Origin of the sequence: Brucella haematophila (assembly GCF_005938105.1) — a bacterium.
Lineage (GTDB): Bacteria > Pseudomonadota > Alphaproteobacteria > Rhizobiales > Rhizobiaceae > Brucella > Brucella haematophila.
Window position 1 is genome coordinate 1 of record NZ_VCPE01000023.1, and the last position, 56,692, is coordinate 56,692.

Consider the following 56,692-nt stretch of genomic DNA (forward strand, 5'->3'; position numbering starts at 1 on the left):
TCTTGCGAATACTGCCCATGAGCAGAAATACGCGCAGAAACAGAAACTTAGGAAGAAAGAATAGGGTGATTGACACCCGCGCGGCTAGAGACCTGACCATAAAGGACGAAGGTTTGGTGTCTTTTGGTGGCACCAACCATTGAACGCGGGGTTTACTAGGCCCCAGACCGCCGCGTAGCGGTCCATCACTAGGCGTAGAGGATTTCGGACAGCTTGTCACACGCAAAATCTGTCACGCGACAGACTTGTGCCCGATGATCGCAACACACTGTGAAACAAGCGAAATCGATGGCTGGGTAACCGCAGCAACCATACGATATCTCTGTTTTAGAATGAAGTAATATTATGCGGCAGCTGACAGGATTCCGGCCGCAAAATCTGAAGCCAATGGGCGCCCATCAAGACACCGAACATCGAGCGGAATCTTCCAAAGAATATTGCCAAAAACAAATTACAACTTGCTATAAACCTTTTTCTATAATGTAAATCAAAAAATCATTAAGTTCTTTTTCGTTTGAACCAAAATACTTAAAAGTTTGCTTTAATGCTTTTGTTTCTAAGTATCCATGTTTAATAGTATTTCCTCTTACCAGTTCGTGCAATCTAACTTTTCTATAATTCCGAAAAGAAGATGTTGTATTTTTATACCACCTTTTTGTGTATAATTCCCTTGTAAAAGTATAATCTATTTTATCAATATTTTCAGTTCTTAATATTCTAACTTCAGCTCTCCGATAAATTCTGTTTATATTACACCTAGTGGCAAAATTCTCTTTTCGTTCATTGCCCCAATCGCCGACTAGTCTATCAAACTTCTGTTCACGCGCACGAGCCAGTGCTTCATGCGAATTGCTTTGCCCCCGCATATTAATGCCACTCGTGCCCGGCAAATCTGCACTGATATCGGATGCATGCCCGGTTATTGACCCACTCAAAACATCATTGGCTTCTCGAGCGCGCCTACCAGCGACACTTTCAAAAGCGCTAAACGAACTATCATGCCCCAGTTTATCGCGCGCTCTACCAAGGGCGGATGTATGAGGGATTCCAATCGCACTCGTGCTTGCCCTTGCAATTTCTCGTACGGCTATATTATCTGACTCAATTCCCGCTAGATTGATAAGCTCCGGTTCCATAAATCTAACCTTAAAAATTTGTTCAATAAAACTGGTCGAAATCTGATGCCCTAGAAAATAGAAAGATTTTTTGCGTTATTTATACTTCGCGGTGGTAAAGAATTCAATTCAACCACGATGATTATTGAACATCAACTGCAACAAATCACTGCATCAGCCAACAAGATCGAAACAGCATATCAAAAGCTGACGTTGAAATGCCCTCTTTAACCCGTGAAGTATCCACGACTTATACACAGACGTATCGCTCTTCGTTTCGCCTTCGTGGTCGGGACGTTGGTAACCGCGTAGCGTCCACGCGCCGTTTCCGCCAAGGGTCTCTGCGCTGTCATATGCGTGCGCCAAGCGCCCTATCGATTTGTTTTCAATCGTATTTCAGGACACAAAACCGCTTCGCACTTTTGTTGGAAATGCTTTATATCCAAAGACGAGCAATTCCGTTGGAGCAGTGTTAATGCGCGCCTTCGTTCTCGCCCTTTTTCGCGGCACCTCGTCATTCTGCGCGACCGGACTGGCGTTCGGCACCTTGTTCTTTGCCGCAGCGCTGACACCGAGCCTTATTCCGCGCACCTATGTCATTCAGGGTGCGCTGTGCGGGCTGGTCTTCGCAATCGGCTATGGCATCGGCGTGCTTTTCGGTGCGCTGTGGCGCTATCTCGAACTGCCGGAAATACAGGGCCGCAAGCGCGCCATCCTGAAAATCGTCGTGGGCATTGTCTGCCTTGCCGTGGCGCTGATCGCCCTTCGCTCATCCGCTGGCTGGCAGAACTCGATCCGCACGGCCATGGATATGCCGCCGGTGCCTTCCGCCTATCCCGCGACGCTGACCGCGATTGCCATTGCCGTCTTTCTGGTGCTGCTGATCATCGCCCGCATCCTCATTCGCATTGGCCGCTATTTCTCGGCGAAGATGCGCCGCATCATGCCAAGGCGCGTTGCAAACGTCATTGCGGCCTCGGTGACGGCTTTTCTGATCTGGACCGTCGCCAATGGCGTGTTGATCAATACAGCCTTCAAATCGCTCGATGCGTCCTTCAAGCGCTATGACGCCCTGATGGAGCCGGACCGCGTGCAGCCGTCCTCGCCCGACAAGACCGGCAGCGCCGCCTCCCTGATCAACTGGGAGGATCTCGGACGCGCCGGGCGTGAATATGTCGCCACCGCGCCGACCGCAGCGGAGATTTCCGCCTTTACCGGGCGCACGGCAATGGACCCGATCCGCGTCTATGCCGGGCTCAATGTCAGCCGGACACCGCAGGAACGGGCGCAACAGGCGCTTGAAGAACTGAAGCGGCAGAAAGGTTTCGACCGGTCTGCGCTGGTGATCATCGTGCCGACCGGCACGGGCTGGGTCGATCCATCCGCCATGATCGGGCTGGAATATCTGCAAGACGGTAACGTTGCCAGCATTGCCATGCAATATTCCTATCTGAACAGCCCGCTATCGCTACTGTTCCAGCCGGAATATGGCGCGGAGTCGGCGCGCGCGCTGTTTGAAACGGTCTATGATTACTGGAAAAGCCTGCCCGTCGACAAACGACCGAAGATTTATCTGCATGGTCTGAGCCTCGGCGCTTTCAATTCGCAAAGCTCGGTATCGCTGTTTGAAATATTGGATGCGCCCCTGAATGGCGCCCTGTGGAGCGGCCCGCCCTTCCCCAGCGCGCTGTGGCGTTCGCTGACGCGCAGCCGCAATGCCGATACGCCGGAATGGCTGCCCGTGGTGCGCGACGGCGCCTTCGTGCGCTTCATGAACCAGAATGGTGAAGCGCCCGGCAATGGCAGCGAATGGGGCGTGATGCGCACGATCTATCTGCAATATGCCAGCGATGCCATCGTGTTCTTCAACAGCAGCATGTTCTATCGCGAGCCGGACTGGATGAAAGAGCCGCGCGGTCCCGATGTATCAGCCGATTTACGCTGGTATCCGATCGTGACCGCGCTGCAACTGGTGGTCGACATGGCATTTGCCGACAGCGCGCCCATGGGGCATGGACATGTCTATGCCCCTGAGCATTATCTGGAAGCCTGGCGTGACATCACCGGCGCCGAAAACTGGCAGAGCGATGATATCAACCGGCTGAAGCAATATCTGCGTCACAAGGTGGACGAAGGTAATGCCGAAGGGTTCGAGGAACGCGGGGGCTAGCCCCAAGGAATTTGATAGTAACGGCTGTTGCAGTCATCTGAAAATCGACCGTAACAGCCCGGCTTTGAAAAGAAATTGGCGGCAGGCCAACCGTTGGCCGCCTTTTGAAACAAACTCAAATGCTATTGAGCGGTTCCGCAATCCGAAACGGAAAGCGCCCGGTCACGCCATGCGCTGACGGCGGTACCCTGTGTCTGGTTTTCGACGACGATGTGATGGCCTTCATAAATGCCGGAAGCAACCCACTGCTTCGCCGCTTTCTGATACACATCAATCGTAATTCCGAGTTGGTCTACCTTGGCTTGTGACAGCATGTATTCCCTCTTGAATGGTGAATATGAAAAATGAAGTTGGAATATATAATCGATTTGACGACAGTCTGATGTCACATTTTCGCTACCGGACTGTAATTTTCATAAAACACAATATTTTGAACAGCTTATGGCTGTATAAACTCACATCGGGTTAATGCAGGTTTATTTAGAAGAATTACCATGCTTACTTAATTGATTTATACTTGAACCTGAATTCAATTTGCTTCTTCATCAAGCTGAAACATGACAAACTGAGTAAATTGTTCCGGATTGAAATTATTATCGGAAGCGATGACCACTGTTTTACGGCCGCCGATTATCGGACCCCAGGTGACCGACTCAATATTATCGATGTCGAGGCCGAAATCACCTTCCCCCAGCCGCAGGACAGCTTCCTTGGCCATTGGCGTCAGCGAAACATCCTTGAGTGTCGCTATGCCGCTAATATCGGTCGCCCCGGCAAAGCGCGCGCGGTAGAAATTGATCTCATTGCCAACGCCATGCGCATAGGAGCGTTCGACCGTCAGCAGATCATCGCCCCAGGCGAGAAATTCCGACATGCCGTTGTCGTTCCAGTAGGGCAGCTTGGTCGCCTTGGTGAAAATCGGGCCCGTATCATAGGCATATTCCGTTTTCACCGCGCCGGACAGAATATCGAAGGCGAGTATGCGGGCGCGACTGCCTTTTTCCAGCGTTGCCTTGTCACCATCCTGAAGCAGCGCATTTTCCAGCCCGACGAGCAGTGTTTTGCCATCCGGCGAAAAGGTCAGGCTTTCAAAGGACAGGTTATCGCGAATGCCGCGTGTGCCATCGCCATTCGGGATGTAATAATCGGGCAAGGTAAATTCACGGATCAGGCTGCCATCGATGCGCGATTCCCGCACGGCTGGCTTGCCGTTGCGGTCGCCTTCGCTCGTCCAGAACAGCGTGCCGGTGCCCGCATGGAAACGAATGGATTCCGCATCGACATCCTTGATCGCGAAGGGCTTGCCCTCGGCATTCAACAGCGTGACGGTGGAAAGGATATCGACGCTGTGCGGCCCCTTTTCGTCGGCGACGATCTTGAGCGTATAGAACCGGGCTGGCGCCTTTTCGGAACGGTCGTCGGAAATGGCGTAGTAGATGTCATGCGCCGCATCATAGTCGAGGCCGGATATGCCGCCGAACTCGACGCCTGCAATTTGCAGCCCGGTTGGCAACACGATCTCCCCAAGCAGCGTGGGCTTTTTGAAATCCTGCGCGACGGCCGCAGTCGTCAAAGAAACAACGGCGCAAAATGCTGCAACAAAAAGCGGAGACTTCATCAAACGCACCAAGGCTCAGGACCTACTAATTTGGTGAAAATGGTGTGAGGCCATCTGTTTGGATACGAGGAGAAAAGGTGAAGGAAATGTGGTTCATTTTCGAGCCTTTTCGACAAAGTAGCCAAGCGGATGGACCACATCCTTCGGACACCGAAATGACTGGCGATCTGCGGCGTCGAGCCACTCGATCGGGGGGACCGCCCCGTTCTTCGTGTCTCTCCTGGCAGCTCTTGTCATTTCAGGTGCCATTTCCATCAAATTAGCAGGTCCTGAGCCTCGGCCGGTTCATACGCAGAAAGCCTATCTGATAGCCGCAAGATTTGAAGCGTTCATGACGGTGACATTTTCCGCCTTGCAACGGGACGCATTTCCAGCAAAAGTATGGAATGATTTTGTGTTTTCATATGCGTAAAAACAAATAGTTAGCAATAAAATATGCGTTGTTTGTCTCGGCAGAACGACTAAGAGGTCCGCCATGGAACAGCCCGATTACGACCGCGCATTCGGCGAGATTATCCGGTGGCTGAAGCAGGAAGGGTTGATCCTGCAAACCGATCTTGAGGGGAATACGGAGCTTTCCACCCGTGCTGAGCGCATCGGCCGCAAAAGGCGGCGCGAGGCGGCGGCGACACAAGAATAAAACCGACATCATAAAACGGGGGAGTTGAGATGCGGCACAAGGGTCTGCTGGAATTCGGGCGGAATCGGACGCTCTATGGACTTTTCCTGTTCTGCGCGGTCTGCGCCATCGCGGGCAGTCTGCTGAGCTATAATGGCGAGACCTCCTTCTGGCGCTGGCTGCATTATCTCACCAAACCGACTGCAACGCTGTTCCTGCTGGCCGCAGTGCTCTGTTCCGGCAAGCCGCGCTCGAAATCCTATGGCTTTGCCGTGGCCTTCGGCCTTGCCTTCGCCGCCCTTGGCGACTTTTTCCTGATGCTGCCCGGCGACTATTTCATGGCCGGACTGATCTGCTTTCTCATCACCCATTGCGCCTATATTTACGCCCTGTCGCGCCATACCCGCTTTGCGCAGAACAAAGGCGCCTTTGTCGTCTTCTCGCTTGCGGCATTTGCGGTGATCACCGGCCTTTGGACGGCCCTGCCGGGGGCCATGAAAATCCCCGTCATCATCTATGCCGTGGCTCTCGGCGTCATGGCCGCGCAGGCTTTCAGCAGGGCAACCGGCACGGAACCGGAAACACCGCAACACTACGCCGCCTGGCTGGCAGCATTGGGCGGTGTGTGCTTCATGGTCAGCGACACGCTGCTGGCCTATGACCGGTTTCGCTTCGACATTCCGCTGAGCGGGTTCTGGGTGCTCGCCACCTATTATGTGGCGCAGTTCCTGTTCGCCCGGTCGACGGAGGATTTCACCCATGAGCGATAATCTCGACACGGCTTTCGCCCGTCTGCGTCAGTCATGGCTGGATCATCGCCCGCCCTATGAACAGCGCATCGATGATCTCAAACGCCTGCGCGCTGGCCTGGCGGCCCGGCTTGACGACATGGCGAAGGCGATCAGCGCCGATTTTGGAAACCGCTCCGCCCATGAAACCCTGCTTGGCGAAGCCAGCGTGGTCTTTGCCGAAATCGATGATGCGCTGCATCATCTCAAGCGCTGGATGAAGCCGAAACGCCGCAAGGCGGGATGGAAATTATGGCCGGCGAAAGCAGAGCTTCGCTTCGTGCCGCTGGGTGTCGTGGGCGTCATCGCGCCGTGGAACTATCCGGTCAATCTGGCGCTCGCACCGCTGGTGGCCGCCATTGCGGCAGGCAATCATGTCCTGATCAAACCGTCCGAACACACGCCGCAAACGGCAGCCTTTCTGCAAAAGCTCATCAGCACGGTCTTTCCGGACAATCGGGTTGCCGTGGTGCAGGGCGATGCAGCGCTTTCGGCCCGCTTTGCCAGCCTGCCTTTCGACCATCTGTTCTTTACCGGCTCCACCGCCGTCGGGCGCAAGATCATGGCAGCAGCAGCGGCCAATCTGACGCCCGTGACGCTGGAACTTGGCGGCAAGTCTCCCGCCATCGTCAGCGAAAACGCCAATCTGGTGCGGGCCGCACGCGCCATCGCAAACGGCAAATTCTTCAATGCCGGGCAGACCTGCATCGCGCCGGATTACGTGCTGATCCACCACAGCAAACGCGACGCGTTCATTGCCCTGCTGCGTGCGGAAATACAGGCTCGTTTTGGCGGCACGTCCGCAGATCCAGACCGCACCACCATCATCAACGATGCGCAGTTGCAGCGGCTAACCGGCCTGCTGGAGGATGCGAAGAACAAGAGCGAAGGCATCGTCGAGCTGCTCGCGCCGTCCACTGAACCGCGCCTCATGACGCCGACGCTCATTCTTGAGCCGCATGCGACCAGCGCCATCATGGCGGAAGAGATTTTCGGCCCGCTGCTGCCGATCATCAGCTATCGATCGACCGATGACGCCATTGCCCATGTGCTTGGCCATGACCGCCCGCTGGCGCTTTATTGTTTCAGCGAGAATACAGCCGAGATCGAGACCATCCTCGCCCATGTGGTCGCAGGCGGGGTCTGCATCAACGACACGCTCTATCATTTTGCCTGCACCAGCCTGCCCTTCGGCGGCGTCGGGGCGAGCGGCATGGGCCAGTATCACGGTTATGACGGGTTCCTGACCTTTTCCAAGGCCATGCCGATATTGACGAGATATGCGCCTGCCCCAAGCGACCTCATCAAGCCGCCCTATCGCGGCCTGACCGACAGGCTGGTTCGTTTCATTGCCCGCTGAACATCTGCTCTAAACACTCAATTGTGCGTGGCCGCTCTGTTCAAATTGCATAGCAAACTATCTATATAGAAGAGTATAGATTTGAAATATTCATCTTGAACTGACGACCTTACGGGTGAAAAGGGTGCAGAAGAAAAAGGAAGCAAACCGGATATCGAAGTCGATCCTGACGGCGATCCGCAACAGGCCAGGTTTCAGGCCTCTCAACGCCAATATCACTGGCGGTGATATTGTTATTGCGTCCTATAATGTTCACAAATGCATCGGCATCGACAAGCAGTTCAATCCGCAGCGCACCGCAGATGTCATCAGCGAAATCGACGCGGATGTTATAGCGTTGCAGGAAGCCGACAAGCGTTTCGGTGAAAGGTCGGGGCTTCTCGATCTTGGCCTGCTGGAACGCCGACACGGCCTCATTCCCGTCCCCATCACCTCCACAATGCCCAAGGGGCATGGCTGGCACGGCAATGTGCTGCTGTTTCGCGAGGGCATTGTCCGCAATGTGCAGCAGCTGAAACTGCCCGGCGTGGAGCCACGCGGCGCGCTTGTCGCCGACCTGCAATTTCCGGCGGGACCGTTGCGCGTCATCGCCGCGCATCTGGGCCTTCTGAAGCGCTCCCGCGAACAGCAGGCGGAGAGCATCCTCACCGCCTTGCAGGAAGCCGACACGCTGCCGACGCTGTTGATCGGCGATCTCAATGAATGGCGTATCGGCAAGCGTTCATCGCTCGCCGCGCTCATGCCGACCTTCAACCACGTTGCAACGGCGGTGCCGAGCTTTCCGTCACGCTTTCCGGTCTTCGCGCTCGACCGGGTGATGGGTGCACCGCATAATCTCGTGACATCGGTGGAAGTTCACAACACGCCGCTGGCGCGCATGGCATCAGACCATCTGCCGATCAAGGCGCATCTCGACCTGAAGACGGCGATAGAGCATTTCCAGCAAAAGTGTGAAACGGTTTTGCGTCTGGAAATGCGTGAAAATAAATAGACCTGTTGCACAATCTTAATCCAGAGATACCCGCAAGCAGAACCGGCTCATAGATAGGGCGAACCCAGCCAGATAATCCGGTCGATCAGCCGCACCAGAAACGGGCGGTTCTTGAGACGGGTCAGATTGACCTGACGGCTCTCCTCGATGACCTTGCCGATCCGTTCTTCCACCTGACGCGCCACATCGCGATCCAGAATTTCCAGATCGATCTCGAAATTGAGCCGCAATGAGCGCGGATCGATATTCGAGGAGCCGACATAAGACCACGTGCCGTCAATCGTCATCAGCTTGGAATGGTTGAACGCGCCGCCCGCGCGCCAGATGCGGCAGCCATCCTTCAAAAGCTGGTCGAACTGGGCGCGCATTGCACGGTCGACCAGCTTGAGATTGTTGACCCCCGGCACGACGATATCCACCGATACGCCGCGCCGCGCCGCCGTGACCAGCGCACTGATCAATTCCCGATCCGGCAACAGATAGGGCGACATTATGAGGATATGCTGCTCGGCTATCGAGAAAGCGCCCATCATCATGCGATGGTTGGTTTCGACATTCTTGTCGGGGCCGGAGCCGACCACGCGCACCAGCGTGCCGGTGCCGGGCGGGCTTTCCGGCGCGGCAATGCGCCATGCGTCACCGGTCAGCAATTCACCCGTTGCAAATCGCCAGTCCTCGGAAGCGATGTGGAAGAGATCGGCAATGGCCGGTCCTTCAAGCCGGAAATGCGTATCGATTGCCACCGCATCGCCAGCAATCGCCCGCACGAAACCGGCGCGGATATTCATGCCGCCGGTAAAGCCATATCGCCCGTCCACGACAAGGATTTTGCGGTGCGTGCGCAGATTGGCATAAGGCAGGCGCAGGCCGATGATGATGTTGCCGTTGAAGACATCGACCGTCACGCCATTTTCCTTGAGCAGGCTCACAATGCTCGGGATGGAGTAACGCGCGCCGACCGCATCGATCAGCACCCGCACTTCGACGCCCCGCTTGACGGCAGCGCCCAGCGCCTCGGCAAACTGGATGCCGATGGCGTCGCGGTCGAAAATATAGGTTTCCAGCAAGATGCTGCGCTCGGCCTTGCCGATGGCTTCCAGCATGGCGGCATAGGCCTCGTCGCCGGTTTCCAGCATTTCGATGCGATTGCCGCTGGTGAAATCATAAAGGCTGACGGCGTCGCCTAGAATTTTCATGGCGCCGAACTGTCGCCCGAACGCGGCGCGCACGAGGTCGTTGGTCGTGTCGAAATGCGAGAGGTGATAAAGCGCGATATGCCCTTGCGCGCGCTGCTGGGTGAGTGTCGAGCGCCTGATCCGGTTGACGCCCGCAATGGCATAGACGACCGCCCCCACAATGGGCGACAGCACAATCACGCCAACCCAGCCAAGTGCGGTGCGCACTTCGTCCTTGGTCATGGTCGCATGAATAGCCGCTATCGTGCCCAGCACAATCGACAGGACAGCCAGAATATGCGGCCAATAATGGGAAACCAGATCGAACATCGAACAGACTTTTCCAACAACAATTGAGTACCGGGAAACCGGCAGCGCCCCCGCGTCAAGTTCCTGAAATATGTAGCCGATAGAGATTAAAACAGGTGTAACGGCAAAGAGATAGAGCCCAACGGGCCAAAAAGGTGCAACCGCCGCGAATTAGTTTATGCGCAAAAACAAAGAGATATGGTCGCCTGCCCCTGAAACAGGTGTGATTTCAGGGGCCCAACAGACTGGTACGACCGGCACGCGCTGCCAATGCTGGTCAAACGCTCTGCATGCCTTATATTGTTGCGTGGGTTACGAAAATTGGGTCACGACAATTCGAGGGACAAGAGGGTTATTCGATGGCAACGACGAACAAAGATTTCGACAATCCGGTGTTACCGACAGAGCTGACATCCAAGTGGGGCTGGTTCGTTGCGCTCGGCGTGGCGCTTCTCATTCTGGGCGGCATCGCCTTCGGCAATCTGGTGCTGGCCACGGTCGTTTCGGTCTACTATGTCGGCATGATGATGCTGATCGCCGGCGTGATCGAAATCATCCATGCTTTCGGCGTGAAGACCTGGGGCCGGTTTTTCTTCTGGTTCTTGAGCGGCCTGCTTTATGCGGCAGCGGGTGTCATCACCTTCATCAACCCCATATTGGCGGCAGGCATCCTGACATTCCTGCTGGCGGCGGCCCTTCTCGGCTCCGGCCTTTTCCGCGTCTGGATGGGCTTCAAGTCGAAGCCCGCATCCGGCTGGGGCTGGATTGTGGCCGGTGGCGTCATCACCGCGCTGCTCGGCCTCATCATCGCCATTCAATGGCCGGTCAACAGCCTGTTCATCCTTGGCCTTTTCCTGGCTATCGATCTGATTTTCCAGGGCTGGACTTACATCGCCTTCGGTCTTGGCATCAAAAGCCGGTAGAATCCTGATCATTTCTATAAAAGCGGCGTGTTCAGCGCCGCTTTTTCATTTCCAGCCCCATGCGGGGCGCGGCGCTTGTTGAGATTTTGCCCAATGACTGCTAGATGCAGCGCAACATCTTCGCGGCGCGTATTTGCGCGGCCCAACATTTCGCCATCACGAGTTTCTTCATGCCTGCTGACAATCCCGTTTCCAAGCGCCGCACATTCGCGATTATCGCGCACCCGGACGCCGGTAAGACCACGCTGACCGAAAAGCTGCTGCTGTTTGGCGGCGCCATCCAGCTTGCCGGTGAAGTGAAGGCCAAGAAGGATCGCATCCAGACCCGTTCGGACTGGATGAACATCGAACGCGACCGCGGCATCTCGGTCGTCACCTCGGTGATGACCTTCGAATACAAGGACTGCATCTTCAACCTGCTCGATACGCCGGGCCACGAAGACTTCGCAGACGACACCTACCGCACGCTGACCGCCGTCGACAGCGCCGTCATGGTCATCGACGCCGCAAAGGGTATCGAGCCGCGCACGCTGAAGCTGTTCGAAGTCTGCCGCATGCGCGACATTCCAATCGTCACCTTCGTCAACAAGATGGACCGCGAAGCGCGCGATCCGCTCGAAATCCTCGACGAAATCGAAGAAAAGCTGGCGCTCGACACGGCGCCTATCACCTGGCCTATCGGCTCGGGCAAGAGCTTTGCAGGCACGTTCGACCTGCATAACAATACAATGCGCCGTCAGGACAATGAAGAGCAGCCGACCAAGGTCAGCGGCCCGGAAGAAGCCGCCGCGCTGCTGCCTGAAAACGAGCGTGAAGCCTGGCTGGAAAATACGGAACTGGCGCGCGGCGTTTGCCGTCCATTTGACCTTGCTTCCTTCCGCGAAGGGCACATGACGCCGGTCTATTTTGGTTCGGCGTTGAAGAATTACGGCGTGCGCGACCTGATCGAAGCCTTCTGCGATTTCGGCCCCTCGCCGCGCGACCAGCAGGCCGACACACGCATGGTCGGTTCCACCGAAGACAAGATGACCGGCTTCGTGTTCAAGATTCAGGCCAATATGGACCCGAACCACCGCGACCGCATCGCCTTCCTGCGCGTTTGCTCGGGCAAGCTGTCACGCGGCATGAAAGCCAAGCTGGTGCGCACCGGCAAGCCGATGAGCCTGTCTGCGCCGCAATTCTTCTTTGCGCGTTCGCGCCAGATCGCCGACGAAGCCTTTGCTGGCGACGTGGTCGGCATCCCGAACCACGGCACGCTGCGCATCGGCGACACGCTGACCGAGGGCGAGGATATCCTGTTCCGTGGCGTGCCGAACTTCGCGCCGGAAATTCTGCGCCGCGTGCGCCTTGACGATGCAATGAAGGCCAAGAAGCTGCGCGAAGCGCTGCAACAGATGGCCGAAGAAGGCGTCGTGCAGCTGTTCGTGCCCGATGACGGTTCTCCGGCGATTGTCGGTGTCGTTGGCGCGCTCCAGATCGACGTTCTGACCGAGCGTCTGAAAGTGGAATATTCGCTGCCGGTCGGCTTTGAAATGTCGCGCTTCTCGGTCTGCCGGTGGATTACGGCAAATGATCCGGCCGAACTCGACCGCTTCGTCGCATCGCATCGCGCTGACATTGCGCATGATCTCGACAACGATCCCGTGTTTCTGGCGCAAAACGGCTTTTCGCTCAATTACGAAGCCGAGCGCTGGAAGAATATCCGCTTTGCGACCATCAAGGACTATCAAGTCCGCGACAAGGCCTGATGCGGTAGGGTGCTATGACCGATCCTGTTCTGGCTGCTCTCGATCTGCCCGATGCCATGCTGCATCGGCTTGCCGGTTACAGCAGCCAGCAGGACGAGCTTGGCCGCTCGACCGCCAATGTCCTGCTACTCGATCATGATGCGCACGAACCGCTGGTTCTGAAAATCGAACCGGCAAGCACGGTCAGCGAACTGGCCGATGAGTGCACCCGGCTTGAATGGCTCTCAGCGCAAGGGCTGCCCTGCCCGAGGGTCGTCGTTTTTGAGACGATGGACGACCGCCATTTTCTCCTGATGACGCGCCTTGCCGGGTCCGACCTCGCGTCATCTGTCGGCACTCTCACGCCTGACCGGATCGTCGCCATTCTCGCGACGGCCTTGAAGGCGCTGCACAGCGTCGACCCCGCTGCCTGTCCTTTCAACCACCGGCTGGCGCACCGCATTGAACATGCCCGCAAACGCGTTGAAGCGGGCGCGGTTGATGAAGATGATTTCGATGATGAGCACGAAGGCCGCAGCGCCGAAGATTTGTTCTCCGAACTATGCCGCCTGAAACCGTCGCAGGAAGATGTTGTCGTCACCCATGGCGACGCCTGCCTGCCAAATTTCATGGCCAGCGACGGCGCTTTCACCGGCTTTATCGACTGCGGCAGGCTCGGCCTTGCAGACCGCCATCAGGATCTGGGACTGGCCTGCTGGAGCATCCGCTACAATCTCGGCGACGAATGGGTGAAACCTTTCCTCGGCCTCTATGGCGCAACGACCATCGATGACGCCATGATCGCCTATTACCGCCTGCTGGACGAGTTTTTCTAGACAGCCAGCTTCATCATTGCGCGTCGAGCAGCCGTTCGGCAATTTTCGCAGCCAGCTTTTCGGCCACTTCGCCTTTGCTCATTTCCGGCCATTCCTCAATGCCGGAGCGGCTTAAAATCCGCACGCGGTTGTGGTCGCCGCCCATGACGCTGCTGCCATCCGAGCCAAAGGAAACATCGTTGGCGACGATCCAGTCCGCGCCCTTTTTCTCAAGCTTGGCTCTCGCATTGTCGGCCACATCCTGCGTTTCGGCTGCAAAGCCGACCACCAGACCGGGGCGCTTGTCGCTATGCCCAACTCCAGCCAGAATGTCGGGGTTCTCGACCATGGCAAGCGTCGGAGCGCCTTCTCCGGGCTTCTTCTTGATTTTCTGTCCCGCTTCATTGGCCGTGCGCCAGTCGGCAACGGCTGCCACCATGATCGCCGCATCGGCGGGCAGATGTCGTTCCACGGCAGCCTGCATTTCCCGCGCCGTCTCGACATGAATGACATCGACGCCTTCAGGGTCGGCAAGAGTGACCGGACCGGACACCAGATGCACAGTTGCACCCAGTCGCGCCAGTGCTGCTGCGATGGCATGGCCTTGCTTGCCCGACGAGCGGTTGGCAATGTAGCGCACCGGGTCGATCGGCTCATGCGTCGGCCCGGACGTCATGACGATGGATTTTCCAGCCAGTGGCAGCGCACGCGGAGACAACAGCGCTTCCACTGCCGCCACGATGGCCAGCGGCTCGCTCATCCGGCCCGTTCCCGCCTCGCCGCTTTCCGCCATTTCACCCTTCTCAGGGCCAATGAAATGCACGCCGTCCTTTTCCAGTGTCAGACGATTGCGCCGGGTCGCCGGGTTGTCCCACATGGCCGGGTTCATGGCAGGCGCAATCAGAACCGGAACCTTGCGCGCCAGCAGAACGGCGCTGGCCAAATCGTCAGCCAGACCATTGGCCATCTTGGCCATCAGATCGGCGGTCGCAGGCGCAACCACGATCAGATCGGCATCACGCGCCAGTCGGATATGCCCGACATCCTGCTCATCCTCACGCGAGAACAGATCAGTGAAAACATGATCGGCAGAAACTGCACCGATGGTCAGTGGCGTCACAAATTGCTGTGCAGCAGCGGTCATCAAGGGGCGAACCTGTGCGCCACGCTCGCGCAAACGACGGATCAGGTCGGGCGTCTTATAGGCAGCAATACCGCCACCGATGATGAGCAGAACGCGCTTGTCCGCGAGTGACGCACCAACCTTGCTCTGAACAGCCGACGCAGGCGTAACCTGCGCAGTTTCTTCCAGCCCGGTCAGAAGAAGCCGTGCTTCCTCTTCCATGGAGCGCCCGTTGCGCGCAGCACGCATACGCAGCTTTTCCTTGGCGGCATCGTCAAGATTGCGGATAGTGATACTGGCCATTTGATTGCACCGGCTTATTGCAAGTGCAATCAATGAAATCACTTTAATGGCGATTTGTCACTTTAAAAGTGCTTCTACAGCCAGATATAGAGCTTGATTGCTATCGCAGCCAGCGCAATTGCAATCACCACCTGTGCGATGCGGCCCCAGCGGGAATGCTTGGCTTCGGCGCGACCGATGGCTTCCGCCGTGGCAGCATCGAAGCGCAAGCCATTGGCAGCCATATCATCCAGCGCTACCGAAACACGTTCCACACGCGCCACCAGCTCTGGCGTCTTGCGGGTGAAATGCAGCAGCGCATAGGCGCTGTCCTTCGCGTCGAGCAACATGCCCTGCGGGCCGAGGTTTTTGCGAATCCAGTCGCCGACAACCGGCTCCGCTGCTTTCCACATATTGAAATGCGGATCGAGCGTGCGCGACACGCCTTCAACCACAACCATGGTTTTCTGGAGCATCAGGAGTTCGGGCCGGGTCTCCATGTCGAAAAGCTCGGTCACTTCGAACAGCAGTGTCAGCAGCTTGGCCATGGAAATGGTTTCCGCCGGCTGGCCGTGGATCGGCTCACCAATGGCGCGGATGGCCTGCGCAAAGCTTGCCACGTCGTGCGTATGCGGCACGTAGCCTGCCTCGAAATGCACTTCCGCCACGCGCATATAATCGCGTGTGATGAAGCCATAGAGAATCTCGGCAAGGAAGCGGCGCTGCTGCTTGTTGAGCCGCCCGGTAATGCCGAAATCGACCGCAACGATGATACCCTGCGGATCGACGAACAGATTGCCCGGATGCATGTCGGCATGGAAAAAGCCGTCGCGCAGCGTGTGGCGCAGGAAAGACTGGATCAGCGTTTCAGCAAGCTTCTTCAGATCGAAGCCAGCTGCAGCCAGAGCCGAAACATCTGACATCTTGGTGCCATCGATCCATTCCAGCGTCAGCACATCGCGACCGGTGCGTTCCCAGTCTACCTGCGGAACGCGGAAACCTTCATCGCCCTTGATGTTTTCGGCAATCTCGGAAAGCGCTGCCGCTTCCAGTCGCAGATCCATCTCGATGCGCGTGGTCTGTTGCAGCGTTTCGACAACCTGAACCGGACGCAGGCGGCGCGTGAAGGGCACATGGCGCTCCTGCATGCGCGCAACCATGTAGAAACCTTCAAGATCGCGGGCAAAACGCTGGCGAACGCCGGGGCGGATCACTTTGACCGCGACTTTCGTCGGCTTGCCGTCCTTCATGACTTCCGCCGGATGCACCTGCGCCATCGACGCCGCCGCTATCGGCGCATCGAACTGCAGGTAAAGATCGTCGATCTTGCGACCGAGCGACCCTTCGATACCCGCAACCGCATCAGCCTGCGGAAAATAATCGAGGCGATCCTGCAAAAGCTCCAGATCGGCAGCTACATCGCGCCCGACAATATCGGGGCGTGTGGCCAGAAACTGGCCGAGCTTCACATAGGATGGGCCAAGCTTGTTCATCGCTCGGGACATGCGTTCTGAACGCTGCATGTGCCGCGCACGCGGGCGCGCCAGCATGCCTGCAATCTTGTGGCCGAAAGCCGGAAGACCGGAAAGTCCTTCCACGGGAAGCGCACTGATCACGCCTTCACGCGTCAAAATCCATCCGGCGCGCGCCAACCGGAAAGCGGCGGAAAGATTACTCATGCGATAGTGCCCGCCCCTGCATCCAAGCCCGAATTCATGACAGGCATGATCAAAGCTTCCAGCCCGAATGAAGCGCCGCAATACCGCCGGTGAAATTGCGATAGCTCACACGCTCGAAACCGGCGGTCTCGATCATGGCGGCGAAATCCTGCTGCTTGGGGAATTTGCGGATCGATTCGACCAGATAGCTGTAAGAATCCGCATCACCGGTAATCATCTTGCCAATACGCGGAATGGCCTGAAACGACCACTGGTCATAGACCTTGTCGAGGATCGGCAATTCAACTTCGGAAAATTCGAGGCACATGAACCGGCCGCCCGGCTTCAGCACGCGATAGGCTTCCGACAGGGCCTTGTCGATATGCGGCACATTGCGAATGCCGAAGGCAATCGTATAGGCGTCGAAACTGTTATCCTCGAAGGGCAGTTCCTCGGCATTGGCTTCAACGAATTCGAGATTGTCGGCAAGGCCTTTCTTGATCGCGCGCTCGCGACCGACACCCAGCATCGAGCCGTTGATATCGAGAATGGTCACATGCGCCTGACGGCCCGAAGCCTCGACAATGCGAAAGGCGATATCGCCAGTGCCGCCAGCCACATCAAGCGACGTCCAGCCCGGGCGCTTCGACGGAGCGAGCCAGGCGATCATCGCATCTTTCCAGACGCGGTGCATGCCTGCCGACATGAGATCGTTCATCACGTCGTATTTGTTGGCGACCTTATGGAAAACGTCGTTGACCAGGGTCTGCTTTTCGTTTTCGTCAACCGACTGGAAGCCGAATGAATGCTCCATGCCGCCTTTTGCGCCCACGCGGTCCGCATTGCCGTTCTGCTGGCTCATAGCTCATCCTGCTTTTAATAGTCTGACGAAAACGATTTTCGGTTATGCATATAAAGCTTGTGCCGAACGATACAAGCACAGACCTTTTCCCACTACCCCTTTTGTGATCGCAGCTTGCGTTAACGTTGAAAAATGGCCAAAGAGACATAAAACTGTGCGTGTGCGCTTGCCACGCGTTTTCTCCGGCGCAATCTGCCGCTAAAGTTCAAAACGATAACAAGAAAAGTGGAAAGATCATGGGCGTTACAGTCGTCAGCCATCCGCTTGTCCAGCACAAGCTCACCCTCATGCGCAAGCGCGAGACTTCCACGGCCAGCTTCCGGCGGCTTCTCAAAGAAATTTCGCTGTTGCTTTGCTATGAAGTGACGCGCGATCTCGAACTCACCACCATGGAGATCGAGACCCCGCTCATGCCGATGGAAGCGCCGATCCTCGAAGGCAAGAAGCTGGTCTTCGCTTCGATCCTGCGCGCAGGCAATGGCCTTCTGGAAGGCATGCTCGATCTGGTGCCCGCAGCCCGCGTCGCCCATATCGGCCTCTATCGCGATCATGACACGCTACAGCCGGTCGAATATTACTTCAAGGCGCCGGAAGACATCGTCAATCGCCTTATCATCGTGGTCGATCCGATGCTCGCCACCGCCAATTCGGCCATTGCCGCCATCGACAAGCTGAAGGAACGCGGCGCGACCAATATCCGCTTCCTGTGCCTGCTGGCAGCGCCTGAAGGCATCGAGCGCTTCACCAAGGCGCATCCGGATGTGGATGTTTACACCGCTTCCATCGACGAGCGCCTCGACGAAAAGGGCTATATCGTTCCGGGCCTCGGCGATGCGGGCGACCGCATGTACGGTACGAAATAAACTAGAGCATTTCCAGCAAAAGTGCGTAGCGCCTACGCGGGGAAATCAGTCCACTGGACTGATTTCTGATCCCGCTTCGATACGTAGGATAATGCGTAAAAACAAAAAGTTAGAGCGGTTCCACGATTCGTTTTAATCGGAACCGCTCTAAAACGTAACCAGACAGTAATCCGCGCCGGATACTCTCGTTTTTAAAGCGGGGTAAGCATGGCGCGGATTTTCTTTATTGTTCTGATACTGGCGGGACTGGCCACAGCCTTTCCTATTCTCTTCGAGAGATTCGGCTCACCGACGCAAACCGTCGAGCAAGCCGCGACGCCAACACCCTCTGCAACATCCTCACAAAACCCTTCCGCCTATAGCGGACGCCGCGCGCAGATTTCGCCCGACAGCCGCGGGCATTTCATCACCGATATCCGCTTCAACGGCCAGAATCTGCGCGCCATGATCGACACGGGCGCAAGCTCGGTTGCCATCAATACCAGCACAGCCCGGCGCATCGGCATATCGCTCCGGCCCGACGATTTTCGTTATCGCGTTTCGACAGCCAATGGCGAAACACCGGCAGCGCGTGCTGTGCTCAGCAGCGTGGAAATCGGGCGCATTCGCGTGGAAAATGTCGAGGCAATCGTGCTGCGCGACGAAGCGCTGTCCGATATCCTGCTCGGCATGACTTTTCTCAAGCGCCTGCGCCATTATGAAGTGGCAAATGGAGCGCTCATCCTAACGCAGTGACATGTTTCTCTGGTAGCACTACAGCTGCATTCTTCGTGATGCCGGGCTGCAACGAGCAATTTCCTGTGCTCCGGTGCTCACGTACCCAAAAGTACGCTGCACTCCGGTGCTCGAAAATCACGCGTTTCGCCACGGCCTGACGAATTTGCAACTGTAGTGCTAAGATGCATGCTTCAGATTCTTGACATGACGGAACCCAACCATGACAGCGGACCAACGCCTGACCGAGCTAGAGATTCGCGTCGCCGAACAGGAAAAGACCATTGATGAATTGTCTTCCGTGCTGGCCGAGCAATGGAAGCTCATCGATCAGCTTTCCAAGAAACTTGGCGCGCTGACCGACCGTTTTCTGGAACTGGAAGAACAGACTGCGCCCGACGTGCCGGTCACCAAACCTCCACACTGGTAAAATAATGTTTGAAATCATCGACCTAGCCGACCGCCCCGACCTCATCCCCGCCTGCGCCACATGGAATTTTGGCGAATGGGGCGAATTCCATGGCGGAACCTTGGAACAGACCGTCACAGACTTCCACAATCTGGTGCAAGCCAACGATGGACAGGTCGCACGCATAGCGCTTTTTGATGGGGAACTAGCGGGAATTGCGCTTCTGATTGACAATGATCTGGAAACACACCCGCATCTGAAGCCATGGGTGGCCAGCGTGTTTGTTCTGCCGGGTTATCGTGGCAGAGGCATCGCCAAGAGCCTTGTCGGCGCCATCGAGAAGGCTGCCGCAGAACTTGGCCACGGCGAGGCTTATCTCTATACGGACAAGCCCGACCTCTACCGGCAGATCGGCTGGGTGGATTTTGAACAGCTCGACGGCGACTATGCCGGCATGCTGATCATGAACAAGAAAATCGCGCGATAAGATCGCGCGATTCTTTGAGACGGTTTTACTGTGCCAGCGGGATCGGGCAGCTCACGCCGGTTCCGCGCAGGCCGCAATATCCATTCGGATTTTTCGCCAGATATTGCTGGTGATAATCCTCGGCATAGTAGAACACCGGCGCATCTTCGATTTCCGTGGTGATCGGGCCGAGACCGCGCCCTGCCAGCGCTTTCCCATAAGCATCGCGGCTTTTTTCAACCGCCGCCCGATCCGCATCATCAAAGGTGTAAATCACCGAACGATAGGTCGTGCCGATATCGTTGCCCTGTCGCATGCCCTGCGTCGGATCATGCTCTTCCCAGAACAGGGTCAGCAGCTCATCGAGGCTCACGACTTTCGGATCATAGACCACCAGCACCACTTCGGCGTGACCGGTCAGTCCCGTGCAGGTTTCTTCATAGGTCGGGTTGGGCGTCATGCCGCCGGCATAACCCACTGCCGTCACATAGACGCCCGGCACCTGCCAGAACAGCCGCTCCGCGCCCCAGAAACAGCCCATGCCGAATAGGATCTGCTTGAAGCCTTCCGGCCATGGGCCTTTCAACGGATGGCCCGAGACGAAATGCGTTGCGGACGTTGGAAGGGCTGTAGCGCGCCCCGGCAAAGCCTCGTCCGTGGAGGGCATCTGTACTTTCTTGCGATAGCTGTCGAGGAAACTCATAGACTTCAACCTCCTGTAGCCCTGTGGCAGAATCGACGGTCAGGCGGTGAAGCGCCCCAGAGGACGTCCGCGCCGATGACCAATCACATAGAACAACAATGCGAGCACGCCAAAGAAGAGCCATCCCGGCTGCCCGAGCACTGGAACACAGACCGCGTTCCAGAATGTAGCTCCTATATAGTGCGTCACGAACGTTTCTGCATCGGCCAGCGTTTCCGGCGCGTTGCGCGACCACATGGAAAGCAGTGGTTTGGCAACCAGCTTCGACGCGCCGACAGAACGGGCGCCATCGAGAATGGCGAAGATGACCGCCAATGCCAGAAAAATAACCGCGAAACTACGCAATACAAATCGGATCACGATTCCCTGCCCCAGACCTTCAGGCACATATTCAAGCGCGTCGGGTGCGTCCCGACATCGCCGACCAGTCCCTTTTCATACCGCCAAAACCTGACTTAAGGAAGGCATTGCCCCTCAATCCTTCGTGCAACAAAATAATGCGTTCAAATATATTGTTTAAAAACAGTGTGTTACGATACCGTCGAGACTCTTTGCACAGGTTCGGCAGATTTGGCGTAAAAACTTGCAAAGAGCTATTGATCATATGCGTATTCTGGCTATATTGCGCGCCGCTACCGCATGTTGGCGAATAACCAGCGCCAGACAGAATGCGGTATCTCGTTTGCAGTCAGATTTCACCGTGAAACGCGGTTTTCCCCGACAGCAAGGCAGACGGAGAGGTGGCCGAGTGGTTGAAGGCGCACGCCTGGAACGCGTGTATACGGGAAACCGTATCGAGGGTTCGAATCCCTCTCTCTCCGCCAGTATCATTCCACTCTTCTAAGCCATCATCTTCAGATCGCCCCGCTGCGAGCCATGCATGATTCTCGCCTCGTCATTCACAGCGACGCATAAGCAGCCTGCTCTCCAAATGAATTTAGGGCGCTTTTCAGCTGGAATCATCGTGGCAAAGATGCGAGAGCATGATGTCGATTAACCGGAGTTGCGAAGCCGAATGCATGTTGTGAAACGAGCGATTTTGACATGCCTCGCCAGCCTGTCCTTTGGCTTTTGCGGTTCCGTCACCGAGAGCTTTGCGCAAGCGGCGGAGGGCGCTGCCGCAGCGCAAACAGAAAACATCAATGAAAATCCTGCCCCTGCAACAGACAGCTTTGGCCGGACGCAATTCATCCTGTCTGGCGATCCAATTGTACCGCCACGTGCTATGGCAAAGGAACAGACCTTCCCCGCGCGCAGGACTACGATGCGAATGAAAGCGGCACGATCTACGATATTCTGTTCGTCGGGATCGAAGCGGACAAAATGCAATTCGAAATTCGCGGCTATTCCGGCCACGACCTGCAACATCCCGCAAGCGGGCAGACACTGGAATTTCCAATCGCACAGTCAATGATCGAGATTCGCGACCTGACCATCATGATCGAAGAAGTGACGGCGGGCAGCCTGACATATCAGGTTCAGCCCTTGAGATAGACCGAGCTTCCGAGCTTCCGAGCTTCCGAGCTTCCGAGCTTCCGAGCTTCCGAGCTTCCGAGCTTCCGAGCTTCCGAGCTTCCGAGCTTCCGAGCTTGGATTGACCGAAAAGCGGGCCACATGCAACACCGATCAACCAAAGCCGCTCCCGTTCGGCATTACCGTCGGGAACGCTGTCGCAATTGGCCTTACTCGCTGCTTTACCCCACGGATCAAGCAGGATCAGAACTTGATATTGAACGAAGCCTTGAACCCATTCTGCTTGGCGCCGCTGCCATACTGACCAACATAGCTGACGCCCAGCGTCGAAGCCGGTGTCACATCAAAATCAAGCCCCGCTTCAAGCAAAGCCGTATCCTTGGCAATCGGCGCACCTGCCACTGTGAAGGCATCGCCGCCCACGAGAGCCTGCGTCGAGGTTGGTATGATGTCGCCATAAGCATGACGCCAGCCCAGCGAGCCCTTCAGGTTAACCGCAGCCGACCCGAGCGAAAATGGAGCTTCCGCCCGCAGACCAAGAGTGGTGAAGGTGGTATTTGTCTTATCGCTTTCGACATTCAGCGCCGCAACTCCACCGGTTTCCGTAAATCCGTCGCTACGCAACCTGACATGCGCGAGATTGGCAAAAGGTTCGAACGACGCTGCGGCGGTATCAAGCCGATAGCCGATCTCACCGAACGCCTGCAATGTGCGAGCATCGTAATCGGCCTCCAGCGCATTGGAGAGGCCGGCAAGTGAGACTGCCCGTGACGCATCAATACTGTGCCACGTCTGGATCAGGCCTGCCCGCAATCCGAACGGTCCCCACTGGTTGCCGCCATAAATGCCCAGATGCCAGCTATCGCTCGTCGCAGCAGCATTTCTGCCCTTGAAGTCGATATCCGACTGGCTGTAGCCGCCAGCAAACCCCAGCCGCCAGCCTCCGGCCAAACCGACATCGAGACCGGAGACAAAGCCGCCTGTCGATGTCGAGACCCCGCCAGTATTGGCATTCCCGTCCTGTTCCACCCAAGAACCGAATCCCGTTGCCCAAAGGCCATATTGGGCAGCAGGTGCATCGTGGCTGACCGCGTCAATTGCAGCTGAGGCGCGGGACGATTGTTTGGCTTTTGCATAGGAGAGAACCGGAACATCATTTGATTCGACGCCGGCGAATGCTGAGCGCAACCGATTGTTGATTGCATCCGCCACCAGATGCGACGTCTCGATCAAGCTCGCCTTGGTGGAGGCATAACCGTCACCAGACAGTTGGTCGAAAGCCGTCCTCGCCCCTGCCGCATCCAGAAAGACGACCGAGTTCGCCACAGAATTACTGAGATCCAGTCCGTCGACCGCTTCTGCAACGGCCCGCTGATTGTCGGTCTGCGCGACGCTTGAAAGCGCGACGGTATTTCGCCCGATGGTCAAAAGAACATTATTCGCATCATAGCTCAGGTTGGGCGCAATGAAGGTGGTTGATCCGCTCCAGGAAACGCTGCTGAATGTGGTGCCCGCAAGATTGCCCGCAGTCAGGATCGTGTAAGGCCGGTCAAGCTGATAGCCACCAAGCGTGGACACGGTGACCGTGCCTGCCAGATTAGCGGTTCCGCCAACCTTGATCAGATCCGCTTCACCCTGCGCGTTGATCTCCGCCTTATAGACCGACGATGAAGCCAGCGTCAGATCGCCGTCAACGGCCACAATGCCGATGGAATTACCAGGTGTGATCGTGCCCGCGCTGACCAGATTTCCCGTAATATGCCAGTTGCCGCCAAGAATGGATGTCTGATCGACGCTGACATTTCCGCCCACCGTGACGGGTATTGCCACCGTGCCGCCTCGCGTAACGGACCCCTCCGCAAGCGTTACATTACCGCCAATGGAATCGCCTTCATTGCCAAAGTCAAAACTGCTTTGAACGCCGGTGAGGTTTCCAGCAATGACCGATTGTTGCTCAAAGATCAGACTGCTGCCGCGCATGCCCTGAATATGGGTGACCCCTTGGAGGACACCAGTCCATTGCGCGCCTTGCTGGAGAACCAGATTGGTGTTGCCAGCCCCGGTTTTCGCCTGAGCGTCAACGATATCGCCTTTGCTGACCGAGCCTGCATCCAGCTCTATGTCGACAACCCCGCCAGATCCAGCGCCATCGGAGCGATCCACTGACAGCAAGACGCCGTTATTTTCGGTCGCTACCGTTCCACTGCCAAGGCGAATACGCGCCACATCGTCAGCACTGGTCAGAACCACACCAATCGTCGGCCCCTGCGCGCTTTTGAGAACCGCGCCTTCGACTTCAATCGTACCGGAGCCGGAAATTGCCAGAGCGGATGCCGCTTCGCCCAGTGCGGTTACGCTGCCGCCCGTGATCGAAATCGAACCACCCGCTTGCACCATGGCACCGGCGGCACCAGCACCCGAAGTGACGACTTCCGTATTGGTTGTGGCGACCAGACCACCGGTCGTCCCCTCGTCATTATTGGCCAGAAGCCCATAGGCCTGGTTCCCGGTCGTCCGTATGGTGGATGCGGCAAGCCTGATCGTCGAGGCGGATTCCGCAAATGCGCCAAAACTCGATGCACCAACAGTTTCAACGTTGACGCTCCGGGCATCGATTACCCCCTCGTCGAGGGCATGCAAGCCGACAGCGAAACTGTCCCCGTAAGTGCGGATAGCACCACCCGTCAGATAGACCGTACCGGACGTGGTTCCGTCATAAGCGTAATCTGGATGGTTGGTGCCGAAAGCACCCGCCTGTACCGCATGAGCATTGTTGCCATAGGTGCTGATATCGGCACTGGATGTAATCGATCCGCCATTGCTGGCAATCAGACCATAATTACGCAGGCCATAGGTCGTGATCGAGCCACCGTTCAACGTCACGCTCGCATTGTTCTGCGATTGAACGCCTTCGGAAAAACGGGCCGCATTGTTGGTCACGATTGTCACATCATTGGCGATAACCGTCGCGTCGTCGGCCTGTATGGCTCTCGCGCTGTTGCCCGATGTCGTAATCGTGCCACCGTTCAGCGTGACACTGCCGCCCGACAGCGCTTCGACGCCGTAAGCAGCGGTGCCACCGGTTACAATATTGCTGTTCGTCAGCAGCACCTGACCACCATTGTCGGCATAAGCGCCGGCTGCATTGGCTCCATTGGTCGTGATGCTCAGATTGTCGCCCGATATCCGGCCCGCGACGGTGCCCATGTCATTATTTGCAATAACGCCGAATGCGCTCTGCCCCGCAGTGTTTATCGTCGAGTTGGTCAAAGCTATCGACGACCAGCTTTCCGCGAAGGCACCGAAACCGTTTGAGCCTGTCGTTGTAACCTGAACGGTGCCATCAATCGTACCGCCATCGATTGCGTGCAACGCGAAGGAGTTCGCGCCATCTGTTGTGACAGCTACACCGCCGAGCAGATGAATGATTGAATGATCCGTGCCATCCGCAGTGCTGCCCTTTGCACCAACCTGGATACCGTGCGCCGTCGGCCCCGAAGTGACGACATTGATGTTTGAAACATTCAGCGTCGAAGCTGTGCCCGAGACCAGAACGCCCCACGCGCGGCCATTATTGATGGTCGCCACTTGGTAGGTCACACCTATGCCGTCCAGGGTCGTCGTACCGCCCCCGGCATATTGGTAGGCAGCACCATTCACCACGACACTCGTTGCAGTTGCCAAGTGACACGACAGAACGAGAGCCACGGCTGTGGAGCCCAGCACCCGCATCAAATCTTTTGAGATGACCGACATCATTGCCCCTAAACGCGCCCCTCAGCCCCTCGGCCATGGCGAACATTTCAACAAATAAATTTAGATATCACTCAATTAAAATGCGAAGTCACGAAGTCATATTGATGAAATACCAAATCAAAAAGATTCAAACAATGCGAATTACGCAATTATTTTCAATAAACTGCAATTTATTTCTTGTTTATTTGCTTTCCATGACAATATATTTACATGCAAACTTACTGAAATATATACTCAATATTAGAAAATAATACTTGTTTAAATTACAAGTATTGAAATGAGTAAAAAATTACAAAAACAACCCATCGTCCCGCCACTCATGCAGAGGGAGACTGACAACCCTGGAGATAGCAATGAAAGGGGCGTGGGCGGGCCGACCATAAGGCGACCAGGCCAGACTGACCAGTGCTGTGCGCCTGTGGGCAGCACACTGCCGAACCTCACGACGATAAATCAGCCGGAGCCGTTACGGCTCCGGCTGCAGAAGATCAGATCAGGCCTTCTTCCTTCAGCGCCTTCTGCGCTGCCGGGCGCGCCATGACGCGTTCACGCAAGGCAAGCGCCTTCGGATAGGCGCTGAGATCGACATGCATCGCAAAACCCCAGCCAATCACGACAGACGCATAGACATCTGCCTGCGACAGTTCTTCGCTCAGCCAATAGCTGCGACCATCAACCAGCATGGCTTCAAGCTGGCCCATGCGACGGTTGATATTGGCAAGTACGCCCACCTTGGCTTCTTCGGTGAGGTTGGGTGCAAACAATCCGCCGAAGGCTGTGTGCAGGTCGCCGCAGAAGCCGAGCGCTTCCTGCAACCGTGCGCGTTCCATCGTGCCGTAGGCAGGCTTGAACGACGCAACATCCGAATGGTCGCCGATATATTGCAGGATGGCCGCGTTCTGGGTGATCACCACGCCCGGCTCGAGTTCCAGAGCCGGAACTGCGCCACGCGGATTGACCGTCAGATAATCGGCGCCGCTGGCAGTGACCTTGGTTTTCAGGTCAACCGCTTCAAACGTGTAAGGCAGGCCAGCTTCGCTGAGAACGATATGCGGTGCGAGCGAGCAGGCACCGGCTTTGTAATAGAGCTTCACTGAGGATATCTCCGAAGAATTGCAACGCGGGATTTCTATCAATTCCCGCAGCCCCTGCAATATTGTTGGGGGCAATTTTTCGTGTACTCAGCCGATGCCGGAAATTCTTTGCACGGAAGCGGCCCGATCAGAAAAGTGAAGCAATGCGCGCAGGCTTGGACGACGACATCCGGGGCACCACCACCAGTTTGTTGAACTCGCCGCGTTTGAACGCCCGCAGGAAGCGCGGATAATCCCGGAAAACCACGCAGCCATTGGAATCGCCGTTGCGACCCAGCATGAATGTGTGCGCCAGAAGTCCGTCGCGATTGTAGCGGTTGTTGCCGTCGGCTGGCGTCAGGCGGATCGCTTCAACGCCGTGGAACAGCGCCTCGCGCATGCGCAGATTATAGCTGTGCGGCGGCGTGGGCCCACGGTTCTTCTGGTTCACATAGGTGGGATTGTCACGCATGCGACCGATGCCAGAATGGGCTTCGAGCTTCTCGCCGCTCGGCAAATAAACGGTTGCAGCGGAAATATCATAGATGGCAACGCGGCTGCGCGCAGCCTGATTGATCAGCGGGCTGAAAAGACCGGGCTCCGGCGTATCCGTTTCGCCGCTTTCGGGCGCATAGGCCAACTGTGTCTTGGGACGCATGCGCGACGTACGCAGCGCAGGCTTGGCGCCCGGCAGAGGCACATCGTCCGGCACGAACATATCGCGATCGGCTTCGTCGTCAGCCGCCATATCCGTCTTCTGATCAGGCGCCGATTGCGGCAGCGGTATTGCATTGCCGATTGGCAGCTCGGGTGTGTCACTGCCTCCCGCATCGGCTTCTTCAGCCTGCGACAGGGGCAGAATGCCGGTCTGGCTCTGCGGCTGGATATTGGCCAGCGCGACCAGAGCCGCAGGCGTCTGCGGCGCGCTGGCATAACCAAGCGCGACTGCGCCCGCTGCGGTGACTTTCGCAGCCGCGTCGGCTGAAATCGTGTTGCCCGTCTTGTCCGTTGCCGGATCAGCCGAGGCGACTGCAACCGGCTCAGGCAAACGCACACGATCCGTGCGCGGTTCGATCAACGATGGCACATCAACCGATTTCGGCTCGATCACCGAATCCGGACCGATATCGGCAATGATCGGCTGATCATCGGTCATCTTGTTGCGATGCCAGTCCAGGTTGGAATAGGCGGCATCCGCCGTATAGGCCTTGATGAAGCTTTCACGCATCTTGTGCGCCGGGGTGCGGGTCTGGTCGACAAGGGCCAGCGCCTGCGGCATGGCTGCCGGAATGCGCCGCATGACCGGAGCGACAGGCGCAAATGCTGGAATGGCCGTTTCAAGCGTGCCGAGCGCAGTCAGCATCCAGCCACCGGCGACAAGACCAGTCGCGGCAAATGCCGTCACGCGCAAAAAGCCACGCAAACTGAACGGAAGGCCGATACGGCCGCTACGCGGAGCCGCATAGCCATACACTTCTGTCACACACGCCATGATACTAACCCGACTGGAATTCGACTTCGCGGCCCCACTTCCGGCCTCGCCTCGCATGTCAGTTCGGCAAAAAAGCGAAGAGGACATGGCAAAGCAGTGGCCGAAGCGAAGCAGTGACCGCAATGGTCGCTTCCAGCATGGCGAATTATGGTAACCAAAGTCTTTACGAACGGCGCGTGACTGATAATTCCTCTCCGAAAGAGGAAAGCTGCATCAGCCCGTCAGGCGATAAGCGGCTGGCGCATCACCCGAAAATTCAGGGAATTCGTTGCCCTCGGTCACCGTGCGATTGCGTCCGCGATGTTTGCCGCGCATCAAGGCAAGATCGGCGCGGGACACCGTTTCCCATAGCGTTTCGTCGTGACGCAGCATGGCAATGCCGAAACTGCATGTCACATGGCGGTCGCTCGGCAGTGCCGCAAATGCATGGCGACCAACCTGATTGCAGAGCCGTTTGGCAAAGCGTTCGCATTGCTGGGCGCTGCCCGTAACCAGCAGAACGAACTCTTCCCCGCCGACGCGGCTGACGACGACATCCTGTCCGGCCAGTGACTGCAGCAGATGCGAAAACTCCACCAGCACGCGGTCGCCAGTCGCATGGCCCAGCTCATCATTGATCGCCTTGAAATGATCGATATCGGCAATAATGACGGCATGTGTCGCGCCTTGCGCGGCTCTTGCGAGTTTACGCCTTGCGTGGCGCTCCATACCGCGCCGGTTGAGAAGGCCGGTCAGCGGATCGGCATCGCGTTCATTGCGCAGCTTGTCGATGATATCGAGTGCGGCAACAGTCAGAATGAAGAGACCGAGCAGAACACCGCCCATAGAGGCTGCCACCGTCACCCATGACCAATAGGGCAAGGACAGCAACTCCCTGGAACTGGCCACGTCATCCAGCATGCCAATCGTGAAGATGCTGCGCAGGAAGAAATGCGCCGCCAGCAGCGCCAGAACCAGACGCAGTGCCGTTTCGATCCACCGGTCACCCGGCACACGCCGGGCATGCAGGCAAAGAACGGTGGCCAGCGCGCCAAGACCGATATTGGCCGCAACAACCAGATAGCTGTAGATCGCCCCCTGCCAGGCAAGAAGGCCGACGGCTGCCAGCGTAGAAACCGTGATCAGCGACGCTGCCATCGGCGGGAACCCCCGCCCAAGCCGCACCATCACCGCCTGACAGAACAGCCAGCCCGCAGCGAGCTGCAGCAGGATCGCCAGAAGGAATGTCTGCCGCAGCTCGGGCAGCGGCGGAGAAACCTGCACAAAATGTCCAAGAGAAAATGCCGCGAAGCTCAGGCCGAAAAGCAGCATGTGCTTTCGCCGTCTGTCGAGCACCCACAGGCTCGACATCGCGACCGCAAACAGCATGATCAGCAGAGAGGGAACAATCTTCACGAGTAACCAGACCATTAATCGATTGAATTAAAATTCAATAAGTAGTGAGGCCAATCTGAATGTTCAATTGCATATATGAGTCAAATTAACTTTTGTAGAGAAATTAAATGTTCCAAAACGATATATTTAATTTATTAAATAAAGCAAACGCTAATAAAAAATTATAAACAAAGACATCCATGAAAATTCTGATTTTTATTCTTAAATAAGCCGACGATGTTTATCCCCAGATATTGCCCATCGGAGATAGAAGCCGGGCGCTTGAAGCCATTTCCGGCCACTATTACCTGTTACTAATGAGAATGAAGGCTTGGTCTGGAAAAGGCGAAATGTCATCCTGTGCCCCTGTTATTCGAGCGGTTCAAGCCGACAGTCGGACCATTATCGCTCTATTTGTTGTTCTGCATTTCCAACGCAAAGCCACCCGGCATATGTGCTGGTAATGCTCTCGCGGAGAATTTCGATGCGCCACCAGTTCGACCTTTTTGCTCCCGCTGCGAAGGCAGGAGAAGAACGGGCGGAGCTGCGTCCTGCCCGCGCGAAGCCCAAGCGGGAGACGGTTGGCGCGCAGGCGCTGAAGGCCCCAGTCATCGATGAAGCAGAAATGGTGCGTCAGTTGAAGGATAGCGGGCGCTATCGCATCTTGCGCCGCCTTGATCCCCTGCCCGTCGTGCCCGATGTCGACACAAAGGCCTTCCCGCGTCTTGGCGTCGTGGTGGATACGGAAACCACCGGCTTGAATGCCGCGCAGGAAGAAATCATCGAAATTGGCGCTGTCGCGTTTCGCTATGCGGATGACGGCTCGATTGGCGATGTCTGCGCCACTTTCGGTGCCTTGCAGGAACCGTCAAAGCCGATCCCGGCGGACATTACCCGCATCACCGGCATCACCGATGAAATGGTGAAGGGCCAGACAATTCCGCTGGCAGAGATTGAAGCATTGATTGCCGATGCCGATCTGGTCATTGCGCATAATGCCGGTTTCGACCGTCCGTTTCTGGAGCGGTTTTCACCGGTCTTCGCCAACAAGCCGTGGGCCTGTTCGGTCAAGGAGATCGACTGGACGGCGCGCGGCTTCGAAGGCACCAAGCTTGGCTATCTGATCGGCCAGAGCGGCTATTTCCATAATGGACACCGCGCCGAGGATGACTGTCAGGCACTCCTCGCCGTGCTGAAGGAACAGTCGGGCGATACCACGCCCTTTGCCGAACTGCTGCAAGCCAGCCAGAAATCACGCCTGCGCATCTATGCGGAAAACAGCCCCTTCGAGATGAAGGACAAGCTGAAGGAGCGCCGCTATCGCTGGTCGGACGGCAGCGACGGTCGCCCGAAATCATGGTGGACCGAGATTGGCGAGGATGAACTCGACGCCGAACTCGACTATCTGCGCACCGAGATTTACGGCTGGCGCGATGCCGAGCCGTTGATCCAGAAGCTCACTGCCGTGGATCGCTATAAGGAACGCGCACCGCTCCGGCCCGGTAAATAGCAAAGGCCGCGTTTAGCGGCCTTTTTCTTGCGACGCGCATGATTCCGTCTATGGGTAGCCGAAAATGGTGGCGCTCGAGAACCGGAGCGGAGTGTACTTAACGTACATGAGCACCGGAAGCACAGAGCGACGCCATTTGCAGGCAGCCAGAGGCGGAACTAGATAACCGGCCAAGGGCGCTGCGCTGGCCGCATCCCTTCATAGGCCTGTGCCAGCCGCAACACGCCCAGATCGTCGAAACGCTGGCCGAAAATCTGCAAGCCGATTGGCAGGCCCGTCGATGTATAACCGCAATTGATCGAGATCGCCGGTTGTTCCGACATGTTCATCGCAACGGTGAAGGCGATGTGCTCGAAAGGACGCTGCGGATCGTTGACCGGCGATGCCCATTCCGCCGGATAGGTCGGCATCGGCGCGGTCGGCGAAATGATGAAGTCGAAATCCTTCGACGCGGCGAGCGCCGCATGGCGCATCGCGTCGATCTGCGCGAAGCCGGAATAGACCTCCTCGCCGTTCAGACCTTCGGCCGTTTCGGTCCACTGATAGATGTAAGGCAGGATTTTCGCACGGTTTTCCGGCGTCATCTTCTGCACATCCGCCCAGGACCGCGCACGCCAGAAGCGGTCTAGACCATCGATCATGGTGCGATTGAGGAATGGGGCAACCGGCTCGACTATCGCGCCCGCATCGGCAAAAAGCCTGGCCGCTGCTTCTACCGCAGCGCGGGTTTCATCGCCGGTCGGTTCACCAAAGCCGGCATCGAGCCAAAGGCCGATCTTCAGACCCTTGACGTCGATATCAAGGCTCATCCAGTCAATGTCCTGATAGGGCAAGCTCATGGCGTCGCGGCGGTCGGGCCGCGACAGCACCGACATGTAAAGCGCACTGTCGGCAACCGTGCGGGTCATTGGACCAGCAACGCGGCCGAGAAATGCCGGATCAATCGGAATACGCCCGAAGGACGGCTTCAAACCGACGAGACCGCACCAGCCGGCAGGCAGGCGGATGGAGCCGCCAATATCCGTGCCGATATGCAGCGGGCCATAGCCGGCGGCACCGGCGCTGCCAGCACCGGCGCTTGAACCGCCCGGATTGGTGTTCAAATCCCACGGGTTGCGGGCAAGCTTATGGAAGCTCGACAGGCCCGACGACAACATGCCGAGATCGGGCATGGTCGTCTTGGCGAGCAGCACGCCGCCAGCCTCGCGCGTGCGCGCTGCGGGCGGTGCGTCAGCGGCGGCTGGCTTCAGCGGCAGCGCCGCGCAGCCAAGCGGAACTGCCGTGCCTTCGGTCGCGATATTTTCCTTGATCGTCAGCGGCACGCCATCAATGGGACCGGCAGGCTCACCCTTCGACCAGCGCGCTTCCGAGGCCTTCGCCGCCGCCCGCGCTGCATCGGGATCGTAGGCCCAAAGCGCATTCAGCTTCGGCTCATAGGCTTCGATGCGGGTGATGACAGCTTCCGTGACCTCGACCGGCGAAAGCGACTTCGCCTTATAGGCGGCCACGAGCTCGACGGCTGACAAATCGGCAAGATTCGACATTGGATATTTCCTCAAATCACTCAGGCAATTTCAGTGTGGAATCGGATCGCCGCACGCGCTTGCGGCGACCGGAGAAAGGCTTTGGCACGGCATCGACCAGCGCCCGCGTATAGTCATGCTGCGGATTGTCGAACACCGCATTGGTCGGCCCTTGCTCGACAATATTGCCGCGATAGATCACCGCAACACGGTCGGTAATCGCGCGCACCACGCCGAGATCGTGGCTGATGAAAAGATAGGAAAGGCCGAACTTTTCCTGCAAATCCATCATCAGGTTCAAGACCTGCGCCTGAATGGAAACGTCGAGCGCGGAGACCGGCTCGTCGGCGACAATCAGCGCAGGTTTGGTGATCAGGGCGCGCGCAATGGCAATGCGCTGGCGCTGCCCGCCGGAAAATTCATGCGGATATTTTTCCGCAGATGCCTTGGGCAGGCCAACCGCTTCCAGCACTTCCGCAACGCGGTCGTCGCGGTCTTTGGAACTGGTGCCGCTTTCCAGCGACACAATCGGCTCGGAAATGATGCGCTTGACCGTATGGCGCGGATCGAGCGAACCGTAAGGGTCCTGAAAGATCGCCTGAAAGCCCTTGCGCGCTTCACGCAGGCCCGCACGATCCAGCGCATAGATATCCTGACCGTTGATGAGAATCTGACCCGATTGCGGACGCTCCAGCCCCATTACCGCACGCGCCAGCGTGGATTTGCCGGAACCGCTTTCGCCGACAATACCAAGGCTTTGGCCTGCTTCGATTTCTACATTCACCCCATGCAGCACCCGCAATGCGCTGGGCTTTGAAAAGAAAGATGCGCGCGGAAGCTGATATTCGCGCACCACATTGCGCACCTGCAATATCATCTTGCTCATGAAACCACCTCGCCTTCACGCGGATGCAGGCAGGCGGCGCGATGCACGATACCGTCATTCTCGGCAATGAAATCGAGACCCGGTATTGCCTGTCGGCAATCGTCCTGCACAAAGGCGCAACGGTCGGCAAAGGTGCAATGAGGCGGACGCGCCAGCGGGTCCGGCACGACGCCCGGAATGGCGGCAAGGCGCTGACGCCCCGTGCCATGGTTGCGCACCAGTGCCGCACCATGGGGCGAGGCTGCAAACAAGCCACGGGCATAGGGATGTGCCATGCGGTGGAACACCGCTTCCGTGCGGCCCGTCTCGACAATGCGGCCCGCATACATGACGGCAATCCGGTCGGTCATTTCCGACACCACGCCGAGATCATGCGTAATCAGCATCAGGGCCGTGCCGGTTTCGTCGATCAGTTCGTCCATCAGATCGAGAATCTGCGCCTGCACGGTCACATCAAGCGCCGTTGTCGGCTCATCGGCAATCAGCAGGTCCGGCTCGCAGGCAATCGCCATGGCAATCATCACGCGCTGGCGTTGCCCGCCAGAAAGCTGGTGCGGGTAAAGATCGAGATTGAAGCGCGGTGCTGGCAGCCCCACGCGATCCAGAAGGCGGCGTGCTTCACGCTCCGCATCAGCCCGGCTTTCGCTTAAGTGCAGACGGCGGCCTTCGGCAATCTGCGCGCCGATGGACTTGACCGGATTGAGCGCCGTCATCGGCTCCTGAAAGATCATCGCCATGCGCCGTCCGCGCATCTTGCAGAGTTCCGCTTCCGGCTTGTTCGCCAGATCCTCCCCGTCAAAACGCAAGCGACCGCGCACGCGCATGCGCTCGGGCAGCAGGCCCATGGCGGCAAGCGCCGTGATCGACTTGCCGCTGCCGGATTCGCCCACGATGCCGAGGCGCTCGCCACGGTTCAGCGTCAGCGTGATACCGGAGACAATATCAGCCGAACGAGCACCGAAGGGCAGCTCGACGGACATGTTTTCCATTTCAAGAAGAGGCGTTTTGGACAGGGGTGCGATCATCTTTGCCTCCTGACGCGCGGGTCGAGCACATCGCGCAATCCATCACCCAGCATGTTGAGGCCAAGCACGGCAAACGTGATGGCCAGGCCGGGGAAAATGGCGAGCCATGGCGCGTCATAAATAAAGGTCTGCGCGTCGTTGAGCATCTTGCCCCAGCTTGGCATCGGCGGCTGGGTGCCAAGCCCGACATAGGAAAGGCCCGCCTCGGCGACAATGGCGAGCGCAAACTGGATCGTCGCCTGCACGATCAGCACATGGTTGATATTGGGCAGCACATGCAAAAGCGTGATCGACACATCGCCACGCCCCGCGCAACGGGCCGCCTGCACATATTCGCGCTTCCAAAGCCCCAGCGATGCGCCGCGTGTGACACGCGCAAACACAGGAATGTTGAAAATACCGATGGCGATCATCGCATTCACCGCACCGGGACCGAAAACAGCAGTGATGATCACCGCCGTCAAAAGTGCTGGAAAGGCGAAGGCCAGATCGGTCATGCGCATGACGAAACCGTCCACCATGCCACCGCGTGCAGCCGCGAAAGCACCCAGCGGAATGCCGATCCCGGCACCGACAAGCACGGCGATGATCGACACGGCGATGGAATTGCGCGCGCCGACCATGATCATGGAAAACACATCGCGACCAAAATTATCCGTGCCAAACAGATGATTGAAGCTTGGCCCCTGCAACTTGTCGCGGAAATTCATCGCCGTCGGAGAATAGGGCGTCCAGAGAAAGGAGATGAGCGCCATCGCAACCAGGATAACGGTGATCAGCGTGCCGATGGTCAGGCTGCGGCTCAAAAGCACCGTTCGGAAAAAGCCGGGCTTCGGCAGGATTTGTGCGTCGCTCATCGGCTGCCTCCCGTCGAAAGGCGCGGATCGATGAAGCCATAGACAAGGTCAACAATGAAATTGACCGCGATCACGGAAGCGGCAAGCAGCGTCACTAGCGACTGCACGGTGACGAGATCGCGCTGCGCGATGGCCTGAAACACCAGCCTTCCCAGGCCGGGCAGATTGAAGACGTTTTCGATGATGATGGTTCCCGCCAGCAGAAAGGAGAATTGCAGGCCGATGATGGTGACAACCGGGATCAGCGCATTGGGCACCGCATGACGCCAAAGTGCGGCCTTGCGTGTCAGGCCCTTGGCGCGCGCGGTCCGCACGAAATCCTCACCCAATGTTTCGATGACGGCAGAGCGCGTCACGCGAGCCAGAATGGCGGCAAGCGGCAGCGCAAGCGCCAGTGCAGGCAAAAACAGCGAGCGGATACCGTTCCAGAAGCCGCCTTCCCAACCCGCAAAGCCCGAGGCCGGAAACCAGCCGAGTTGCAAGGCAAACAGGAGGATCAAGAGCAGGCCAAGCCAGAAATTCGGGATGGCGACGCCGACCTGCGCCACACCCATGGACAGCACGTCGCCGGTCTTGCCGCGCTTCGACGCTGCATAGACGCCGACCGGAATGGCAACCGCGACCGACAGGACCATGGACAAAAGCGCCAGCGGCAGTGTGACCATGATGCGGGGACCGAGCAATTCGCTGATCGGCACCGAATAGGTGTAGCTCGTGCCGAAGTCGCCTTTGAGAAAGCCGCCGATCCATGTGAGATAGCGCCACCAGATCGGCTGGTCGAGGCCAAGCTGGGTATGGAGCGCAGCGAGTGTTTCAGGCTGCGCATTGATACCAAGGATCACGGCTGCCGGATCACCCGGCAACACCTGCATCAACAGAAAGACGATGACGGAAGCCGCAAGCGTCGTCAGCAAGAGCGAGACCAACCGCCCGGATATATAAGCCAGCAAAGCGACCTCCTTGAAAAGACGGATATCCGCTTTCCACATTCCAACTCGCCGCACGCCCTCCCCTTATATTTATGGGGTGCACGGCCATTCACATTGTTTCAAAGCGCATCGGGGATGCGCTTGAATTCCGCCCCTTTGCCAAAGCGCCGGGGCGGAGGTTTTTATTCGGCCCAGTAAGCCTGGGTCAGATCATCAGCCGGGATCGGCATGTTCTTCCACAGACCCTTGACGTTTTTGTTCCAGACGCCGATTTTCGGCAGTGCATAGAGGAAGACATTCGGTTCGTCGGCGGCCAGCTTTTCCTGCAACTTCTTGACGAGTTCCAGCTGTTCCTCGTCGCTGCCAGCCTCGGCATAAGACTTGTAGAGCGCCTTATAATCCGGGTTGTTATAGTTGAAGTAGTACTTGTCGCGGGCGTAGATATCGAGATCGCGCGCTTCGGTATGGGCGATGATCGTCGCGTCGAAATCCGACCGCTTGAACACCTGATCCAGCCACTGCGCAAACTCGATCGGCACGAGATTGACCTGAATGCCAACCTCGGACAGCATCGCCGCAATGATCTCGCCGCCGCGACGCGCATAGGCCGGCGGCGGAAGCGTGATGGTGATCGACGTGCCTGCCGGAACACCAGCCTCTTCCAGAAGCTGCTTGGCTTTGGCCGGATCATATGGATAGGTCTGCGAAAGATCGACATAGCCCGGATCAACCGGCGAATAATGCGAACCGATTGGCGTGCCGAAGCCCGAATAAGTGCCTTCGATCAGCGCCTTGCTGTCGATGGCATGGGCCAGCGCCTGACGCACCTTCACATTGTCGAAAGGCGCTTTGGCGTTGTTCAGCGACAGGATGACCTTGCCTGCCGTATCGCCCACTTCGACCTGCAACTTGTCGTCGCTCTTGAAGCGGCTGATCAGCTCCGGAGCCTGGAACATCGGGAACACGTCAATGTCGCCCGCAAGGATGGCAGCAGCGGCAGCCGATGGATCGCTGACGAAACGGAACGTGACGGCGGAGAGCTTTGCAGGCTCACCCCAATAATCCGCATTGCGTTCCAGCTCGACGCGGTCGCCCTGCACCCAGCGCTTGAACTTGAACGGACCCGTGCCAACCGGCTTGGTCTTGTTCTCGCCAGCCGAATTCGGTGCGACCATTACGGCGTCGCCCCAGCCCATATTGAACAGGAAGTTCGAGGTCGGGCGCTTCAGCGTGACAACGGCTGTCGCCGGGTCAGGGCATTGCGTGCTTTCAATCGGCGCAAACAGGCCCTTCTGCGCATTGGTGGAATCCGGAGCGACAGCGCGCTCATAGGAGAATTTCACCACCGAGCAGTCGAACGGCGTGCCGTCGTGAAACTTCACGCCCTGACGCAGCTTGAACGTATAGGTCTTCTTGTCATCGGAGACAGTCCAGCTTTCGGCCAGAAGCGGCTTCACCGTGCCGTCTTCGACAATGCGCACAAGACCTTCATAAAGGTTGGCATAGGTAACCTGCCGAATACCGGCAGCGGCATTGGCGGTCGGGTCCAGACCCGGCGGCTCCAGCACTTCGCCGACCACCAGCGTGTCTTTCGCGAAGGCACCGTTGATCGATGCCAGCATCGCAGCCGTTATAAGCCCGGCTTTCAGTAAGTTACCCATGGGTTCCCCTATCCCTCCAACTTTTAAATCGAGCGCCCGCCATCCACGTCGAGCGCAACCCCCGTAATCATAGAGGCAGCAGGCGAGCAAAGGAAAGCCGCCGCTTCAGCCAGATCATCAGGTTTCAACAGGCGGCCCATCGGGATGGAATCGCGGAACTTCTTGCGGATTTCTTCGGTGTCCTCACCCATGAATGTGGTGAGAAGCGGCGTTTCACCGGCAACCGGGTTCAGTGCCACAACGCGAATCTTGGATGGTGCGAGTTCAATGGCGAGCGCCTTCGTTACCGAAACGACCCAGCCCTTGGTCGCGTTATACCAGGCAAGGTTCGGACGCGGACGACCAGCGCCGGTCGAAGCGACGTTCAGAATGACGCCTTCGCCATTGCCCTTGAAATGCGGAATGAGCTTGCGCGTCATCAAATAGATGCCACGCACATTGACGCCGAGAATGCGGTCGAACTCTTCCGGCTCCACCAGTTCGGCATTTTGCGGCTTGTGACCGATGCCGGCATTGTTGATCAGAATATCGACTTTGCCGAATTTCGACAAAGCGGCTTCCACTGCCGCATCGACATCAGCTTCCTTGGAAATATCGGCAGCCACGGCCAGCGCCGCATCGCCGATTTCGCCTGCGACGCGCTCAGCGCCTGCCTTGTCGCGGTCAACGATGACGACCTTTGCGCCGCCGTCAGCAAAGCGCTTCGCCATGCCTTCGCCAAACCCCGAACCTGCTCCCGTGATGAGCGCGACCTTACCTTCAAGCGACACTATGTTTCTCCCAAATGCTATTTTCAACGCATTTTCAGACGGGAAACCGGTTCCCACTTTCCCTGAAAATGCTGTTTTATCCATGCCAGACCGAGATGGTCTTCAGCGAGGCAAACCCGTAAAGCGCCTCAAAACCCTTTTCGCGGCCATGGCCGGATTTCTTCACGCCGCCGAACGGCAATTCGATACCGCCACCAGCGCCGTAGTTATTGATGAAGACCTGCCCGGAATGGATGGCCCGCGCCAGGCGAAATTGACGTCCACCATCATTGGTCCAGATGCCGCAGACGAGGCCGTATGAAGTCCCATTGGCAATAGCGATGGCTTCTTCTTCGGTGTCGAAAGGCAGAATGACCTGCACCGGACCAAAGATTTCCTCCTGCGCCAGACGATGATCGGCAGGCACGTCACGGATCAGCGTCGGCAACACATAGGCCCCGCCTTCCGGTGCGTCTTCGGTCAACACACCTTGCGCGGCAATGGACAGTCCGCTTTCCTTCGCCAGATCGAGATAGCTTTCGACAATCGCCTTCTGGCGCTGCGACACCACCGGACCGACGGACGGATCAGCGCTTGCCGGGCCGACTTTCAATGCGCGGTAGCGTTCGCTCATGCGCGCGACGACATCTTCATAAATACTGCGCTCGACGAGAATGCGCGACGAAGCCGAGCAGGTCTGACCGGCATTCTGAATGCCCGCATTGACCAGAAACGGCAGAGCGCGGTCGAGATCGGCATCGGCGAAAACGATCTGTGGCGATTTTCCGCCAAGTTCCAGCGTAACCGGCACCGTGTTCTTTGCCGCCGCGGCCTGCACCGCTTCACCCGTGCGCACCGACCCCGTAAACGAGATGTGGTTGACATCGGGATGCTCGGAAAGCGCGGCACCTGCTTCCGCGCCAAGCCCGGTGACGACATTGAGCGCACCGACCGGCAGACCAGCCTTTTCGGCAATACGGGCAAATTCGAGAATGGTCAGGCAGGCTTCTTCGGCAGGCTTGACCACGGCTGCGTTGCCCATGGCCAGTGCTGCGCCGAGGCTGCGACCCAGAATCTGCATCGGATAGTTCCACGGAATGATATGGCCCGTGACACCATGCGGCTCATAGATCGACAGAACCGTAAAGCCGTTCTGATAGGGCAGCGTATCGCCATGCACCTTGTCGGCGGATGCGCCGTAGAATTCGAGATAACGCGCCAGCGCCACCACATCGGCGCGAGCCTGCGTGACCGGTTTGCCGACATCCTTCGATTCCAGATCGGTCAGGAGATCGATATTCTTCAACACCTCTTCCGAAATGCGGTGCAGCACGCGGCCACGCTCGGTTGCGGTCAGCTTGCCCCAGTCGCCGGAAAGCGCCTTGCGGGCTGCCGCCACAGCCTGATCAATATCGGCCTTGGTGCCGCGCGCGATCAGCGCCAGATCGCTGCCATCGGAAGGGTTCTTGACGGTAATATGCTCGCCGCCAGCCGCATCCTGCCACTGACCCGCGATGAAATTGCCATAACGGAGCAAGCCCGCTCCTCCCGTCTGGTTCTCATGCTTCATTTTCATTCTCCCGAAGAGGCTGTTCCGCCTCCAATCTTGCCGTGGTGGCGCGGATATGCGCCCGCGCCAGCCGCTCAGCCTGTTCACCATCGCGCGCGGCAATGGCCTCAACGATTGCACCATGCTCGCGGATGGCGTCGCGCGCACGGTCTACCGACAGCGAAAAGGACGGCGCAAAAACCTGCGATGTCATGCGCAACAGCGGCACGAAGGCAATCAGCGAGGCATTGCCCGCCGTGTTCATCACCGCCATATGAAAATCGACATTGGACTGGGTGTAGGCTTTAGGGTCCCACGGATCGACTACAGCCGACTGGCCTGCAACATGGGTACGCAATCTGGCGATATCCGCATCGCTCGCCCGCTCGGCTGCAAAGCGCGCAGCGACACCGTCGAGCACTTCACGCACGGCATAGGCATCAATCAGGCGGGTGAGATCAGCGGAGGCGACACGCACTCCCCTGCCCGGCAGATGAATGACCAGCCCGTCGCGCTCCAGAACACGCAGAGCTTCGCGCAAAGGCGTGCGGCTGATGCCGAACTCAGTGGCTATATGCTCCTGCCGGAGGATCGCGCCCGGCGCATAAACACCCGCATAGATTCGCTCCCGAAGCGCCTCTGCCACTTCGTCCAGCAACCGGGTCTGACTACGCCATTCATAAGCCGACAATCGAAAAGTCTCCCAACTTTTCTCAAACTATATCCTGGATACAAAATCGGTCAATCCGAATTTCGACGACTTTTCTGAAAAGATGAAAGCCTGTTGACGACCGATAATTCTGGAGAATGAGGCCCACGCGAAACACTGTGCAAAGCGCATAAAAAACGCCGCGACAAGCGCGGCGTTTTTAAAGTGCGTGAATGCGAGCGAGCGACAGTTTTTTACAAGAAACTGTCGGCGATGGGCTTCCACTCGCCATCCTGATTGTCGAACTGCGGAATATGCGCGAGGCTGTGAAGCAGCTTCACGTCGTCGCCCAGTTTTGCCTGCCAGTCCTTGGCTTCGGTGAGGATGACGCCGATGCCGACGACCTCGCCACCTGCCTTGCGCACCAGTTCGACCGAACCCTTGAGGCTCGAACCGGATGCCACGACATCGTCCACCACGACCACGCGCTTTCCCTTGAGAAGCGGGATTGCCTGACGGTCGAGAAGCAGACGCTGCTCGCCCTTGGAGGTGATCGAGGAAATCGTCTGCACCAGCGCATCGCCGAGATGGATTTTCGGCGACTTCTGCAAAACCACATAATCGTCGAGACCAAGCGCGCGCGACACTTCAATCGCCACCGGAATACCGAGCGTTGCAGCGCCGACGATCACATCGGGCTTCAGCGGCGCCAGCTTTTCGGCGAGCGCCTTGCCCACATGTTCGCCAAAGCGAACACCAAGATCAATGACCATCATCAGGGAAATGGCGAAGTTCGGATTGATCGGCACAATCGGCAGATCGACCTTGCGGCCTGCCACATCGACGGTCCAGACCTGTCCGTTGCCGGAGAGTTTCGTGCTGTCTTCAGTCATCGTTTTACGTCCTTGGTATTGAGCCGTGATTCGACCAGCAGGCCGACATTGCGCCAAGTGGTGCGCTTGCGCTTGGTGTCGAAGCCATAAATGGCGAGCGAAAGCGAAATGGCATGCGCCATGCGGATTGCCTGCACCAGAAGCGGAACACCGCGCGCCAGCGCAAAACGCAGGCGCATGGGGAAGGAGACGTCATCGATTTCCATGCCGCGGGCGCGCTGGGCATCCGCGATACGTTCGAAATCCTCGCGCAGCATCGGGATGATGCCGAAGGTCAGCGACAGCACCAGCGTTACCATAGGCGGCAGACGCGCAGCGCTTGCCGCTGCCAGAATGGAGCCCGGCGTGCTGGTTTCCATCACAAAATAGAAGGCCGCCGTGGTCGTCACCAGTCGCGCCGCCATACCGGCGGCAATCGGCAGCGTATCCACGAAGGCCATGCCTTGCAGCACGAGATTGAGAATCCAGCTCGCCATGACGAGCAGCGTCAACAGCATCGCACCCTTGAGATAGCCGCGCAGGCCCGGCACCTTGACCAGCACCAGAAAGCCGACCGTCACCAGCGCCAGCGGCACGCCATAATGCCAGCCGGGCACCAGCCAGGCTGCAAGCATGACCAGAAAAGCCGCGACGAGCTTCACGAAGAAGTTCAAATCGTAGAAGATTTTCATGCGGCTTCTCCCGTCTCGACGACACGCGGCTTGGGCCAGCCCAGTGCGCCATAGGCATCGGAAGCCCAGGACGCATCCACATCGCCATCGAAAGTGACATGGCCGTTATCGAGGATCATGACACGGGACGACACATCGTCCACCAGTTCCAGATCGTGCGAGATCAGCATCACGGCACGGTTTTCGCTGAGTGCGGTTTCGAGGAACAGTTCCAGCATACGGCGACCGTTGAGATCGCGCGCCAGAAGCGGCTCGTCGAGAATGGCAACCGAAGCGCCCGCCGCTTCCGCACAAGCGAGACCAAGCAAGGCCTGCTGCCGCGAGGAAAGCGCAAACGGGTTGGTTTCCTCGTGACCGCCCAGACCGTATTTGTGCAGGCAAGCGGTTGCGCGGGCGGTGATGGCGTCATCCTTCGGCGCGCGGGTTGCCGCTGTGATGGCGAAAACCACCTCTTCCAGCACCGTCATGTTGAACAGAATCCGGCGCATGTTCTGCGGCAGATAGGCAACCGAACGGGCACGCTTTGCAGCCGTCCATTTGTCGGCATTCTCGCCGCCAATGGTGATTGAGCCGGCCGCAATTTTCTGAAGGCCCAGAATGGACTGGAACAGCGTGGTCTTGCCCGCGCCATTCTTGCCAATCAGACCGACGACCTCGCCCGCCCGTATCTGGAAATTCACGTCTTCAAGGACAGGCTGGCCATCACGGCGCTGAAGCTGGGTCTTGATGCCCGACACGGAAACAAGCACCTGACCATCGGCCTTGCCACCGGCAAGGCGCTTGCGCACCGCCACAGGCGGCAGAACACCCGCATCTTCCCAGGCTCCCGCATCATTGATGATGGAAGCAAGCGGCACGACAGGCGCAAGCTTGCCTTCCTTCACCAGACCGACATCGGTGACGACAGCCTGCAAGGAGGCAGGATCCTGTTCGGCAATCAGCAGGGCCGGAATTTCGGCACCGAGCTTTTTGAGAACCCGCACGAGGCGCTGACGCGCCGCCGGATCAAGACCCGTGGTCGGCTCGTCGAGGATCAGGAGCTTCGGCTCGGCAGCCAGTGCGGCGGCCATGGCAACCATCCGCCGCTCGCCGCCCGAAAGGGTGAGCACCCGACGGCCACGCAAGGCGTTCAGTTCAAGCTCGTTGAGAAGATCGTCAATCCGCGTGCGGACGGCGTCTTTGGCAAGGCCGCGATTTTCCAGCGGAAAGGCAATCAGGTCTTCGACGCTGAGATCCCAGAGCTGGTCTTCCACATTCTGCGAAACCACACCGACCGTGCTGAACAGCTCATCCTTCGACATGGAAGAGATGAGCTTGCCGTTCAGCGTCACATCGCCGCCGAAAACCTGCGGGGTGATCAGACGCGGCACAATGCCGGATGCGGCGTTGAGCAGCGTGGTCTTGCCACTGCCGCCCGCGCCGCAGACCAGAAGGCGTTCGCCGTCACGGATATCGAGGCTGGCCTCGGCGATTGCCAGAACGGAATCGCCAAAGCCCACTTTAACATTCTGCAGTTGGAGCACTTTTCCGGGCCCGCTCTCAGAAACGCGTGAAACCGGACGGATGCGCGCCCTTGAGAATCTTCAGGGCCGGAACCACCAAAAGCGGGGTGCCAATCAGCATCGGAACGATATCGGAAAGACCGAGATACATGACAGCCCACCAGAATGGGAAAATGCCAAGATAGGCAAGGCTTGCCGAAACGGCGGCAACCATCAAGAGGCCAACAATCAGGCAGGTCGCTGCAATTTTAATCAGCGTGGCGCGATTGAAAGTCGTGGTCTTCGGATCGAACAGGATGCCGGGGATCAGGCCGGTCAGGCCAACCATGATGCCGTCGATGAGCAGCGAATGCGCAGGAATGAAGGTGCCAGCGAGCAGCGACCAGATGATCGTGCCGAGATAGCCGCAGATGAAGCCGCTCTTGCGGCCCAGCAAAATACCGACCAGCGGCGGCAGGAAAGCAAAAATGCGCCACTGGATCACGCCCGGAACCAGCTGGATCGGATTGGCATAAGCCCAGAGAACGCCGGTTGCCGCAGCGGCAACGATGGAAAGAACGATCGGAAACAGTGTATTTCCGTCGTTGTGGATGGTGGTTGAGTTGGACATTGTCTTATTCCCGTAAAGTATCTCCCGTCTGCTTAAAGCAAAAGCCATGCCGCTTGGCTGTCGCAGCGGGCGAAAGAGACTTTATTGTAATGGCGTGAGGCTATCCTGTCGGCATTTCTGTAGCGATAAAGCACTTCCGGCAAAAACACCCGGCCTTCCGAAGAGTCAAGCGGAGTCACGCCGGTAAAGCAAAGAGTCACACCAAACATGGGTGGACGCTTCGTCTCTGAATCAAAAAGGCGGCAGGCCATGGCGAAAATGGCGATTTCGAGAACCGGAGCTTGTGCCGTACTTTTGGGTACGTGAGCACGGGAAGCCTTGCACAATCCTGAAAAGTTGCAGACTTTTCGGATCAGATTCTGCGCATGCAAATCTCAAATTGCCGTTTGCAGACCGGAATGGTGACTTTTGCAACAGACACTTAGCTTTCCACTGTTTCAGCCAATATCCCGGCCAGTTGCCGGATCTGTTCGGGGCCGTGATCCATGTGCCGGATGACGATTTCCATCGGCTCGACCACAGGCAGTCCCGCAAGCTCCGGCACGGCGCGATGGGCGGGCAAAATAACGCGCGTCGGCAACAGGCTGACGCCAAGTCCCTCCGCCACGGCACTTTGAATGCTCACCAGACTGGAACTGGTGAACACCACATGCCAAGGCCTGCCGATCCGGTCGAGCGCCTCCATCATGTCGCTGCGATAAAGCCCGTTCGGCGGAAAGGCGACCAGCGGCAGCGGTTCAAGCCGCGACATTGACGACACCGGAAAGTCCGCACTCTCAAGCCAGGTCAAGGGCTCCGGCCAGCGCATCTTGCCAGCCGTCTCGCCGCGCTTTTGCTTGACCATCACGAGATCAAAATCACCCGTCTCGAAACCTTTCTGCAAATCGCGGCTGAGACCGCTCGTTACTTCCAGCTTGATATTCGGATGTTCCCGCATGAAAGCCGCCAAGGCAGGCGTAACCAGCCGCGACGCGAAATCTTCCGGCAGCCCCAGACGAAACACCGTCGCAAGCGCGCTGCCGGTCATGGCAGCAGCGGCCTCGTCATGCAGGTGCAGCATGCGCCGCGCATAGCCAAGCAGCTTTTCCCCTGCATCGGTGGGTCGCACATCGCGGCGCGCCCGCTCCAGCAAGGCCTGCCCTGCCGCCTCTTCCAGCCGCAATATTTTCTGGCTGATGGTCGATTGCGTCGAATGCAATTGCTGCGCGGCAACCGTGAAGCTCCGGCTGTCGACAACGGTGACGAAAGCCCGCATCAAATCGAGATTGAACATAGCATTCATAAATCCACTGAATATCAGTTCAACATTTAATTTTCAAATATAACAGCCAGGCTGTATGAAAACGGTCAACCAAGGAGGGCCGCAAATGCGCCGAACACTATTCAGCTTGAGTGCCTTGGCATTGATTGCAGGAGCGATTGTCATGAGCGAACCCACCTTGCCCGGCCATCAGGCCATCGCACAAACTGAAACCGGCCTTATCGAAGCAGCCAGCAGCGGCAACCTCGCCGCCGTGAATGCCGCCATCAAGGCCGGAGCCGATCTTGAAGCGCGCGGTAAAAATGGCGAAACGGCCCTGCTCGCCGCGACCCACGCCAATCGCATCGATGTTGCACGCGCTCTGATCGAGGCGGGCGCGAATGTGAATGCCAAGGACGCGATCAATGACAGCCCCTATCTTTATGCGGGGGCGCGCGGCCATCTAGAAATCCTGAAACTGACGCTCGCCCACGGTGCCGACCTGAAAAGCACCAACCGTTATGGTGGAACGGCGCTGATCCCGGCTTCCGAGCGCGGCCATGTCGAGACGGTGCGCACGCTGATTGCAGCGGGCGTGAATGTCGATCACGTCAACAAGCTTCACTGGACCGCCTTGCTGGAAGCCGTCATTCTGGGCGATGGCGGCGAACGCCATGTCGAAATCGTCAGGCAGTTGATCGATGCCGGTGCCGATGTGAACCTTGCCGACAAGGACGGCGTGACGCCATTGCAGCATGCGCGCCAGCGCGGCTTTGCGCCAATGGTCGCCCTTCTTGAAAAGGCAGGCGCGAAATGAGCACCGACCGCGCCTTTCTCGATCAGGCCATAGCGCTTGCCTTCGACAATATCGAACAGGGCGGGCGTCCGTTCGGCGCGGTGGTGGTCAAGGACGGAGACGTCATTGCCACCGGCGTCAACCGCATGCAGGCCGAATGCGACCCGACCGCCCATGCCGAATTGCTGGCGCTGCGTGCAGCGGGTAAGGCCCTGCAATCGCCGCGTCTCGACGGTTGCGCCGTCTATGCCAGCGGCCAGCCCTGCCCCATGTGCTTCGCGGCCATGCGCATGGCGGGCGTCGACAAGATCCTGTTTGCCAATTCCAACGAACAGGCCGAACCCTACGGCCTGTCCACCGCCAAAATCGCCGCTGAACTGGTCAAGCCCGTCAGCGCGCAGACCGGTATCCGCTTTGAACATTGTCCATCGGAAGAAGGCGAGCGCCTGCTGCGCACATGGCAGGATCGCAGCGGCACATAATAAAGTCTCATCATGCAGAACAACCATGCCAGCACCGGCGGCAACCAGACCGCTCCCATTGCTCTTGTCGCGCTCGTCGCCCTGATCGGCCTCAATTTGCGGCCTTTCCTGACGGGACCGGGGCCGGTTCTGTCAGATATTGCCGCCGATACGGGCATGGGCTTCGGTGCGCTTTCGCTTCTGACCTTTCTGCCAATGCTGCTGATGGGGCTTGGGGCATTCGTTGCCCCGCGCATCCAGTCGCTTTTCGGTACACGCCGCAGCATGTTCGCAGCACTCGCAATCCTCGCGGCCGGATCGGCGCTGCGCGGTATCGTGCCAGACGGCCTGTCACTGATTATCACGGCCATTCTCTGCGGCGCTGGCGTTGCCATGATACAGGCGCTTATGCCCGGTCTCATCAAGGCCAGATTTCCGTCCTCCATCGCCACGATCACCGGGCTTTATTCCGCAACCATCATGGGCGGCGGCGCGCTCGGCGCACGGCTGGCGCCATGGCTTGCCGGTGCCGCCCATAACTGGCGCTATGCGCTCTCTTTGCTGGCCATTCCCGCCGTGCTCGCGCTGATTGCCGCCGTGCCAATCCTGAAAGACGGCCCGAGCGCAACGAAAGCAACGCGCCAAAAGTCGGGCATCACCGCCACACTGCTGCGGCGTCCGCGCACATGGGCGCTGATGGCCGCATTCGGTCTCGTCAATGCTGGCTATTCCTCAATGGTCGCATGGCTTGCGCCTTATTATCAGACGCTCGGGCTTGAGGCCTCGGCGACGGGCAGCCTTGTCGCCACCATGGCGATTGCGCAGGCGTTGAGCGCCTTTGCGCTGCCCACGCTCGCAAGACGCAGCGTCGACCGCCGCCCATGGCTGCTTTTCAGCCTGTTGATGCAGGCTGTCGGATTTGCCGGGCTTGCCTTCGCGCCCGATATCTCGCCCGTTCTGTGGTCGGCGATCTGCGGTGCGGGTCTCGGCGGCAGTTTCGCGCTTGCGATGATCACCTCGCTCGATCATTTGCCGAAACCGGATGAAGCAGGCGCTCTGGCCGCCATGATGCAGGGCGGCGGCTTTCTGATTGCAGCACTTGGACCTGTCGCAACGGCGCTGCTCCACAACATCACCGGCGGCTTTGCTGCGGGCTGGATCATGCACCTCGTGCTGGTCGCGGCGATCTGCCCGCTCTATCTCAGTTTCAATCCCCGCCACTATGCGCGGGTGATGAACCTGCCCGTTTCGCCCGCAAACGGCACACAATAGCGTTACCCGATCAATTTATCGGGCAAAAACGCTGTTCGGCGGGCATTTTTGGGTTAGATAGCTTGCTCACCTTCCCAATCGGGTTAAGGTTGCTGCCATCCCTCAGACTGGTCAATGACATGAAGCACGAAACCGTCATCAAGCAAGGCACGTCCGTCGCACCGGACGGATTGCCCAAGCCTAGAATCTATTGGGCATGGGCTACCTTGATGGTCGGTTTGACGCTTGCCGTCATCGACGGCACCATTGCCAATGTCGCCTTGCCGACAATCGCCGCCGATTTTTCCGCCGGTCCCGCCGCCTCGATCTGGATCGTCAACGGCTACCAGCTCGCCATCGTCATCAGCCTGTTGCCGCTGGCAGCGCTCGGCGAAATCTATGGCTATCGCCGCATCTATCTGGCGGGCGTTTCGCTGTTCACCGTCGCATCGGTGGCTTGTGTCTTCGCACGCTCGCTCGAAACGCTGACCCTTGCGCGCATCGTGCAGGGATTGGGCGCAGCAGGGCTGATGAGCGTCAACACTGCGCTGTTACGCTATACTGTTCCGCAGGCGAAATTCGGTACTGCCATCGGCCTCAATGCCCTCTTTGTCGCGGTTTCCTCGACCATCGGACCGACGCTTGCAGGTGTGATCCTGTCCTCGCTCACCTGGCCGTGGCTCTTCGTCATCAATATTCCGCTCGGCATCGCAGCGGTTGCGATGGGTATCCGGACCCTGCCGGAGAATGAGCGCTCGGCGCGCAAGTTCGATGTCGTCAGCGCCATCCTCAGCGCCCTGACCATCGGGCTTCTGATCACGACCATCGACAGTGCAGGCAACGAAATCAGCAAAACTGTCGTCGTGCTTCAGGCCGTAGCCTGTCTCGTAGCGGGTATCCTGCTGACGCGGCGCTCGCTGCGCACCACAGACCCGCTCTTGCCGCTCGATCTGTTGCGTATTCCGGTATTCACGCTCTCAATCTGCACGTCGATCATGTCGTTCCTGGCGCAGATGATGGCCTTCATCTCGTTGCCATTCCTGTTCCAGACCGTGTTCGGTTTCAAGCCGATCGAGGTCGGTTTTCTCATGATGCCATGGCCGATTGCGCTGGCATTGGTTGCGCCTTTGTCCGGCAAGCTTTCGGATAAACATTCCCCGGCGATTCTGGGTCTGCTCGGCCTCATCACCTTTGCAGCCGGGCTGGCACTGGTCGGCATGTTGCCCGCCCATCCGACGATTGGCGATATTTGCTGGCGCATGGCCATTTGCGGCATTGGCTTCGGCCTGTTTCAGGCGCCGAACAACCGCATGATGATCACATCGACACCGCGTGCCCGTTCCGGCGCTGCAAGCGGTATGCTCGGCACGGCCCGCCTGCTCGGCCAATCGCTGGGTGCGGCCTTCGTGGCGTTCCTGCTGTCGCAATGGGGTGTGGAAGGCACGCCCTATATTCTGTTCATCGCTTCGGGCTTTGCGCTGTTTGCATCGGTAATCAGCTTTTCACGCCTTGGCGCTGGTCGTGTGGGAGCATGATTTCGTTCATCCACAGCGATGAAAAATTTTCCATCGAAAGGCTCGTTTTGCCTGTTGCAATCTGCAATGCGTTGGTTCATATACCGCCTGCCTGACGGAAACGACTTCCTTCGGAAACGTTTTCAGGTCGAAACTGGCGCGAGCGGGTGTAGCTCAGGGGTAGAGCACAACCTTGCCAAGGTTGGGGTCGAGGGTTCGAATCCCTTCGCCCGCTCCAGTTTCCAGCAGGCACTATCAAAATCCCGGCTTCGTCCGGGATTTTTGCTTTTTATCTCCCCGCTCGTCGTTGAGACACATTCCGAACTGGAAGCAAACTTATAGAAAATCGATGTGAGGTCCAAACAGGGCTTGGCAGCGGCGCGGTGAACCATTAACACGTTGCAGGTCCCAAACCGGGCAACCCTTTTGCCGCAAGGTTTTCTCCGGGGCAGATCGACGCCCCAACACTGAGCCACGAATGACAGACATGCCGACAGAGCGACCCGATATCGACGCGCAAGCCGCCGTCGCGGGAGCCTATAGGCCTTCCTCACGCAAACGTTCCGGTGGTTTTCTGCGCAGCAACTCGCTTCTCGGGTTGATCGTGCGGCGCATTCTGCTTGGCATCGTGTTGCTCTGGGCGATTTCAGTGGTCATTTTCGCAGGCACGCAAATCCTGCCCGGCGATGTGGCAACCGCCATGCTCGGCCAGCAGGCGACCCCGCAGGCCGTCGAAAGTATCCGCAAGGAACTCGGCCTCGAGCGACCGGCAATCCAGCGCTATTCCGAATGGCTGGTCAATGCCGTGCAAGGCGATCTTGGCCGCAGCTATTCCAACCGGCAGGACATCGCCAAAAGCATAGCGCCGCGCCTGTCGAACACGCTCTATCTTGCTGCCATGTCGGCGCTGTTCGCGATACCGCTGGCGCTTCTGCTCGGCATTATCTCCGTTCTTTATGCCGGTACGGTGATAGACCGGGGCATAGCTGTGGCAACACTTGCCACCATATCGCTGCCGGAATTCTTCGTGGCCTATATTCTGATCGCCTATCTGGCGATTTCACTCGGCCTGCTGCCATCAAGCGCACTCGTCACGTCGTCGATGAGCGGCTGGCAGCGCCTGACGGCTGTGGCCCTGCCCTGCATGACACTGGTGATTGCCGTGACCGGCCATATGGTGCGGATGACACGCGCCTCGCTGCTTTCGGTCATGTCGTCGCCCTATATCGAGACTGCACAGCTCAAGGGCCTGCCGCGCTGGCGCATCCTTTTGAAACACGCATTGCCCAATGCGCTGTCGCCGGTCATCAATGTGATTGCGCTGAACCTTGCCTATCTGGTGGTCGGCGTCGTGGTGGTTGAGGTGATCTTCGTTTATCCCGGCATGGGGCAATATATGGTCGATCACGTCGCCAAGCGTGACGTGCCGGTGGTGCAGGCCTGCGGGCTGATCTTTGCCGCCGTCTATATCGGCCTCAACATCATCGCCGATGTCATTGTGATCCTGACCAATCCACGGCTGAGGCACCCGCGATGAAAAAGCGCAAGCAATCCTCAGCCCTGCTGGCGATCATCGGTTTCGGCGGTATCGCCTTCTTCCTGTTTGTTGCCATTTTTGCAGATTTTCTGGCGCCGCACCCAATTTCGGAAGTGGTGGGTGCCGTGTGGCAAGGCCCCTCGCCGCAAGCTCTGCTTGGCACGGACAATATCGGCCGCGATCTCCTGTCCCGCGTCATCTGGGGCACGCGACTGACACTGTCGATTGCCGCTGCCTCGACCATCGCCGCTTTTGCAATTGGCGTGCCGCTTGGCTTTCTTGCTGCACTCTCCAAGGGCTGGCCGGACCAGCTTTTGTCGCGCACCAATGACCTGCTCATGGCGATCCCCACGCTGATCTTCGCGCTGGTTGTGCTCGCCGTTCTGCCGAAAAGCGTGTTCGTGCTCATCGCCGTCATGGCCGTGCTGGAAGCGACCCGCGTTTTCCGCGTCAGCCGCGCCATCGCTTCGGATGTGGTGGTGCTGGACTATGTGGAAATTGCACGCCTGCGTGGCGAGAGCAAAGGCTGGATTATCTTCAACGAAATCCTGCCCAACGCATTGTCGCCGCTGCTGGCCGAATTCGGTTTGCGCTTCGTCTTTGCAATCCTGTTCCTCTCTACCCTGTCTTTCCTGGGGCTTGGCGTACAGCCGCCAGTGGCCGATTGGGGCAGTCTGGTGAAAGACAACAAGGACGGGTTGATGTTCGGTGTCTTCGCCGCGCTTATTCCCGGCGGCACCATTGCGGCTCTGGCGATCAGCGTCAATTTCGTCGTCGATTGGGTCTTGCAGCGCACGTCGAGCCTGAAGCGGGGTGCGCAGGACAATGGTTGAGACTGGGGCTGAACCCTTGCTGAAAATCACCGGTCTGGAAATCCGTTCCGACGACGGCATTGTCGTCGACAAGGTCGACCTGACCCTTGCCAAAGGTCGTGTGCTTGGCCTCATCGGCGAATCCGGCGCGGGCAAATCGACCATCGGCCTTGCAGCGCTCGGACACGCGCGCGGCGGCTTGCAGATTACCGGCGGGACCGTGACGCTCGATGGCAGCAACATTCTGTCGCTGTCGCGCAAGGACATGCAGGCAATGCGCGGCAGCCATGTCGCCTATGTGGCGCAATCCGCAGCTGCTGCCTTCAACCCCGCCCATCGCCTGATCGATCAGGTTATCGAAGCCACCGTCTGGCACGGCTTGATGAAGCGCGCGGAAGCCAAAAAGCGCGCGATAGAACTCTTTGCCATGCTCGGCCTGCCGGATCCGGAGCATTTCGGCGAACGTTATCCGCATCAGGTATCGGGCGGTCAGTTGCAGCGCGCCATGACCGCCATGGCGCTTTGCCCGAAGCCCGATCTCGTGGTCTTCGACGAACCGACCACCGCGCTTGACGTGACCACCCAGATCGAAGTGCTGATCGCCATCAAGAAGGCGATCGAAACCACCGGCACAGCAGCACTTTATATCTCGCACGACCTCGCGGTCGTCGCCCAGATCGCCGACGACATCATGGTGTTGCGTCATGGCCGCATGGTCGAACAAGGACCCGTTCGCCAGATATTCGATGCGCCGCGCGAAGATTATACGCGCCAGCTCGTTGCCGTGCGCCAAAAGGAAGTGGAAGGTAAGCCACAAGCTACCGAACCGCTCCTGATCGTCAGCAGGATCAGCGCTGCCTATGACCCTGCCAATCCGGTGCTAAGCGACATTTCGCTTGAACTGGAAAAGGGCCGCACCCTTGCCATTGTCGGCGAGTCGGGTTCCGGTAAATCGACGCTGGCCCGCGTGGTTTGCGGGCTTCTGCCGCCAACCACCGGTGAAATTCGCTTCGACGGAGCCGTTCTGTCGCCGCGCCTTGAAGGCCGGTCGAAGGAAACACTGCGCAATATCCAGATGATCAGCCAGTTGCCCGATCTGGCGCTCAATCCCCGCCGCACCATTGCCGATATCGTCGGACGCCCGTTGCAGTTCTATTTCGGCATGGGTCGCGCAGACCGGCGCAAGGCCGTGGCCGAACTGATGGATCGCATCGAGCTGCCGCAGACCGTTCTGGAGCGCTATCCGGCTGAACTTTCCGGCGGCCAGAAGCAGCGCGTCTGCATTGCGCGTGCGCTTGCCGCGCGGCCAAAGCTGCTGCTTTGCGACGAGCCCACCTCGGCGCTCGATCCGCTGGTGGCCGAAGGCATTCTCGATCTGCTGCGCAGGGTGCAAAACGAGACCGGGACATCCTATCTCTTTGTGACGCACGATCTGGCCATTGTGCGCGCCATCGCCGACAGTATCGCGGTCATGCATCGCGGGCGTGTGGTTCGCTATGGCCCAAAGGCCAGCGTGCTGACGCCGCCCTTCGACGACTATACGGCCAAACTTCTGGCTTCTGTTCCGCAAATGGAACCCGGCTGGCTCGACGGCATCATTGCCGCACGCGCCAGCACGGCACAGGACAATATCTGAAAGGACAAGACCTCATGACCAACAACGCGCGCACCGGGGCAATCATTCTCGACGGCGGCATGGGCCGCGAACTGGAGCGCGTCGGCGCACCGTTCCGCCAGCCGGAATGGTCGGCGCTTGCCCTGATGGAAGGCCCACAATTCGTGCGCGAAGTGCATGACGGCTATATTGCCGCCGGTGCCGATGTCATCACCACCAACAGCTATGCGGTCGTGCCGTTCCATATCGGCGAAGAGCGCTTTGCCGCCGACGGTCGCAAGCTCGCAGCTCTTTCCGGCACCATTGCCCGCGAAGCCGTCGATGCGTCCGACCGCGACGTGAAGGTCGCCGGTTCACTGCCCCCGGTCTTCGGCTCTTACCAGCCTGACTTGTTCGATCCGGCCCGTGCGGGCGAATTGCTCGGCGTTCTGGTTGACGGTCTTGCGCCATCGGTTGATCTCTGGCTTGCCGAAACCCAAAGCAGCCTCGCCGAAGTGAAAGCTGCCCATGAGGCCACCCGCAGCACCGGCAAGCCGCTATGGGTTTCCTATACGCTGCGTGACGATGTTGCGCCGGAAGATATGGGCGAAGCCCAGCTTCGTTCGGGCGAAACCGTCGCCGAAGGTGCACGTCTGGCCGCAGAAATCGGCGCAGAAGCGCTGCTGTTCAATTGCGCCATGCCGGAAGTCATGGACGCCGCCATTCTGGCAGCCAAAAAAGTATTCGATGAACTCGGCAAGGATATTCCGGTCGGCGTTTATGCCAATGCCTTCCCGTCGCAGCAGGGCGACGAGGAAGCCAATGCCACGGTGACGGAAGTACGCGCCGATCTCGATCCGGATGCCTATGGCGTCTGGGCGCAGCGCTGGGTGAAGAATGGCGCAGGCATTATCGGCGGTTGCTGCGGCATCGGCACCAACCACATCCACGCATTGTCGAGCAAATATCTCTGCGCGTAAGTTCGCGTCTAGAGCGGTTCCGGTTAAAACGGAATCGTGGAACCGCTCTATTTATTTGTTTTTACGCATTATCCTACGCAAAACCGCTACGCACTTTTGCTGGAAATGCTCTAGGTTCAAAGAAAAAAGGCGGCTTTTCAGCCGCCTTTTTTACATCAGGAAAGAATACGGATCGCCGCCAGCGACAGCGCGACGACACCATTTGCAATCGAGCGTTCGTCCGGCTGATAATCGGAATTGTGCAGCTTGTCGTTGCGGCCTTCCTGCGACGCGCCGACGCCCAGCTGGAACGACGGCACCTTCTCGGCCACCAGAGCAAAGTCTTCCGAGCCGAGACTGCCGCCGCGCTTGAAATAGACATCGCCGTAGTGTTCGCGAATGGCCGCACCCGTTGTCTCGATCAGATAAGGATCGGACACCATTGACGGCACGCCGCGCACATAATTGATTTCGCAGCGCACCCGCATGGACGCTTCAAGCCCGGCACAGATGCGGCGCACCGCAGCTTCGACCACATCGCGCGTTGCCGCATCCTGACAACGGACCGTGCCCATCAGCGTCACCGCATCCGGGATGATATTATGGGTGTGACCGCCATGGATCGAACCGATGGTGAGCACAGCCGTGTGCATCGGGTCCACCTCGCGCGATACCACCGTCTGCAGCTGGTTGATCAGCTGCGCCGTCGCAACAATCGGATCAACAGCCTGATGCGGACGGGCCGCATGGCCGGAAGCCGCATGAACGGTGATATCGAACTCGTCCGACGAACCATTGGCAACACCTTCGACGAAGGTGAAAGTGCCGGTCGGTTCTTCAGGCTGGTTATGAAAGCCGAGCGCATAGTCCACATCATCCAGAATGCCATCCGCGATCATGGCGCGGGCGCCGCTTTCCAGTGTTTCCTCGGCGGGCTGGAACATCAGCTTCACATTGCCGCTTAGGCGCGGGGCGATTTCCTTGAGCACGCTGCCAATACCGATCAGCGTCGCCGTGTGGAGATCATGACCACAGGCATGCATCTTGCCCTGATGGGTGCTGGCAAAAGGCAGGCCGGTCTGCTCCTCGATGGGCAGCGCGTCCATGTCGGCGCGGATAACCAGCGTCGGCCCCGGACGCCCGCCCTTGATCAGCCCCACAACCCCGGTGCGGCCAATGCCGGTCTGATGCTCGATGCCGAGACGCTCCAACTCGCGCGCCACGACACCAGCCGTCCGCTCCACATCGAAGCCGGTTTCGGGATGGGCGTGAATATCACGGCGGATCTCGATCAGATCCGGCTCCACCTTGTCCGAGAGCTGCTGAACAAGTGAGGAAAGGTCATTGAGGCCGTGGCTGGTGGTCTGCGTCGTCATTATATCTGTCCCGTCAAACGGTGCTATTTATCTGTTAGCGGCTTATCGCGGTTCACCCCGGTCGAACAAGGCAAAACTTTCGCGCTAACTCGATCGCGATCTGCCGCCTTCCCCCTTTTTCTCACCTTACGCCTAGAACGCGGAAAGCCCCGCATTTTTTTGCGGGGCTTTTTGTTGTATTCAGATGGTTTTGGTTGCGGGGGCAGGATTTGAACCTGCGGCCTTCAGGTTATGAGCCTGACGAGCTACCGGGCTGCTCCACCCCGCGATAAACTTTGTG

51 protein-coding genes and 3 tRNA genes are annotated in these 56,692 nt (G+C 58.1%); 24 read left to right on the top strand and 30 right to left on the bottom strand.

The annotated features are described in order from the left end of the window. Nucleotides 1-461: 461 nt before the first annotated feature. On the bottom strand, nt 462-1,136 hold the full coding sequence (locus tag FGI60_RS23620) for a hypothetical protein (protein WP_138787235.1): 675 nt from the start codon (nt 1,134-1,136) through the stop codon (nt 462-464). Nucleotides 1,137-1,590: 454 nt separating this feature from the next. Between FGI60_RS23620 and FGI60_RS23625 the strand changes: the two genes are divergently transcribed. After that, complete coding sequence (locus tag FGI60_RS23625; RefSeq protein ID WP_138787236.1) at nt 1,591-3,285, top strand: alpha/beta hydrolase; 1,695 nt, start codon at nt 1,591-1,593, stop codon at nt 3,283-3,285. Between the two features lie 122 nt (nt 3,286-3,407). Here the strand turns inward: FGI60_RS23625 and FGI60_RS23630 are convergent, their stop codons facing one another. Together FGI60_RS23630 and FGI60_RS23635 are read right to left on the bottom strand one after the other, a co-directional pair. Then, nucleotides 3,408-3,599, bottom strand: a complete 192-nt coding sequence (locus tag FGI60_RS23630) for a hypothetical protein (protein WP_078339897.1) — start codon at nt 3,597-3,599, stop codon at nt 3,408-3,410. Nucleotides 3,600-3,814: 215 nt separating this feature from the next. Continuing rightward, nucleotides 3,815-4,903 (bottom strand): esterase-like activity of phytase family protein, encoded by a 1,089-nt coding sequence (locus FGI60_RS23635; protein WP_138787237.1) that lies wholly within the window; start codon nt 4,901-4,903, stop codon nt 3,815-3,817. 475 nt (nt 4,904-5,378) lie between these two features. Here FGI60_RS23635 and FGI60_RS26365 point away from each other — a divergent pair, with 475 nt between their 5' ends. The 4 genes from FGI60_RS26365 (at nt 5,379) to FGI60_RS23650 (ending at nt 8,661) form a co-directional block, all read left to right on the top strand. Next, a complete protein-coding gene (locus FGI60_RS26365; RefSeq protein WP_162762703.1) occupies nt 5,379-5,543 on the top strand; it encodes a hypothetical protein in 165 nt (54 codons plus the stop codon). Between the two features lie 29 nt (nt 5,544-5,572). Continuing rightward, a complete protein-coding gene (locus FGI60_RS23640) occupies nt 5,573-6,292 on the top strand; it encodes a lysoplasmalogenase (protein ID WP_138787238.1) in 720 nt (239 codons plus the stop codon). Next, on the top strand, nt 6,282-7,670 hold the full coding sequence (locus tag FGI60_RS23645; RefSeq protein ID WP_138787239.1) for a coniferyl aldehyde dehydrogenase: 1,389 nt from the start codon (nt 6,282-6,284) through the stop codon (nt 7,668-7,670). The genes FGI60_RS23640 and FGI60_RS23645 overlap by 11 nt, the downstream gene beginning before the upstream one ends. 124 nt (nt 7,671-7,794) lie before the next feature. Continuing rightward, complete coding sequence (locus FGI60_RS23650; RefSeq protein ID WP_078339893.1) at nt 7,795-8,661, top strand: endonuclease/exonuclease/phosphatase family protein; 867 nt, start codon at nt 7,795-7,797, stop codon at nt 8,659-8,661. A 47-nt stretch (nt 8,662-8,708) separates the two neighbouring features. Here FGI60_RS23650 and cls read toward each other — a convergent pair whose 3' ends face one another. Further along, nucleotides 8,709-10,166, bottom strand: coding sequence for a cardiolipin synthase (gene cls, locus FGI60_RS23655; protein WP_138787240.1), 1,458 nt, complete (start codon nt 10,164-10,166; stop codon nt 8,709-8,711). Between the two features lie 338 nt (nt 10,167-10,504). On the opposite strand from cls, the gene FGI60_RS23660 reads away from it, so the two are divergent. The 3 genes from FGI60_RS23660 (at nt 10,505) to FGI60_RS23670 (ending at nt 13,631) form a co-directional block, all read left to right on the top strand. Beyond that, nucleotides 10,505-11,068, top strand: coding sequence for an HdeD family acid-resistance protein (locus tag FGI60_RS23660; protein ID WP_138787241.1), 564 nt, complete (start codon nt 10,505-10,507; stop codon nt 11,066-11,068). A 170-nt stretch (nt 11,069-11,238) separates the two neighbouring features. Continuing rightward, the gene (locus FGI60_RS23665; protein WP_138787274.1) at nt 11,239-12,816 is read left to right on the top strand and encodes a peptide chain release factor 3; all 1,578 of its coding nucleotides are present in this window, start codon (nt 11,239-11,241) and stop codon (nt 12,814-12,816) included. 14 nt (nt 12,817-12,830) lie between these two features. After that, the gene (locus FGI60_RS23670) at nt 12,831-13,631 is read left to right on the top strand and encodes an APH(3')-II family aminoglycoside O-phosphotransferase (RefSeq protein ID WP_138787242.1); all 801 of its coding nucleotides are present in this window, start codon (nt 12,831-12,833) and stop codon (nt 13,629-13,631) included. A 13-nt stretch (nt 13,632-13,644) separates the two neighbouring features. On the opposite strand, the gene coaBC is transcribed toward FGI60_RS23670, so the two are convergent. From coaBC to ubiE, 3 genes are all read right to left on the bottom strand, one after another. After that, complete coding sequence (gene coaBC / locus FGI60_RS23675) at nt 13,645-15,036, bottom strand: bifunctional phosphopantothenoylcysteine decarboxylase/phosphopantothenate--cysteine ligase CoaBC (RefSeq protein WP_235889916.1); 1,392 nt, start codon at nt 15,034-15,036, stop codon at nt 13,645-13,647. 74 nt (nt 15,037-15,110) lie between these two features. After that, the gene (gene ubiB, locus FGI60_RS23680) at nt 15,111-16,694 is read right to left on the bottom strand and encodes a 2-polyprenylphenol 6-hydroxylase (RefSeq protein WP_138787243.1); all 1,584 of its coding nucleotides are present in this window, start codon (nt 16,692-16,694) and stop codon (nt 15,111-15,113) included. Between the two features lie 49 nt (nt 16,695-16,743). Then, nucleotides 16,744-17,535: a bifunctional demethylmenaquinone methyltransferase/2-methoxy-6-polyprenyl-1,4-benzoquinol methylase UbiE gene (gene ubiE, locus FGI60_RS23685; RefSeq protein ID WP_138787244.1), complete on the bottom strand. Its 792-nt coding sequence runs from the start codon at nt 17,533-17,535 to the stop codon at nt 16,744-16,746. 236 nt (nt 17,536-17,771) lie between these two features. Here ubiE and upp point away from each other — a divergent pair, with 236 nt between their 5' ends. The 4 genes from upp (at nt 17,772) to FGI60_RS23705 (ending at nt 20,008) form a co-directional block, all read left to right on the top strand. Beyond that, the gene (gene upp, locus FGI60_RS23690; protein WP_078339887.1) at nt 17,772-18,398 is read left to right on the top strand and encodes a uracil phosphoribosyltransferase; all 627 of its coding nucleotides are present in this window, start codon (nt 17,772-17,774) and stop codon (nt 18,396-18,398) included. A gap of 207 nt (nt 18,399-18,605) precedes the next feature. Continuing rightward, on the top strand, nt 18,606-19,133 hold the full coding sequence (locus FGI60_RS23695; RefSeq protein ID WP_138787245.1) for a retropepsin-like aspartic protease family protein: 528 nt from the start codon (nt 18,606-18,608) through the stop codon (nt 19,131-19,133). 202 nt (nt 19,134-19,335) lie between these two features. Beyond that, nucleotides 19,336-19,542: a SlyX family protein gene (locus tag FGI60_RS23700; protein ID WP_078339885.1), complete on the top strand. Its 207-nt coding sequence runs from the start codon at nt 19,336-19,338 to the stop codon at nt 19,540-19,542. A 4-nt stretch (nt 19,543-19,546) separates the two neighbouring features. Next, the gene (locus FGI60_RS23705; RefSeq protein ID WP_138787246.1) at nt 19,547-20,008 is read left to right on the top strand and encodes a GNAT family N-acetyltransferase; all 462 of its coding nucleotides are present in this window, start codon (nt 19,547-19,549) and stop codon (nt 20,006-20,008) included. A gap of 25 nt (nt 20,009-20,033) precedes the next feature. Here FGI60_RS23705 and msrA read toward each other — a convergent pair whose 3' ends face one another. Together msrA and FGI60_RS23715 are read right to left on the bottom strand one after the other, a co-directional pair. Beyond that, complete coding sequence (msrA, locus tag FGI60_RS23710; protein ID WP_138787247.1) at nt 20,034-20,690, bottom strand: peptide-methionine (S)-S-oxide reductase MsrA; 657 nt, start codon at nt 20,688-20,690, stop codon at nt 20,034-20,036. Between the two features lie 39 nt (nt 20,691-20,729). Further along, nucleotides 20,730-21,050 (bottom strand): hypothetical protein, encoded by a 321-nt coding sequence (locus FGI60_RS23715; protein WP_138787248.1) that lies wholly within the window; start codon nt 21,048-21,050, stop codon nt 20,730-20,732. A 374-nt stretch (nt 21,051-21,424) separates the two neighbouring features. On the opposite strand from FGI60_RS23715, the gene FGI60_RS23720 reads away from it, so the two are divergent. After that, nucleotides 21,425-21,514 (top strand) — tRNA-Ser (locus FGI60_RS23720). A gap of 499 nt (nt 21,515-22,013) precedes the next feature. After that, the gene (locus FGI60_RS26370; RefSeq protein WP_171058845.1) at nt 22,014-22,184 is read left to right on the top strand and encodes a hypothetical protein; all 171 of its coding nucleotides are present in this window, start codon (nt 22,014-22,016) and stop codon (nt 22,182-22,184) included. Nucleotides 22,185-22,406: 222 nt separating this feature from the next. Here FGI60_RS26370 and FGI60_RS23730 read toward each other — a convergent pair whose 3' ends face one another. The 4 genes from FGI60_RS23730 to FGI60_RS23745 all read right to left on the bottom strand — a co-directional run bounded on the left by FGI60_RS23730 (nt 22,407) and on the right by FGI60_RS23745 (nt 29,894). Further along, entirely contained in the window at nt 22,407-25,919 is a 3,513-nt protein-coding gene (locus FGI60_RS23730; protein ID WP_171058846.1) for an autotransporter domain-containing protein, read from the bottom strand. 488 nt (nt 25,920-26,407) lie between these two features. Further along, on the bottom strand, nt 26,408-27,013 hold the full coding sequence (gene gst, locus FGI60_RS23735) for a glutathione transferase (protein ID WP_138787251.1): 606 nt from the start codon (nt 27,011-27,013) through the stop codon (nt 26,408-26,410). A gap of 127 nt (nt 27,014-27,140) precedes the next feature. Continuing rightward, nucleotides 27,141-28,484 (bottom strand): DUF2778 domain-containing protein, encoded by a 1,344-nt coding sequence (locus FGI60_RS23740; RefSeq protein ID WP_235889917.1) that lies wholly within the window; start codon nt 28,482-28,484, stop codon nt 27,141-27,143. Between the two features lie 213 nt (nt 28,485-28,697). Further along, the gene (locus FGI60_RS23745; RefSeq protein WP_235889918.1) at nt 28,698-29,894 is read right to left on the bottom strand and encodes a GGDEF domain-containing protein; all 1,197 of its coding nucleotides are present in this window, start codon (nt 29,892-29,894) and stop codon (nt 28,698-28,700) included. A gap of 448 nt (nt 29,895-30,342) precedes the next feature. Between FGI60_RS23745 and FGI60_RS23750 the strand changes: the two genes are divergently transcribed. Continuing rightward, nucleotides 30,343-31,368 (top strand): 3'-5' exonuclease, encoded by a 1,026-nt coding sequence (locus tag FGI60_RS23750; RefSeq protein WP_138787253.1) that lies wholly within the window; start codon nt 30,343-30,345, stop codon nt 31,366-31,368. A gap of 158 nt (nt 31,369-31,526) precedes the next feature. Here the strand turns inward: FGI60_RS23750 and FGI60_RS23755 are convergent, their stop codons facing one another. The 15 genes from FGI60_RS23755 to FGI60_RS23825 all read right to left on the bottom strand — a co-directional run bounded on the left by FGI60_RS23755 (nt 31,527) and on the right by FGI60_RS23825 (nt 46,145). Continuing rightward, a complete protein-coding gene (locus FGI60_RS23755; protein ID WP_138787254.1) occupies nt 31,527-32,912 on the bottom strand; it encodes an amidase in 1,386 nt (461 codons plus the stop codon). A 16-nt stretch (nt 32,913-32,928) separates the two neighbouring features. Further along, nucleotides 32,929-33,777, bottom strand: coding sequence for an ATP-binding cassette domain-containing protein (locus FGI60_RS23760; protein ID WP_138787255.1), 849 nt, complete (start codon nt 33,775-33,777; stop codon nt 32,929-32,931). Beyond that, nucleotides 33,774-34,802, bottom strand: coding sequence for an ABC transporter ATP-binding protein (locus tag FGI60_RS23765; RefSeq protein ID WP_138787256.1), 1,029 nt, complete (start codon nt 34,800-34,802; stop codon nt 33,774-33,776). The genes FGI60_RS23760 and FGI60_RS23765 overlap by 4 nt, the downstream gene beginning before the upstream one ends. Further along, on the bottom strand, nt 34,799-35,659 hold the full coding sequence (locus tag FGI60_RS23770) for an ABC transporter permease (protein WP_138787257.1): 861 nt from the start codon (nt 35,657-35,659) through the stop codon (nt 34,799-34,801). Before FGI60_RS23770 ends, FGI60_RS23765 begins: the two co-directional genes overlap by 4 nt. Next, nucleotides 35,656-36,609: an ABC transporter permease gene (locus FGI60_RS23775; RefSeq protein WP_078339956.1), complete on the bottom strand. Its 954-nt coding sequence runs from the start codon at nt 36,607-36,609 to the stop codon at nt 35,656-35,658. The genes FGI60_RS23770 and FGI60_RS23775 overlap by 4 nt, the downstream gene beginning before the upstream one ends. 161 nt (nt 36,610-36,770) lie before the next feature. Next, entirely contained in the window at nt 36,771-38,249 is a 1,479-nt protein-coding gene (locus FGI60_RS23780; RefSeq protein WP_138787258.1) for an ABC transporter substrate-binding protein, read from the bottom strand. A gap of 23 nt (nt 38,250-38,272) precedes the next feature. Beyond that, nucleotides 38,273-39,019 (bottom strand): SDR family oxidoreductase, encoded by a 747-nt coding sequence (locus FGI60_RS23785; RefSeq protein ID WP_138787259.1) that lies wholly within the window; start codon nt 39,017-39,019, stop codon nt 38,273-38,275. 76 nt (nt 39,020-39,095) lie between these two features. After that, nucleotides 39,096-40,568: an aldehyde dehydrogenase family protein gene (locus FGI60_RS23790; protein WP_138787260.1), complete on the bottom strand. Its 1,473-nt coding sequence runs from the start codon at nt 40,566-40,568 to the stop codon at nt 39,096-39,098. Continuing rightward, nucleotides 40,558-41,238 (bottom strand): GntR family transcriptional regulator, encoded by a 681-nt coding sequence (locus FGI60_RS23795; protein ID WP_138787261.1) that lies wholly within the window; start codon nt 41,236-41,238, stop codon nt 40,558-40,560. Before FGI60_RS23795 ends, FGI60_RS23790 begins: the two co-directional genes overlap by 11 nt. A gap of 212 nt (nt 41,239-41,450) precedes the next feature. After that, entirely contained in the window at nt 41,451-42,089 is a 639-nt protein-coding gene (locus FGI60_RS23800) for a phosphoribosyltransferase family protein (protein ID WP_138787262.1), read from the bottom strand. Next, complete coding sequence (locus FGI60_RS23805; protein ID WP_109989879.1) at nt 42,086-42,760, bottom strand: energy-coupling factor transporter transmembrane component T family protein; 675 nt, start codon at nt 42,758-42,760, stop codon at nt 42,086-42,088. The genes FGI60_RS23800 and FGI60_RS23805 overlap by 4 nt, the downstream gene beginning before the upstream one ends. Then, complete coding sequence (locus FGI60_RS23810) at nt 42,757-44,259, bottom strand: ABC transporter ATP-binding protein (RefSeq protein ID WP_235889919.1); 1,503 nt, start codon at nt 44,257-44,259, stop codon at nt 42,757-42,759. Before FGI60_RS23810 ends, FGI60_RS23805 begins: the two co-directional genes overlap by 4 nt. Before the next feature lie 40 nt (nt 44,260-44,299). Further along, entirely contained in the window at nt 44,300-44,872 is a 573-nt protein-coding gene (locus FGI60_RS23815) for an aminotriazole resistance protein (protein ID WP_021586547.1), read from the bottom strand. A gap of 32 nt (nt 44,873-44,904) precedes the next feature. Next, nucleotides 44,905-45,243 carry a hypothetical protein gene (locus FGI60_RS23820; RefSeq protein WP_138787264.1) on the bottom strand — a complete coding sequence of 113 codons (339 nt, stop codon included), beginning with the start codon at nt 45,241-45,243 and terminating at the stop codon, nt 44,905-44,907. 50 nt (nt 45,244-45,293) lie between these two features. After that, complete coding sequence (locus tag FGI60_RS23825; RefSeq protein ID WP_235889920.1) at nt 45,294-46,145, bottom strand: LysR family transcriptional regulator; 852 nt, start codon at nt 46,143-46,145, stop codon at nt 45,294-45,296. Between the two features lie 151 nt (nt 46,146-46,296). Between FGI60_RS23825 and FGI60_RS23830 the strand changes: the two genes are divergently transcribed. The 9 genes from FGI60_RS23830 to FGI60_RS23870 all read left to right on the top strand — a co-directional run bounded on the left by FGI60_RS23830 (nt 46,297) and on the right by FGI60_RS23870 (nt 55,057). Then, a complete protein-coding gene (locus tag FGI60_RS23830; protein WP_235889921.1) occupies nt 46,297-46,929 on the top strand; it encodes an ankyrin repeat domain-containing protein in 633 nt (210 codons plus the stop codon). After that, nucleotides 46,926-47,390: a nucleoside deaminase gene (locus tag FGI60_RS23835; protein WP_138787267.1), complete on the top strand. Its 465-nt coding sequence runs from the start codon at nt 46,926-46,928 to the stop codon at nt 47,388-47,390. Before FGI60_RS23830 ends, FGI60_RS23835 begins: the two co-directional genes overlap by 4 nt. 12 nt (nt 47,391-47,402) lie before the next feature. Beyond that, the gene (locus FGI60_RS23840; protein WP_171058847.1) at nt 47,403-48,641 is read left to right on the top strand and encodes a cyanate transporter; all 1,239 of its coding nucleotides are present in this window, start codon (nt 47,403-47,405) and stop codon (nt 48,639-48,641) included. A 119-nt stretch (nt 48,642-48,760) separates the two neighbouring features. Continuing rightward, on the top strand, nt 48,761-50,155 hold the full coding sequence (locus FGI60_RS23845; protein ID WP_138787269.1) for an MFS transporter: 1,395 nt from the start codon (nt 48,761-48,763) through the stop codon (nt 50,153-50,155). A 142-nt stretch (nt 50,156-50,297) separates the two neighbouring features. Next, a tRNA-Gly gene (locus tag FGI60_RS23850) sits at nt 50,298-50,372 on the top strand. A 249-nt stretch (nt 50,373-50,621) separates the two neighbouring features. Further along, entirely contained in the window at nt 50,622-51,671 is a 1,050-nt protein-coding gene (locus tag FGI60_RS23855; RefSeq protein WP_138787277.1) for an ABC transporter permease, read from the top strand. Beyond that, nucleotides 51,668-52,504 carry an ABC transporter permease gene (locus tag FGI60_RS23860; RefSeq protein ID WP_138787270.1) on the top strand — a complete coding sequence of 279 codons (837 nt, stop codon included), beginning with the start codon at nt 51,668-51,670 and terminating at the stop codon, nt 52,502-52,504. The genes FGI60_RS23855 and FGI60_RS23860 overlap by 4 nt, the downstream gene beginning before the upstream one ends. Next, complete coding sequence (locus FGI60_RS23865; RefSeq protein ID WP_138787271.1) at nt 52,497-54,119, top strand: ABC transporter ATP-binding protein; 1,623 nt, start codon at nt 52,497-52,499, stop codon at nt 54,117-54,119. The genes FGI60_RS23860 and FGI60_RS23865 overlap by 8 nt, the downstream gene beginning before the upstream one ends. A gap of 14 nt (nt 54,120-54,133) precedes the next feature. Further along, entirely contained in the window at nt 54,134-55,057 is a 924-nt protein-coding gene (locus tag FGI60_RS23870; protein WP_138787272.1) for a homocysteine S-methyltransferase family protein, read from the top strand. Between the two features lie 155 nt (nt 55,058-55,212). Here FGI60_RS23870 and FGI60_RS23875 read toward each other — a convergent pair whose 3' ends face one another. Then, a complete protein-coding gene (locus tag FGI60_RS23875; protein ID WP_138787273.1) occupies nt 55,213-56,412 on the bottom strand; it encodes a M20 metallopeptidase family protein in 1,200 nt (399 codons plus the stop codon). A gap of 191 nt (nt 56,413-56,603) precedes the next feature. Next, nucleotides 56,604-56,680 (bottom strand) — tRNA-Met (locus FGI60_RS23880). Nucleotides 56,681-56,692 lie beyond the last annotated feature (12 nt).

Coding starts and splice junctions, on each gene's coding strand:
- FGI60_RS26365 (WP_162762703.1), top strand. CDS start 5,379: ATGGAACAGCCCGATTACGACCGCGCATTCGGCGAGATTATCCGGTGG.
- FGI60_RS23640 (WP_138787238.1), top strand. CDS start 5,573: ATGCGGCACAAGGGTCTGCTGGAATTCGGGCGGAATCGGACGCTCTAT.
- FGI60_RS23660 (WP_138787241.1), top strand. CDS start 10,505: ATGGCAACGACGAACAAAGATTTCGACAATCCGGTGTTACCGACAGAG.
- ubiB (WP_138787243.1), bottom strand. CDS start 16,694: ATGAGTAATCTTTCCGCCGCTTTCCGGTTGGCGCGCGCCGGATGGATT.
- FGI60_RS23870 (WP_138787272.1), top strand. CDS start 54,134: ATGACCAACAACGCGCGCACCGGGGCAATCATTCTCGACGGCGGCATG.
- FGI60_RS26370 (WP_171058845.1), top strand. CDS start 22,014: ATGCAATTCGAAATTCGCGGCTATTCCGGCCACGACCTGCAACATCCC.
- ubiE (WP_138787244.1), bottom strand. CDS start 17,535: ATGAGCCAGCAGAACGGCAATGCGGACCGCGTGGGCGCAAAAGGCGGC.
- FGI60_RS23875 (WP_138787273.1), bottom strand. CDS start 56,412: ATGACGACGCAGACCACCAGCCACGGCCTCAATGACCTTTCCTCACTT.
- coaBC (WP_235889916.1), bottom strand. CDS start 15,036: ATGGCCAGTATCACTATCCGCAATCTTGACGATGCCGCCAAGGAAAAG.
- FGI60_RS23670 (WP_138787242.1), top strand. CDS start 12,831: ATGACCGATCCTGTTCTGGCTGCTCTCGATCTGCCCGATGCCATGCTG.
- FGI60_RS23790 (WP_138787260.1), bottom strand. CDS start 40,568: ATGAAGCATGAGAACCAGACGGGAGGAGCGGGCTTGCTCCGTTATGGC.
- FGI60_RS23865 (WP_138787271.1), top strand. CDS start 52,497: ATGGTTGAGACTGGGGCTGAACCCTTGCTGAAAATCACCGGTCTGGAA.
- FGI60_RS23855 (WP_138787277.1), top strand. CDS start 50,622: ATGCCGACAGAGCGACCCGATATCGACGCGCAAGCCGCCGTCGCGGGA.
- msrA (WP_138787247.1), bottom strand. CDS start 20,690: ATGAGTTTCCTCGACAGCTATCGCAAGAAAGTACAGATGCCCTCCACG.
- FGI60_RS23730 (WP_171058846.1), bottom strand. CDS start 25,919: ATGTCGGTCATCTCAAAAGATTTGATGCGGGTGCTGGGCTCCACAGCC.
- cls (WP_138787240.1), bottom strand. CDS start 10,166: ATGTTCGATCTGGTTTCCCATTATTGGCCGCATATTCTGGCTGTCCTG.
- FGI60_RS23825 (WP_235889920.1), bottom strand. CDS start 46,145: ATGTTCAATCTCGATTTGATGCGGGCTTTCGTCACCGTTGTCGACAGC.
- FGI60_RS23835 (WP_138787267.1), top strand. CDS start 46,926: ATGAGCACCGACCGCGCCTTTCTCGATCAGGCCATAGCGCTTGCCTTC.
- FGI60_RS23645 (WP_138787239.1), top strand. CDS start 6,282: ATGAGCGATAATCTCGACACGGCTTTCGCCCGTCTGCGTCAGTCATGG.
- FGI60_RS23780 (WP_138787258.1), bottom strand. CDS start 38,249: ATGGGTAACTTACTGAAAGCCGGGCTTATAACGGCTGCGATGCTGGCA.
- upp (WP_078339887.1), top strand. CDS start 17,772: ATGGGCGTTACAGTCGTCAGCCATCCGCTTGTCCAGCACAAGCTCACC.
- FGI60_RS23740 (WP_235889917.1), bottom strand. CDS start 28,484: ATGGCGTGTGTGACAGAAGTGTATGGCTATGCGGCTCCGCGTAGCGGC.
- FGI60_RS23770 (WP_138787257.1), bottom strand. CDS start 35,659: ATGAGCGACGCACAAATCCTGCCGAAGCCCGGCTTTTTCCGAACGGTG.
- FGI60_RS23830 (WP_235889921.1), top strand. CDS start 46,297: ATGAGCGAACCCACCTTGCCCGGCCATCAGGCCATCGCACAAACTGAA.
- FGI60_RS23700 (WP_078339885.1), top strand. CDS start 19,336: ATGACAGCGGACCAACGCCTGACCGAGCTAGAGATTCGCGTCGCCGAA.
- FGI60_RS23625 (WP_138787236.1), top strand. CDS start 1,591: ATGCGCGCCTTCGTTCTCGCCCTTTTTCGCGGCACCTCGTCATTCTGC.
- FGI60_RS23750 (WP_138787253.1), top strand. CDS start 30,343: ATGCGCCACCAGTTCGACCTTTTTGCTCCCGCTGCGAAGGCAGGAGAA.
- FGI60_RS23695 (WP_138787245.1), top strand. CDS start 18,606: ATGGCGCGGATTTTCTTTATTGTTCTGATACTGGCGGGACTGGCCACA.
- FGI60_RS23800 (WP_138787262.1), bottom strand. CDS start 42,089: ATGACTGAAGACAGCACGAAACTCTCCGGCAACGGACAGGTCTGGACC.
- FGI60_RS23860 (WP_138787270.1), top strand. CDS start 51,668: ATGAAAAAGCGCAAGCAATCCTCAGCCCTGCTGGCGATCATCGGTTTC.
- FGI60_RS23665 (WP_138787274.1), top strand. CDS start 11,239: ATGCCTGCTGACAATCCCGTTTCCAAGCGCCGCACATTCGCGATTATC.
- FGI60_RS23805 (WP_109989879.1), bottom strand. CDS start 42,760: ATGAAAATCTTCTACGATTTGAACTTCTTCGTGAAGCTCGTCGCGGCT.
- FGI60_RS23745 (WP_235889918.1), bottom strand. CDS start 29,894: ATGGTCTGGTTACTCGTGAAGATTGTTCCCTCTCTGCTGATCATGCTG.
- FGI60_RS23635 (WP_138787237.1), bottom strand. CDS start 4,903: ATGAAGTCTCCGCTTTTTGTTGCAGCATTTTGCGCCGTTGTTTCTTTG.
- FGI60_RS23755 (WP_138787254.1), bottom strand. CDS start 32,912: ATGTCGAATCTTGCCGATTTGTCAGCCGTCGAGCTCGTGGCCGCCTAT.
- FGI60_RS23705 (WP_138787246.1), top strand. CDS start 19,547: ATGTTTGAAATCATCGACCTAGCCGACCGCCCCGACCTCATCCCCGCC.
- FGI60_RS23815 (WP_021586547.1), bottom strand. CDS start 44,872: ATGTCCAACTCAACCACCATCCACAACGACGGAAATACACTGTTTCCG.
- FGI60_RS23630 (WP_078339897.1), bottom strand. CDS start 3,599: ATGCTGTCACAAGCCAAGGTAGACCAACTCGGAATTACGATTGATGTG.
- FGI60_RS23760 (WP_138787255.1), bottom strand. CDS start 33,777: ATGAGCAAGATGATATTGCAGGTGCGCAATGTGGTGCGCGAATATCAG.
- FGI60_RS23620 (WP_138787235.1), bottom strand. CDS start 1,136: ATGGAACCGGAGCTTATCAATCTAGCGGGAATTGAGTCAGATAATATA.
- FGI60_RS23840 (WP_171058847.1), top strand. CDS start 47,403: ATGCAGAACAACCATGCCAGCACCGGCGGCAACCAGACCGCTCCCATT.
- FGI60_RS23765 (WP_138787256.1), bottom strand. CDS start 34,802: ATGATCGCACCCCTGTCCAAAACGCCTCTTCTTGAAATGGAAAACATG.
- FGI60_RS23845 (WP_138787269.1), top strand. CDS start 48,761: ATGAAGCACGAAACCGTCATCAAGCAAGGCACGTCCGTCGCACCGGAC.